The organism is Paenibacillus sp. 1001270B_150601_E10 (genome assembly GCF_015558675.1).
In the GTDB taxonomy this organism is placed as follows: domain Bacteria; phylum Bacillota; class Bacilli; order Paenibacillales; family Paenibacillaceae; genus Paenibacillus_B.
Window position 1 is genome coordinate 118,336 of the sequence record NZ_JADMOL010000008.1, and the last position, 57,671, is coordinate 176,006.

Annotated in this window: 49 protein-coding genes and 1 pseudogene (1 of these 50 running past the window's edge); 12 read left to right on the top strand and 38 right to left on the bottom strand. The window is 45.0% G+C overall.

Annotated features, from left to right (window positions below):
• From I2H74_RS24790 to I2H74_RS18065, 5 genes are all read right to left on the bottom strand, one after another.
• A partial coding sequence (locus I2H74_RS24790; RefSeq protein ID WP_229106824.1) for an AAA family ATPase occupies positions 1-372 on the bottom strand: 372 nt, incomplete at its 3' end.
• A 135-nt stretch (positions 373-507) separates the two neighbouring features.
• Positions 508-2,355, bottom strand: a complete 1,848-nt coding sequence (locus I2H74_RS18050; protein WP_195575629.1) for a HEAT repeat domain-containing protein — start codon at positions 2,353-2,355, stop codon at positions 508-510.
• Between the two features lie 12 nt (positions 2,356-2,367).
• Positions 2,368-3,807, bottom strand: a complete 1,440-nt coding sequence (locus tag I2H74_RS18055) for an SWIM zinc finger family protein (RefSeq protein WP_195575630.1) — start codon at positions 3,805-3,807, stop codon at positions 2,368-2,370.
• Between the two features lie 260 nt (positions 3,808-4,067).
• Entirely contained in the window at positions 4,068-5,063 is a 996-nt protein-coding gene (locus tag I2H74_RS18060) for an inorganic phosphate transporter (RefSeq protein WP_195575631.1), read from the bottom strand.
• A gap of 244 nt (positions 5,064-5,307) precedes the next feature.
• Positions 5,308-6,009: a class I SAM-dependent methyltransferase gene (locus I2H74_RS18065; RefSeq protein ID WP_195575632.1), complete on the bottom strand. Its 702-nt coding sequence runs from the start codon at positions 6,007-6,009 to the stop codon at positions 5,308-5,310.
• A 207-nt stretch (positions 6,010-6,216) separates the two neighbouring features.
• Between I2H74_RS18065 and I2H74_RS18070 the strand changes: the two genes are divergently transcribed.
• On the top strand, positions 6,217-6,612 hold the full coding sequence (locus I2H74_RS18070) for a DUF2871 domain-containing protein (protein WP_195575633.1): 396 nt from the start codon (positions 6,217-6,219) through the stop codon (positions 6,610-6,612).
• A gap of 118 nt (positions 6,613-6,730) precedes the next feature.
• On the opposite strand, the gene I2H74_RS18075 is transcribed toward I2H74_RS18070, so the two are convergent.
• From I2H74_RS18075 to I2H74_RS18085, 3 genes are all read right to left on the bottom strand, one after another.
• Positions 6,731-7,909, bottom strand: coding sequence for a cation:proton antiporter (locus I2H74_RS18075; protein ID WP_195575634.1), 1,179 nt, complete (start codon positions 7,907-7,909; stop codon positions 6,731-6,733).
• 286 nt (positions 7,910-8,195) lie between these two features.
• Positions 8,196-9,377 carry a Ger(x)C family spore germination protein gene (locus I2H74_RS18080; RefSeq protein ID WP_195575635.1) on the bottom strand — a complete coding sequence of 394 codons (1,182 nt, stop codon included), beginning with the start codon at positions 9,375-9,377 and terminating at the stop codon, positions 8,196-8,198.
• 12 nt (positions 9,378-9,389) lie between these two features.
• Positions 9,390-10,958, bottom strand: a complete 1,569-nt coding sequence (locus I2H74_RS18085; RefSeq protein WP_195575636.1) for a spore germination protein — start codon at positions 10,956-10,958, stop codon at positions 9,390-9,392.
• A 161-nt stretch (positions 10,959-11,119) separates the two neighbouring features.
• Here I2H74_RS18085 and I2H74_RS18090 point away from each other — a divergent pair, with 161 nt between their 5' ends.
• On the top strand, positions 11,120-11,335 hold the full coding sequence (locus I2H74_RS18090; protein ID WP_195575637.1) for a hypothetical protein: 216 nt from the start codon (positions 11,120-11,122) through the stop codon (positions 11,333-11,335).
• Between the two features lie 26 nt (positions 11,336-11,361).
• On the opposite strand, the gene I2H74_RS18095 is transcribed toward I2H74_RS18090, so the two are convergent.
• Both I2H74_RS18095 and I2H74_RS18100 read right to left on the bottom strand, forming a co-directional pair.
• Positions 11,362-12,003: an NAD(P)-dependent oxidoreductase gene (locus I2H74_RS18095; RefSeq protein WP_195575638.1), complete on the bottom strand. Its 642-nt coding sequence runs from the start codon at positions 12,001-12,003 to the stop codon at positions 11,362-11,364.
• Between the two features lie 303 nt (positions 12,004-12,306).
• A complete protein-coding gene (locus I2H74_RS18100; RefSeq protein WP_195575639.1) occupies positions 12,307-13,065 on the bottom strand; it encodes an RNA polymerase sigma factor in 759 nt (252 codons plus the stop codon).
• A gap of 180 nt (positions 13,066-13,245) precedes the next feature.
• On the opposite strand from I2H74_RS18100, the gene I2H74_RS18105 reads away from it, so the two are divergent.
• Positions 13,246-13,836 (top strand): ATP-dependent Clp protease proteolytic subunit, encoded by a 591-nt coding sequence (locus I2H74_RS18105; RefSeq protein ID WP_195575640.1) that lies wholly within the window; start codon positions 13,246-13,248, stop codon positions 13,834-13,836.
• Between the two features lie 71 nt (positions 13,837-13,907).
• Here I2H74_RS18105 and I2H74_RS18110 read toward each other — a convergent pair whose 3' ends face one another.
• Together I2H74_RS18110 and I2H74_RS18115 are read right to left on the bottom strand one after the other, a co-directional pair.
• Positions 13,908-15,113, bottom strand: a complete 1,206-nt coding sequence (locus tag I2H74_RS18110; RefSeq protein ID WP_195575641.1) for an MFS transporter — start codon at positions 15,111-15,113, stop codon at positions 13,908-13,910.
• Positions 15,114-15,124: 11 nt separating this feature from the next.
• On the bottom strand, positions 15,125-15,571 hold the full coding sequence (locus I2H74_RS18115) for a MarR family winged helix-turn-helix transcriptional regulator (protein WP_195575692.1): 447 nt from the start codon (positions 15,569-15,571) through the stop codon (positions 15,125-15,127).
• Positions 15,572-15,739: 168 nt separating this feature from the next.
• On the opposite strand from I2H74_RS18115, the gene I2H74_RS18120 reads away from it, so the two are divergent.
• Complete coding sequence (locus tag I2H74_RS18120) at positions 15,740-16,885, top strand: glycoside hydrolase family 88 protein (protein WP_195575642.1); 1,146 nt, start codon at positions 15,740-15,742, stop codon at positions 16,883-16,885.
• Between the two features lie 65 nt (positions 16,886-16,950).
• Here I2H74_RS18120 and I2H74_RS18125 read toward each other — a convergent pair whose 3' ends face one another.
• Positions 16,951-17,820: an AraC family transcriptional regulator gene (locus tag I2H74_RS18125; protein ID WP_195575643.1), complete on the bottom strand. Its 870-nt coding sequence runs from the start codon at positions 17,818-17,820 to the stop codon at positions 16,951-16,953.
• 187 nt (positions 17,821-18,007) lie between these two features.
• Between I2H74_RS18125 and I2H74_RS18130 the strand changes: the two genes are divergently transcribed.
• From I2H74_RS18130 to I2H74_RS18145, 4 genes are all read left to right on the top strand, one after another.
• Positions 18,008-18,847: a sugar phosphate isomerase/epimerase family protein gene (locus I2H74_RS18130; protein WP_195575644.1), complete on the top strand. Its 840-nt coding sequence runs from the start codon at positions 18,008-18,010 to the stop codon at positions 18,845-18,847.
• On the top strand, positions 18,844-20,430 hold the full coding sequence (locus tag I2H74_RS18135) for an FAD-dependent oxidoreductase (RefSeq protein ID WP_195575645.1): 1,587 nt from the start codon (positions 18,844-18,846) through the stop codon (positions 20,428-20,430). The genes I2H74_RS18130 and I2H74_RS18135 overlap by 4 nt, the downstream gene beginning before the upstream one ends.
• Before the next feature lie 27 nt (positions 20,431-20,457).
• Positions 20,458-21,522 carry a Gfo/Idh/MocA family protein gene (locus tag I2H74_RS18140; RefSeq protein ID WP_195575646.1) on the top strand — a complete coding sequence of 355 codons (1,065 nt, stop codon included), beginning with the start codon at positions 20,458-20,460 and terminating at the stop codon, positions 21,520-21,522.
• Between the two features lie 410 nt (positions 21,523-21,932).
• A complete protein-coding gene (locus I2H74_RS18145) occupies positions 21,933-22,283 on the top strand; it encodes a TM2 domain-containing protein (RefSeq protein ID WP_195575647.1) in 351 nt (116 codons plus the stop codon).
• A 105-nt stretch (positions 22,284-22,388) separates the two neighbouring features.
• On the opposite strand, the gene I2H74_RS18150 is transcribed toward I2H74_RS18145, so the two are convergent.
• The 9 genes from I2H74_RS18150 to I2H74_RS18190 form a co-directional block, all read right to left on the bottom strand.
• Complete coding sequence (locus tag I2H74_RS18150; RefSeq protein WP_195575648.1) at positions 22,389-23,846, bottom strand: extracellular solute-binding protein; 1,458 nt, start codon at positions 23,844-23,846, stop codon at positions 22,389-22,391.
• Positions 23,847-24,047: 201 nt separating this feature from the next.
• Entirely contained in the window at positions 24,048-24,971 is a 924-nt protein-coding gene (locus I2H74_RS18155; protein WP_195575649.1) for a carbohydrate ABC transporter permease, read from the bottom strand.
• Positions 24,972-24,985: 14 nt separating this feature from the next.
• Entirely contained in the window at positions 24,986-25,909 is a 924-nt protein-coding gene (locus I2H74_RS18160) for an ABC transporter permease (RefSeq protein WP_195575650.1), read from the bottom strand.
• A gap of 158 nt (positions 25,910-26,067) precedes the next feature.
• On the bottom strand, positions 26,068-27,672 hold the full coding sequence (locus I2H74_RS18165; protein WP_195575651.1) for a response regulator: 1,605 nt from the start codon (positions 27,670-27,672) through the stop codon (positions 26,068-26,070).
• Positions 27,669-29,507, bottom strand: a complete 1,839-nt coding sequence (locus I2H74_RS18170; protein WP_195575652.1) for a sensor histidine kinase — start codon at positions 29,505-29,507, stop codon at positions 27,669-27,671. Before I2H74_RS18170 ends, I2H74_RS18165 begins: the two co-directional genes overlap by 4 nt.
• An 8-nt stretch (positions 29,508-29,515) precedes the next feature.
• On the bottom strand, positions 29,516-30,910 hold the full coding sequence (locus I2H74_RS18175) for an extracellular solute-binding protein (protein ID WP_324254104.1): 1,395 nt from the start codon (positions 30,908-30,910) through the stop codon (positions 29,516-29,518).
• Positions 30,911-31,249: 339 nt separating this feature from the next.
• Positions 31,250-32,122: a DUF421 domain-containing protein gene (locus I2H74_RS18180; protein WP_195575654.1), complete on the bottom strand. Its 873-nt coding sequence runs from the start codon at positions 32,120-32,122 to the stop codon at positions 31,250-31,252.
• A gap of 93 nt (positions 32,123-32,215) precedes the next feature.
• Entirely contained in the window at positions 32,216-33,574 is a 1,359-nt protein-coding gene (locus I2H74_RS18185; protein WP_195575655.1) for a metallophosphoesterase, read from the bottom strand.
• 222 nt (positions 33,575-33,796) lie between these two features.
• Positions 33,797-34,951, bottom strand: a complete 1,155-nt coding sequence (locus tag I2H74_RS18190; RefSeq protein WP_195575693.1) for an AI-2E family transporter — start codon at positions 34,949-34,951, stop codon at positions 33,797-33,799.
• 323 nt (positions 34,952-35,274) lie between these two features.
• On the opposite strand from I2H74_RS18190, the gene I2H74_RS18195 reads away from it, so the two are divergent.
• A complete protein-coding gene (locus tag I2H74_RS18195) occupies positions 35,275-36,288 on the top strand; it encodes an LLM class flavin-dependent oxidoreductase (RefSeq protein ID WP_195575656.1) in 1,014 nt (337 codons plus the stop codon).
• Positions 36,289-36,519: 231 nt separating this feature from the next.
• Here the strand turns inward: I2H74_RS18195 and I2H74_RS18200 are convergent, their stop codons facing one another.
• From I2H74_RS18200 to I2H74_RS18240, 9 genes are all read right to left on the bottom strand, one after another.
• Complete coding sequence (locus tag I2H74_RS18200) at positions 36,520-37,110, bottom strand: YdeI/OmpD-associated family protein (RefSeq protein WP_420707461.1); 591 nt, start codon at positions 37,108-37,110, stop codon at positions 36,520-36,522.
• A gap of 166 nt (positions 37,111-37,276) precedes the next feature.
• The gene (locus I2H74_RS25330) at positions 37,277-37,996 is read right to left on the bottom strand and encodes a metalloregulator ArsR/SmtB family transcription factor (RefSeq protein WP_195575658.1); all 720 of its coding nucleotides are present in this window, start codon (positions 37,994-37,996) and stop codon (positions 37,277-37,279) included.
• A gap of 247 nt (positions 37,997-38,243) precedes the next feature.
• On the bottom strand, positions 38,244-38,855 hold the full coding sequence (locus I2H74_RS18210; protein WP_195575659.1) for a DedA family protein: 612 nt from the start codon (positions 38,853-38,855) through the stop codon (positions 38,244-38,246).
• 182 nt (positions 38,856-39,037) lie between these two features.
• Complete coding sequence (locus I2H74_RS18215; protein WP_195575660.1) at positions 39,038-40,048, bottom strand: PstS family phosphate ABC transporter substrate-binding protein; 1,011 nt, start codon at positions 40,046-40,048, stop codon at positions 39,038-39,040.
• 198 nt (positions 40,049-40,246) lie between these two features.
• Entirely contained in the window at positions 40,247-41,575 is a 1,329-nt protein-coding gene (locus tag I2H74_RS18220; protein ID WP_195575661.1) for a hemolysin family protein, read from the bottom strand.
• 200 nt (positions 41,576-41,775) lie between these two features.
• Positions 41,776-42,171: a helix-turn-helix domain-containing protein gene (locus tag I2H74_RS18225; RefSeq protein WP_195575662.1), complete on the bottom strand. Its 396-nt coding sequence runs from the start codon at positions 42,169-42,171 to the stop codon at positions 41,776-41,778.
• Between the two features lie 127 nt (positions 42,172-42,298).
• Positions 42,299-43,723, bottom strand: coding sequence for an aspartate ammonia-lyase (gene aspA / locus I2H74_RS18230; protein ID WP_195575694.1), 1,425 nt, complete (start codon positions 43,721-43,723; stop codon positions 42,299-42,301).
• Between the two features lie 198 nt (positions 43,724-43,921).
• Positions 43,922-44,239, bottom strand: coding sequence for a DUF4870 domain-containing protein (locus I2H74_RS18235; protein ID WP_195575663.1), 318 nt, complete (start codon positions 44,237-44,239; stop codon positions 43,922-43,924).
• 116 nt (positions 44,240-44,355) lie between these two features.
• A complete protein-coding gene (locus I2H74_RS18240; protein ID WP_229106813.1) occupies positions 44,356-45,582 on the bottom strand; it encodes a glycosyl hydrolase family 8 in 1,227 nt (408 codons plus the stop codon).
• Positions 45,583-45,805: 223 nt separating this feature from the next.
• On the opposite strand from I2H74_RS18240, the gene I2H74_RS18245 reads away from it, so the two are divergent.
• Positions 45,806-47,044 (top strand): S-layer homology domain-containing protein, encoded by a 1,239-nt coding sequence (locus tag I2H74_RS18245; RefSeq protein WP_195575664.1) that lies wholly within the window; start codon positions 45,806-45,808, stop codon positions 47,042-47,044.
• 60 nt (positions 47,045-47,104) lie between these two features.
• On the opposite strand, the gene I2H74_RS18250 is transcribed toward I2H74_RS18245, so the two are convergent.
• From I2H74_RS18250 to I2H74_RS18270, 5 genes are all read right to left on the bottom strand, one after another.
• Entirely contained in the window at positions 47,105-47,992 is an 888-nt protein-coding gene (locus I2H74_RS18250; protein WP_195575665.1) for an endonuclease/exonuclease/phosphatase family protein, read from the bottom strand.
• Between the two features lie 240 nt (positions 47,993-48,232).
• Complete coding sequence (locus I2H74_RS18255) at positions 48,233-49,966, bottom strand: ABC transporter substrate-binding protein (protein WP_420707462.1); 1,734 nt, start codon at positions 49,964-49,966, stop codon at positions 48,233-48,235.
• An 80-nt stretch (positions 49,967-50,046) separates the two neighbouring features.
• Positions 50,047-50,946 (bottom strand): carbohydrate ABC transporter permease, encoded by a 900-nt coding sequence (locus I2H74_RS18260; protein ID WP_195575666.1) that lies wholly within the window; start codon positions 50,944-50,946, stop codon positions 50,047-50,049.
• Between the two features lie 22 nt (positions 50,947-50,968).
• On the bottom strand, positions 50,969-51,910 hold the full coding sequence (locus I2H74_RS18265; RefSeq protein ID WP_195575667.1) for an ABC transporter permease: 942 nt from the start codon (positions 51,908-51,910) through the stop codon (positions 50,969-50,971).
• Positions 51,911-52,123: 213 nt separating this feature from the next.
• On the bottom strand, positions 52,124-54,346 hold the full coding sequence (locus I2H74_RS18270; RefSeq protein WP_195575668.1) for an AraC family transcriptional regulator: 2,223 nt from the start codon (positions 54,344-54,346) through the stop codon (positions 52,124-52,126).
• Between the two features lie 301 nt (positions 54,347-54,647).
• Between I2H74_RS18270 and I2H74_RS18275 the strand changes: the two genes are divergently transcribed.
• A complete protein-coding gene (locus I2H74_RS18275; RefSeq protein WP_195575669.1) occupies positions 54,648-55,292 on the top strand; it encodes a metal-dependent hydrolase in 645 nt (214 codons plus the stop codon).
• A gap of 161 nt (positions 55,293-55,453) precedes the next feature.
• Here I2H74_RS18275 and I2H74_RS18280 read toward each other — a convergent pair whose 3' ends face one another.
• Positions 55,454-56,485, bottom strand: a complete 1,032-nt coding sequence (locus tag I2H74_RS18280; protein WP_195575670.1) for an AI-2E family transporter — start codon at positions 56,483-56,485, stop codon at positions 55,454-55,456.
• Positions 56,486-56,657: 172 nt separating this feature from the next.
• Here I2H74_RS18280 and I2H74_RS18285 point away from each other — a divergent pair, with 172 nt between their 5' ends.
• Positions 56,658-56,969, top strand: a complete 312-nt coding sequence (locus I2H74_RS18285; RefSeq protein WP_195575671.1) for a hypothetical protein — start codon at positions 56,658-56,660, stop codon at positions 56,967-56,969.
• Between the two features lie 92 nt (positions 56,970-57,061).
• On the opposite strand, the pseudogene I2H74_RS18290 reads toward I2H74_RS18285, so the two are convergent.
• Positions 57,062-57,671, bottom strand: a pseudogene (locus I2H74_RS18290) (NAD(P)/FAD-dependent oxidoreductase); it runs 310 nt beyond the window's last position.

The window sequence follows — 57,671 nt, forward strand, 5'->3', positions numbered from 1 at the left end:
CGCAAGCAGCATGGCATAGTTCCAAGAATATCGAATCTGCTCCTCTGTCGTCCCTGCTGTTCCTTGCACGACAAGTCCGGAATGGCCGTAGATGGCTGCAGACAGATTCTCAGACAACCAAGACTTCGCTGTACCCGGCTCTCCGATTAGAAGAAGGGCTCGATCCGTTACTAATGTGGCAATAGCCATTTCAACTATACGCTTGTTGCCGATATACTTCGGTGTAATCGTTGTACTGCCTGCCATTCCACCTGTTATAAACGTAAGTACTGCCTGCGGCGACATTTGCCAGCCTGCTGGTGCTTTTCCTTTATCCGCTTCACGAAGCGCGGCCAGCTCTTCTGCATACAGCTGTTCTGCCGGCAAGCGCATGACTTCATTGGACTGTTGTTCTAATGTAGACACAAATTCAACTCCCCTATATAAAAGTAGACACTCTATAAATGCTAAGAAATAAAGATTATTGCCGAGCTTCTTTAGGCCTTACAAAAGAGCGATAATTGCAGATTACACTTTGCTTTCTTCAACACTTCTAGACTCCAACAGATCAATAATCTCTTGCAGGAGCAACGCGCTTGAGTAGCTGCTGTACTTCGGCAATACTGCAGTCAAACGGTCCCGATATATCGGAGAAAGCTCCTTCAGATGATCAAGCACAAGCTTGTCGTAGATATCACAGTGAGTGGTCTCTACTAATATCAGTGCAATTTCTCCACGGCGTTCCTCTTCAACGCCAGCGCGGATCAATCCTTGCAGCATCTTACCTGCAAAGCAGCTGTTATACGTTGGAGGGTTCTGGGCTGTTTCCAGCAGCAGCTTCTTCGCTTCAAGATGATCAGGACGTGCAAACGCGCATACCAGATCCATTGCCCGCTGCCTCACAAACAGATCCAGCCAGCGCTCATCCCAATTGGCAGCAAGTACGTCAGCTGACAAGATGTTAATGGAGGATAGCCATATTTCCCTCGAAACACTGCTTTCAGACAGCTTATAAGGCGCATAATCTCGTGAATACACCATATCCTTTATCGTTTCCAGCAGTAATTCTTTGATCTTGACTGCTTCTTTTTTTGCTTGAACGTTTGCCTTGCCAGCGATCATATCCTTGTAACGTTCATACCATTCAGCAGGTGCAAGCAGTTCGTGAGAAGCACGGAAGGAATACGGCAGATAGCGAGTATTCCGCTTTTCGAGCATATGAAGCTGGTTTACGCCATCCAACGTGACATGCCGTTCTAAATAGACGGCAGCCGCATCAAACAACTCCAGCCAGCCAAACGACTGATAGAACGCGTAATTCGTAATGACGCTTCCGTATAGATCACTCAATCCCTGGCTTTGTTTGTCCTGCAGTGCTCTTAAGAAATACCAGATTCTGCTCCATATCTGATCACGCTTTTTCTTATCCTCCTTGACGCCATGAATTTGGCCCAATTCTTCCTTCAACCCATTTACTAGCATTTCCGTGAGTTTTGGATCGTCGTTGCTTACAATGGCTCCCAAAGAAGCTTCCATGTCTTTGCTAGAAAAAGCTTCATAGATCCGGTTAAGCGCTTCTTCGGTTCCTCTTACAGCAAGTGCTGCATAAGCAGCTTCTCGAATCATTTTTTTCTTCGCAGTGGTGAAGTTCAACAACTCCGCATCGAATTGATCATACGCGCCTAAATTGCGGATCGCGACTGCTTTAACCTCGTCGGAGCCGGAATGTGCGGCTTGAAGGAGAATGTCCGAGACCTCAATACCCCCAACATGAGCGAGAACAGACAGCATTCTCGCATGTACTCTGCTTCCTGCCATATCAAACGACGCCAATAGATGCGGAACGATCTCGGGTCCATAGCTAGGCAGGATGCTCTTCTCTGCCATATCTGCGATCTCGCTGTATGGATCGCCAAGCGCGTCAATCGCGTACGGCAGCAGCCGCAAATCCCGAAACATGCCCGCTTCAAATGCTTCTTTTACAATTTCGTATCTTCCGCTTCCCGTTGACGTCAAAGCCCGTTCGACTTCAACCAGTTTGCGATAGGACAGGTTCGTTGATAGCTTATGCGGGAGACTTGCAATCTCTCGGAGCTCTCCTTGCACTGAAGTTGTGCCCAACGTTCTCAGCACAGAACCAAGCAGCAGACCTAGATCCTGCAGCTTCTCTGCAGAAGCATGTGATTCTTGCGTTTCAGGCGCAATGACTTCAGCTATACACTCCCCTAACCGCTTGAAAACAGGGACGCGTTCTCCAAGCTTCTCGAACTGCGGAAGCAAACGCTTAAGACGAAAGTCCTGAGCCGCCAAGTCGCTTCCTGCAACATAAATACGTCTTACCTCTTGGTAACATTCTTGCAGCAATGCTGTACTCATCGTCATACCTCCTTAGTACAAGAGCCGGATCATTTCCGTGCCTTTGATGATGGTGAGCGGCTGTGCTGTGAGGCGGCCACTGTCTTGCTGATGCTCAAACATGACAAGCATCGTAACATCATTCAACATATGCTCAGGCATATAGGGTAATAAAGAAACCGTTCCACGATTGAACCCATCTGTGTCATACAGCATTAGCTGCTGTCCTGTCTCATCAAGGCTTACAAATTGCCCTTCCTCATTCTGGCGTACCTGATGTGCATGCACAAGCAGCACGGGGTGACGATCGCCTAGAGCGTTCTTCAACTGGTTCTTCACTAGCTTGACCGCATCCGTATAGGAGTGACGGGCATTCTTATGTACAACATCCAGATCCTGTTCTTCAATCGGTCTTGAGGTCATCGCTTCCCACCGCACTCTTCGATTCATGTCACCTGGATAACGATACAGCTCACTCATTTGTGCCACCTCAAAGAAGCTGTCATCCTCCTTGATGAATTTGGCTGCTTTATAAGGACGGTATTGGAGTGTTCGATGCACCTCGCCGCTAGCTTTATCGAACCAGAATCCTAGATCTACATATTCCTGTCTTGCTTGATCGTCATAGCTCAAAAATGCAAGCTGAATGAGCTCAGCCTGCTCGCTCACCAAGCCAGCTTCCTTCAATTCGGCGAGCTGCCAAGCATGCCCAAGCCATTCTTCAATCGAGGACTCATGATCAAGCGCCAACGCCGGATCTTCTAGCTTTGCCAGCAAGTGAGCGCGGCCTTTTTTTATAAAGGCATGAATTTGTGTCAATTGTTCCACAGCTTGCGTATATACGCTTTCCCGCTCCTCATGTTCAAGCAGAAGAATAAGGCGGCGCAGTTCGATTTGTGCCCCGGACAAATAGTAATTGCCAAGCTGCTTAACATGTTCTTTCATCGTCTTTAATACACTTTTATCTATTGTCCCTAGGCCGCTGCGTATAAGAGACAAGGTGAGCTTCTCCAATACATCCAAGCCTTCCAGTTGAGCCTGAATCTTCTTCTTCAACGCCGATTTGTTCACTTTCTTCGGCTTCTGCTTCGATCCCTCATCATCTGCTGCCTGCTGCTTCTTTTGCTCGCGCTGCTCTGCCTTCTCTCGTTTCACCAATATATCCTCAGGGATGTCTGCTTGGGCGAACGTTTGACCCCCCACATAGGCGTAAAGCAATCCAAGCGAGTGCTTGCATGGAAACTGTCTGCTTGGACATGAGCACCGCAAAATTGGTTTTTCAGCATCCATGAAGTCTGCGGAGCAAGCATAATTGGATTTTCCGCTGCCTGAGCATTCGCCAAATAGAAGCGTCCCGTCCGATGAATGGTATAGCTGGACAAAGCTTCTCTTTTTAACGAGCCCTTGCGCGTTCTTGATCGCTGACGCATTCGGTGCAAGCGCATCTACAAAGCCTTCTGTAATCTCTATCACATGAATCCTCCTCGAATGATCTCAAGTCTATTCCTGATTTTTATGATTCAAGCAACTCAAATAGTAGAGCTAGTTGGAACTGTGCTGTTTACAGGTTCGACAGATTACGGCACATCTTACCATTTTCTACACCGAACACTCGTTTCCTTTTTTGGATTGTCATTTTTATGTGAACAAAAAAAGCCTACCCTTCTTCCTTTGCGAAGATTGTAGACTTTCTCTTGCGCTATTCATGTTTATGGTAAGGCCTTAAGGTTGGACTACCAGCCAAACATCAGCTTGAAGATCAAACCGGCAAGTGTTGCTGTGATCGGTATCGTAATAAACCATGTAATGACGATCTGTCCGGCGGTCGACCATTTTACAGAAGAAAAGCGCTTGGCAGATCCAACACCTAGAATGGCAGATGTAATGACATGTGTTGTGCTGACGGGAAGATGAAGCAGCGTAGCGCTAAAAATGACACTTGCTCCGGTAACGTCAGCCGCAAAGCCATTAATCGGCTCAATCTTGAACAGCTTCGTCCCCATCGTCTTAATAATTTTCCACCCGCCGACGGATGAACCTAATGCAATGGCGGTTGCAGCCGACAGCTTGACCCAGAAGGGCACTTCAAGGTTATCTTGAACGCGGGCAGATACGAGTGCGAATGTGATGATCCCCATCGCTTTCTGCGCATCATTCGTCCCGTGGGTGAAGGATTGCAATGCGGCCGTAAAGATTTGCAGCGTTCGGAAGCCTTTGTTCACAGTATGCGGGTTCTTCCTCGCAAAGATCCTCTTTAGGATCATCATGATAACATAGCCGACGCCAAAGCCGATCAGAGGCGAAAAAATCAAGGCTTGTACAATGCCAACAAAACCTCTCCAGTTCACCATGGATGGCCCTGCTCCAATGAAAACAGCCCCAGCCAGCGCACCGATAAGCGCATGCGATGAGGAGGAAGGAATTCCAAACCACCATGTAATCAAGTTCCATAGAATTGCAGCTATCAATGTAGCAATGACGATCGGAATCCCATTATCAAGCTCCATCGGGTTTGCCACACTGCCGCCGATCGTTTCAGCAACGCCTGAGAAGAGCAACGCACCAATAAAGTTCATAACTGCCGCCAGGATAATGGCCGCTCTTGGTGATAATGCACGTGTTGAGATTGAGGTTGCAATTGCATTTGCAGTGTCATGAAAACCATTAATAAAGTCGAAAGATAACGCCAAAACAATGACGATGCCAAGCACCCAGTAGTTGATATCCATCTCCAAGCTCCTCATGTATGGTTCAATTGTTTTTTTGTTTTCTCTCTACGTTAAGTCTTCCTATTAGTCATTCGCTACTTTCTCCCCTTATATTCGTCTGCCCGTCTCTCAGGCTATGTCTCTCTACATATACATTATTACTATACACTAGATTCCTTATGTACAAATCGTCATAATATCACATGACATAAAAAAACAAGCCTAAAGCCTCAAAATAATGAGCAATAAGCTTGTTTAAACGCAATCATCTGGCAGCAAGGATCAATGCGGCTCCATTTGCATCATAAGGAGCTTTTTCAAAACTTGAAAAGGCTTCCAATGTCTGAAATCCAGCCTCGCGAATCAATGCTTCCAATTCTTGATACGTCAGCTTTAACAATGGGATTGTATTAGAGAACTTATTATCACCGGATGTGATGGTTGTCGTGAATAGAATCTTATCTCCGGTGAGGTCATAAGCGCGGTCGAATGTAAAGTTATTTTTTGCCAATGACGGGAAATGAAACGCATCTCGCTCTTGAATCTTCTCAATATTTACAATCTGAATAATCAGCGTGCCATCCTCGCGAAGCAATCTGCGCATTTCCTTCAGCCAATCCTGTACTTCTTCCCTATTATCCAAGTGGACGAGTGTATTGCCTACGCAGTATATGCCATCATAGGTTTCCTTAAGCTGATCACATTGCTGCATCGTAAGCGGCAAGGCGCTTAATCGCTCCTGGTTACTTGCCTTTTCCTCTAAACGAGCAAACATGCTAGGCTCAGGCTCAATCGCAGTCACATGAAACCCTCGTTCCACAAGCGCTTCTGCAGCATTACCGGTGCCAGCTCCTACATCAAGCAAATGGTCGCTTTCCTTCATATAAGATTGAATAAATTGAATCTGCTTTTGATTTGCAGGGAATATATCATCATAGTATGGCGTCAAATCCTTATAAAAACTCATGCCAGCTCTCTCCTTTGCTTCTGCAGTACTTACAAGCCTTACTTTACACCTAATGATGAACGCATCATGTGATTTCGATCAAATTTGACCTTTTTATGATGATGTCTAGGTAAATGGTTGTTCATACTGCGTTCATATTCAGCCACTATGATACAGCTATAAACGTAAAACCGATTTGCACCATGATGGACAAAGGAGAGACGTACATTGAAAAGATTGTATTACACCTCATTTTTTTATGCCATTCTAGGCTTGATTAGCGGTATCTTTTATCGCGAGTATACGAAGCTTAACGACTTTACAGGAGACACTCTCCTAAAAGCACTTCATACCCACATTCTTGTCCTTGGCTTCCTCTTTTTCTTGGTGGCCATGATCCTAGACAAGCTGTTTCAGATTCACCAGTCCAAAACCTTTAATGTATGGTACATCATCTATAATGCTGGAATGGTGATCACATTAACTGCCATGACAATGAGAGGACTGCTACAAGTTAACGGAGAAGATCTTAGCTTCCTTCCTCATATTGCGGGATTAGGGCATGCGATTCTTGGTGTAGGCATCATTTGGCTGCTTGCATTGCTGCGCAAGCATGTGAAGTAATGAGAATTGCAAATGGATAGAGCCTTTTATATCAAAGGAGATCCGATATTGGATATGTTAAAAAGAAAAACACGAGCCCTTTGTGCTCGTGTTTTTTCATCTGAAAATCATGTGTATCTTACATGTTCGAAGCTTGATCGACTTGAACATTTTTAGCATTCGATTTTTCGCTGAACAGGATTTTCAAGAGCGGCGGCGTTGCAAGCGTCGTTATGATGACCATGATGACGACGGCTGTAAAATATTCCGGCATCAAAAGGCCACCTTGAAGACCTGTAGATGCAATAATCAGAGCTACTTCACCACGCGATACCATCCCTGAACCGATGACCCATGAAGACTTGCTGTTGAAGCCGGTCAAGCGTGCACCCGCAAATCCGCCGAGCAGCTTTGTCACGATGGCTACGATCGTAATGACGATGAGAAGTCCAATCTGAGAGCCGATTCCCTCGAAGCTTACATTCAAACCAATGCTTACAAAGAAGACAGGGACAAAGATGGAGTAAGCAACGGGTTCAACCTTGTGTTCAATATCGTGCTTAAACGGTGTCTGAGATAACGCAATCCCTGCCGCAAAGGCACCAATGATGCCTGCCATTTGAAGCATTTCTGCAAAATACGCAAATCCAAAGCAAATGACCAGTGCCATCGTAATCACAGCTTCCGTCACTTTAAGCTTGGAAAGCCACTTCATCATAAATGGTACAAGGAAGATGCTCGCAGCAATCGTAATGACAAAGAACAGTACTTTTTTGCCAATAAGCAAGCCCAAGGATACATCAGAGCCTTGACCCAGCATGCTCATAATGAAAGCGAGCAAGATAACGACAAGCACATCATCAATGACAGCTGCTCCAAGAATCGTTGTTCCTTCGCGGGACGAAAGCTTATTCATCTCCTTAAGCACCTGTACGGAAATACTAACCGATGTTGCACAGAACAAGACCGCAAAGAACAATGCCTGACTATGGCTGAATCCAAATGCTACACCCGCGCCGTAGCCGCCGATGAACGGCAGGATAATACCGCCTACCGCAACAGCTAAAGCGGATTTCCAATTACTCTTCAATTGATCAATATCGGTTTCTAAACCGGCGATAAACATGAGCAGCAGTACGCCAATTTCGGCTGTTTGCTCAATGAAGCTAGAATGATCAATCCAGCCAAGCACCGCTGGACCCAAGATTACCCCAACGAGCAGCTTCCCCAGTACTGCTGGTTGACCAAGGCGAACAGAAAGGTCACCCGCAATCTTTGTAAAGAATAGTATCATAACCAGATACAAGATAAATTCCATCTTTCGTTCCACTCCCTTTATTTGTAAAATCTAAAAAAGACAAAAAGGAGCCTGAAAATGCCAGGCTCCTCCGAAAAACAAAATATTCATTTTGTTGTGTCTTTTGCACATTAATGATAATGATAAACGATTTTTATAAGACTTTCACGTCCATTTTTCGTGATTATTAATGATTTTACCGCTAAAACTCATATGTTTTCTTCGCATTTCTTTCTAAATCAATCTTTTTTGCAAAATATCATTCAACTCATCATTATTGTAACATAGAACGTCACAAACATTAACATTATTCTCGGTGTTCAATATTTCTGATTAAGGGGTTAATTCGCAGTCCTAAACGTTGAATGTGAACATTTACAGATATCCGGCATTCCAATGTAGGAAACGTTCGTTCCGACCAACCATTTTTTACTTTTTTCCACAGTTCGGGCTGATATTGATGTACAATATTGCCAAATCCTATGATGTCTGTCTTTAAGCCTTGGAGCGTTTTGATGGAATCTTCAATCTCTTTTTTAATCTCCTCTTGAGTTAACTTTTCAAGTTTTAATATAACATTTGGATCCATCAGATCAATATTAGTTTCCACCTCACCTATATTGGCCTGCACCTGTAATTTAATATCCATTACGGGCTTTCCACCTACATTAAGGGCTTTGATCGATGCCCTAGATCGATAAGGCTCAATGCCTAAATTGCCTTTTTCTCCGTTTGCATCAATGCTCACAAGGGTTGACTTCACATTATTGAGCACCCACATTACTCCGCGACTTGATCTTGCATCCAGCCAATGGACGAGCTTTCCTTCGCGCAGTATCCCTATCCCATTGGCAAGCGAGAGAGGTCCCTCTTGTGTAGCAATCACTTCGAATCCGTTGATCCATGCCTCTCTTCCCGAGGAAGCAAGTGTTCGAATAACTTGATAAAGCCTGCCGTCACTATTTTCTCCTAATAGTCTCTCCGTATTATTCAACAACCGCTTCACTTTTATGGCGCTCACACGGTCAAGAATGGCTCCCGTATTTAGAAACCGCTCGGCTGTTATTCCCTTTGTCAGCACAATAGAAGAGGAACTCCTAAATTCACTGTCACGCTCGATCCCGTCAAGAATGTGCGTAATTCCCTCTTCCCTAGCTAGATCCTCATGAATGGCAAGCAGCACGGCGTGGCCGTAATGAAGCTGCCTTGAGATCATTTTACTAATTTTGCGAGATGCATAGAAGATATTATTCCCTTCAGCTGCATACGTAACGGTGCTTAATCCCCCACCTCCTCCGCTGCTGTTCCCGCCTGAAGAGATATTAGGATTCACGACCTGCACCGATACTCGATATTTTTCTTTTTGCCCAAGGTCAATTCCCATCCCCGTAACAAAGCCTGTTTGATTCAACTCCCTAATATCATAGCATCCGGCCATGAAGAGTGTTGTAAATAGGAACATTAAAGCACTTATTATCCATTTTTTCATAGGCTATAACTCCTAGCTCTTCGGTGAATTGGACTTGGACAACTTGGGCTTCATATATGTTAGCCATCTAGGCAGGAAAAATAATGTATCTTCATGGTCGGATCGTATGGTTGATGTAAATGGCGACATAAACGGCACTCCGAAAGACCGAAGACTGCAGAGATGTGCGCAGACAATAATCAAGGTCATTAAAATTCCATACAATCCAAGCGTAGCTGCGCTAATCATAAGCACAAATCTTAGTAAGCGTGCAGATATAGCAAGACTAAAGCTTGGAGTAGCAAAGCTTGAAATCGCAGTAACCGATACGACGATAACCATTGCAGGTGAGACTAGTCCAGCTTGAACCGATGCTTGTCCGATAACGAGCGCCCCTACGATTGATACCGCTGGACCGATTGCCTTTGGCAGTCTTACTCCAGCCTCACGCAATATCTCAAACATGATTTCCATTAGCAGCGCCTCCGTAAAGCCTGAAAATGGAGTCGACTCCAACTGAGTCAGCAATGAAATAAGAAGCCATGTTGGTATCATCTCTTGATGGAACGTCGTAGCAGCAATATATAAGGAAGGTCCAAGCATCGAAATTGTAAAAATGATTAGCCTTAAAAACCTCAGCGCAGTCGCTATATCGAATCGAGAATAATAATCCTCAACGACTTGAAAGAACTGATTAAACGTTACGGGAGCAATTAATGCAAACGGTGTTCCATCCACCAGGATTACGATTTTTCCCTCCAGCAAATTAGCTGCTGCAGAATCTGGTCTTTCCGTCGTCACGATGGTTGGAAAAGGAGTTAAGTTTTGATCCTCTATGCATTTTTCGATGTAACCTGACTCTAGGACAGCATCAATTTTAATCTTTTTCAAACGAGATCGGACTTCGTTAATCACTTCTTCCCTCGCGATCCCCTTCATGTACATAATGGCAACGTTTGTTTGTGTGATCTCTCCAATTTGCATAGTTTCTTGCCAGAGATTCGGGTTGCGAATTCTTCTGCGGATCATTGATGTGTTGGTTCGCAAGATCTCATTAAACCCTTCTCTCGGGCCTCGAATAACGACGTCTGTCTGTGGCTCATCAACGGATCGAGAGTTGCCTCCAATCGTACTCATGGAGACCATCTGGTTCGTACCATGCAGCATCAATACGGATTGGCCAAGCAGTAAATTGCTGATCAGTGTGTTCCAATCCTTAACCATTTGTACTCCGCCTATTGGCAAATAGTGCTCCGTTATATACCTTAAGATCTGCTCGCGAGACATTTGCTCCGTCTGGAGCTGATCCTTCATTAGTTGCTGAATGATATCTTCCTGCACGATATCTTGATTCGCGAGACCATCTATGTATAAAATAGCCGCCCTCATGCGGATAGACGTATGGATAACAAATTGTCTTGATACGACATCAGAACTATGACCAAGCTGCTTCCGAACATATTCCAAATTGTAATCAAGATCTTTCGATGTGATCGGCATTGGCTTGGACTGCTTCTTCTGCCAGGAATCTAGATGCTCTGATGAATTCTCGTTGGAATTTGATTGTTTTGATTGCTGAAGATTCGAGTCTGATACATTCATATGACATCCCCCTTCCTTTACTCCCATTATTTGTTGGCAATCGCCTGATTATTCGGAGTTGTTCTCTGAAAAACTAAACCTATTCATTTTGAAAAGAGGGACGCCAAGTGAAATTATTTCTCATATGCTCGGTAGTTTATCTGCTTCATTTGGGGCTGTCGATGCTGATTGATCTACTCTCTGGATTTAGCTTACGTCAATCGTGGATTAATCAATTTGCTGTTCTGAATGCGTTGGATGCTGGAGAAATGATTGTTATGGCTTTAACGCTGCTCATCTTGACTGCTACGTTTTTCAGAAAAACAACCGCACAGATCAAAGAAAAAATCCATGCAGAGTTAGAGAATAACGTTGAACAGCAAAAAAGCGGACAATAAAATGTCCGCCGTCTGCTTATCCTCTATTATTCTGCTTCAGAGCTTACGGTAAAGCGAGTGTTCCGGTGCTTAGGCTCTTCAATCTCGTCCACTACAGCAATGGCGTAGTCCGCATAGCTGACATAGCTGTCTCCTTTGGCATTAACGAGCAGATTGTCTTTACCAAGCTGATATTGTCCAGTTCGCTTGCCATTCGGATCAAAGAATGCAGATGGACTCACAAATGTCCATTGAATGCCGCTCGTTGCTTCAAGATCCGCAAGGTTCTTCCCTTGGTTCATTGCCGTTGCCTTATACGCATCAGGGAAATCAGGAGTATCCATCACACGAAGGGTCTTTGCTTCATCCACAAACAAGCTTCCTGCTCCGCCAACGACGATCAATCTTGTATTTGGCGCTGCTTGTAATGCTTCAATCAGTACGCGTCCAACTTCTACGTGCTGCTCCTCTTGTCCTGCTGGGGCTCCAAATGCGTTGACCACAACATCAAATACTTTCAAGTCGTCTGAGGTCAACGTTAGAACATCCTTCTCGACAACCTTCACTTCAGAATTTGTAACCTTAGCTGCATGGCGTACGAGTGCCGTAACTTGATGTCCACGGTCCAATGCTTCCTTCATAATCAAGCTTCCTGCTTTGCCTGTTGCTCCAATAATCGCAATATTCATCTGTACTTCCTCCTCAATTATATGTTAATAAATATTTTTAATGTAACTATTGTGGTTACATCAAAGTCAATAATAAAACGACCATAACCGCCGATGTCGTTGTAACTATTATAGTTACACCCCTTGCTGTTTGTCAATGCTATTTTTAAAAAAATGTTTAGGTTTAGAATCAGAGCTTCGTTGCTCGGATCAAAAAAGTGAACCCAGTATATCATTTGTGGATTTCTCTTTTTCATACGAAAAAACCTCCCTTAGCATTAAGGAAGGTTAAATACGATGTTTGTTCTATTCATAGTTAGATTATTAGGCTGCGGTACCAAACCAATGGCAGGAAGGTGATTCTATACTTAAGTCAACAGCTTTGTTCACATGCTCGCTTCGTTTATTCACGATCCCTTTCGCCGTGATGATCGCCGTTTCCGCATCCATGCCGTCCATCTGTACAAGTGCTATTAGCTGAAAGACATCGCCTTGCTGATAGGCCAATGCCATCTGGTGCAGCAGCATTTTCGTCGCTTCGGATTGCGGATCATCCCAGGTTAAAGCAACAAGCTCTTTTCTGACATGAAGCAAAGATGACCTTGCTCGCAGAAGCGAAGCTTTAACAGCCCCTTCTGTAAGTTTGAGCATTAGGGCTGTTTCCTTGGCGCTGTACGCGTATACCTCCCGTAATAAGAATACTGCCATCTGCTGCTTCGTCAAATGCTTCATGAGCAAGCTGAGCAATGACGCCACTGTCAAACTCGTATCCTGCTCTCCAGCTTCGTAAGCCTTGTCATGGTGCATCCAAGGTGACACCTTCTGTTCAAGCTGTTTACGACGCAAGCGATCTTTCCAAGCGTTGCTCGCAATTGTGATTAACCATGCCTCGACATTGTTATGGCTCAGGCTTGGATCTCGCTGGAGCGCTTTTTGCCATGTATCCTGTATTAAATCATCTGCTTCCCACGATGAGCGGGTCACAGACAGACAGTATTTGGTTAATGAATTTTGAAGCTTCAACCAATCTATCGGCAGTTGTCCCTGAATAATGGACGCCGCGCTTTCATACTCATTGGCCATCGCCATCTCACCTCTTTTAACAAAATATCTGTTTCATGATGACCTTTCCCATATGAAGTAAACGAATAAGACCTTCTAAAAGATACGGCAGATCATCAATTTTTTTATTATATTTGCAGCGTATCCTTTTGAAGCGCTCCTTCGTTTTCCTTGTACATTCAATGGAAAGGCGTGAAGCGAATGAGCAGCATCATCCCTTATGTGGTGGAACAAAGCAACCGCGGTGAACGCACCTACGATATTTACTCCAGATTGCTTATGGATCGTATTGTATTCATAGGGTCTCCTATTGATGACCATGTAGCCAATAGTACGATCGCCCAGCTTTTATTTTTGACGGCAGAGGATTCAGAAAAGGATATTTATATGTATATTAACAGTCCAGGAGGATCGACAACAGCTGGCTTTGCCATTTATGACACCATGCAGTATGTCAAGGCTCCCGTCCATACGATCTGCGTTGGATTTGCAGCTTCGTTTGCCGCTATCCTGCTTCTAGCTGGCCATAAAGGAAAGCGCTATGCGCTGCCGAACAGTGAGATCATGATACACCAACCGCATGGCGGTGCACAAGGACAGGCTAGCGACATTGCGATTAGCGCCCAGCGCATCATCCGTACCCGCGAACGCTTGAATGCCATAGCAGCTGAACGAACTGGCCAACCGCTGAAGCGCATTGAGAAAGACATGGACCGAGATACGTTCATGAGTGCAGAAGAGGCGCTTGAATACGGGATAATAGACAAGGTCATCACTTCGTTTACCCTATAATCTTGCAACAGATAAAGACTGCGGCAGCTGCCGCAGTCTTTATCTGTCAATCAATGATGGACATGCCTTGACTAAGAAGCTTGCTCACGGCTTGCCGTCTTGTTCGAATCCTTTTTGAGAAACATCCCTATTAAATAAACGATAAGAAACAACAGCATAAAGCCTGCTGAATATCGGTACATGGTCGGATAGTTCGTCGCAGTAGAAATGGCTCCAAGCAGAATTGCGCCTCCCGCAACCCCTAAGTCAGTCGAATTGTAGAACATACTATTGGCCATGCTATGCTGCGCTTGCGGCACGAGTCTCAGCATCCAAGCTTGAATCGTCGGCTGAATGGCCCCAAAGCCAAGCCCATACAATAATGCCGAGACAATCAGCATTTGGACATTCGTGGTAATCGAAAGGATAACCATACTCGCGATGACGAATAGAGCTGCAGGAATGAGCACTGCCCCATGACCTTTGCTGTCAAACAACCGCCCAGAAATCGGACGAATCAGGATGATTGTTACTGCATTGAATAAAAAGAACAAGCCTACCTGCTCGATATGAAGCTCCTGCCCGAATAAAGCAATAAAGCTCAGCACACCGCTGTAGGTCACAGACAACAGCGTGTTCAGAATGGCAGGCGCAATCAGCTTCTTATTAAATGGCTGCTTTGGATGCAGCGTCATGCCAAGCTTGGCGCTTTGATGTCTCGGGTCAGGAGGTGTGGATCTTGTTACGAACATAATCGGAATAATGGCAATAGCCGCCACCATTCCTAAGATGGATAATGTGCCAAAGCCCGCATGATTCATTACATTAAGCCCGATCATGGGCCCTATCGACATTGCAAGACTTGTAGACAGGCCGAAATAACCAATGCCCTCCCCCATTCTCGTTCGAGGAATGATCTGAGATACCATTGTCGGAATGATGGTACTCGAAATACCAAAGCCAAGTCCGTAAATGACTCGGAGTGTCAAGAGGGATTGAATCGTGCCCGCAAGAACATATACGCCAGTAATAACACCAGCGATTATAAGTCCAACGAAGAGCAGAAACGAACGAGGGATTCGCTTCAATAGCTCTGCTGTCAAAAATCGTGAAATAATAGCCGAAATCGCAAACAAGCTCGTCACCAAACTAACGGTAATATCGTCAGCTTGGAATTGGTTTTTCACATAGGCCGGAAAAGAGGAGAGCAGCATTTGCAGATTCAGAAATAGTAAAAACGAACAGCATGTTAAGGTAATAAATGATTTCGTCCAAAGACGAGGTGTAGCATCTTGCACAGTAATCTCCCCTATTCTCCATCCTGCAGCTTCGTAAAATGAATGTTAATCTGCTGCAATAAGCGTATAAGCTGATTGTATTCTTCTTCTGTCATGGCATTCTTCGCTTCGTTGATAACCTCCATCTCATATCCGATTGTCTCTTGAATGAGTGAATGTCCTTTGTCTGTTGCCACTACAAGGACAGAACGCTTATCCTTCTCACCGTTCTGTCTTCTAATAAGACCCTTTGCTTCAAGATGCTGAAGCAGCCTGGTCGTAGTCGGCTTATCCTTTCCTGTCCGATCACCGATCACCTTTTGAATAAGTCCATTCTCGCTAGCTACTTGGTATAAGACGGACCATTGTTCAGATGTAATGTCGTAAGGCTTCAGCTTCTGCATGAAGCGATTTGAAATATGTCGGTAAGCAATTCCTAATAGAAAGCCTGCCGATTGATCCAAGTACGTATTGTCCATATCAAGACCTTCCTTAATCTCAATCCTAATCATTTTAGTTGTCTAAACAACTATATCTTACGTTCTTTTCATTTGTCAATACAACAACATTTTGCGATCTCCAACCAACAGTTCTGTTTCAGCCTTGTACTTATAATAAAGCTAAATACATAACGGAGGTGTTATCGAATGATTGATACGACTGGAGACCGTGCCTCAGATGCTCAATCGATACATTATCAACAAATCATGCAGCGACTTGAAGTGAAGACTAAGCGAATGGTTCAACAGCTTGGAGAGCGATGCCCCCATGTTGCGGGAGCTGATGGAATCTATGATGATACGAAGGAATCATGGTGGACTTCGGGCTTTTGGCCAGGTCTTTGTTGGCTTATGTACGATATGACGGGTGATGCGTGCTACAAGGAGAAAGCAGAAGGTTGGGAACAGCGATTAGCCCCTTGCTTTGGACAGTATCCTCCCGTGCTTCATCATGATGTTGGGTTTCAATTTTTACTGACTGCTGTGATGAATCATGAATTGACTGGCAATCAGGAGGCACTCAGCATCGGGATGCATGCTGCGGATATTCTGGCAGGCCGATTTAATCCAAAAGGCCGATTTATCCGCGCGTGGAACGGAGATATGCATGGATGGGCGATTATCGATTGCATGATGAATCTGTCCCTTTTATTCTGGGCGAGCGAAGTATCCAAGGATCCACGATACAAACATATTGCCATGCAGCATGCCGATACCTTTCTTCAGTACGGCATTCGAGAGGATGGCTCTGCCTGTCATATCCTATCCTTTGATGCCGAGAGTGGGGAGTTTATTGAACCTATTGGCGGTCAAGGCTATGGTCCTAACTCCGCCTGGAGCCGCGGCAATGCATGGGCCTTGTACGGATTCATCAATGTGCATCGTCATACGGGTGAAGCGAGATATTTGCAGGCTGCTAAGCGAATTGCTCATTATTTTACGGCCAACCTCCCAGCTGATGGCGTCCCGTGCTGGGACTTCCGAGCGGAATTCATGGACCCCGAGCTTAGGGATAGCTCTGCAGGCGCAATTGCAGCCTCTGGCTTGCTGGAGATTGCAGCGTATGTGCCTACAGCAGAACGGCACCTCTATCTAGCGGCAGCGGATCGAATCCTGACCGGTCTAACGGATCGCTATGCTGCATGGGATCAGCCTAGCCATGAAGCGATTCTCATTGGCGGCACAGGCCATCGGCCAGCAAACGTAAACGTTGATGTATCGTTAATTTATGGCGATTATTATTACGCAGAGGCCATCGCCAAATTGAATGGCTGGAAGAGACGAATTTTTTAGCACCATTCATCTTTGTGCCACAAGCAAAGGAGGATTCCAATCATCGCATCAAATTGAAGCGTTGATCAGAATCCTCCTTGTTTTCGGTATTGATACGGCGTAATCCCGAAATGCTTTTTAAACATTTGGATAAAATACGAGGTATTGGTTAGCCCAATCCGACTGGTGATTTCCTCCACCGAACAATCACTTGCCTCTAAAAGTTTGCAAGCTTCCTTTAATCTTCTTGCAAGCAGATAAGAGGTGATGCTGCTTCCCGTCTCATGCCGAAATACACGCGACACATGCGACTTGGAGAGATGGATATCCTTCGCGAGTCTTTCCAGCTCAAAAGGCTCCTGATAATGCTCCTCAATCCACTTCATCATCTTCTCCGAATCCTTATTCAGGCGAGCGTTTCCTGCTTCTATCATTCGTTCGGACAAATGCCTTCCAGCAGTTTGCACCGTGCGCAGCAGCTGGATAAAGCATATAAAGGCATCCTCCTCTTTCTGGCGGGAAGCTCCCTCTTTATAATCATGTAGCAGCATTCCAAACAAGGCTTCCATCATGGGGAGATAGGACTGCAGCGAGAAGGCAGATTCTCCATTTTGCATCTGATACAGCTTATTGAAAAACCGCTTTAGTGATATAAAGTCTTCAAGCTTCTGCTCCAAGCTAATTGGATCAAAATAAATGATCGAGCGCTCATAGGGATGCTCAGGCGTAATCAGAGCATGAACGCGATGCAGCTCAAAAGGACGAAAAAGAAACAGCGTCCCTGGTTCCATGTCATAGCGTTTCTGATTCACTACCACACTCCCCTGACCTTTATGAATGAGCAGAAACTCACAGCATGAGTGCCAATGATAATAGCCGTCAAAGGGCAGCTCTGTTCGCCTCTGAATATTCCACTGCATATCGCTTGAATGCAGCAGCACTGGGCTTAATCGCATCCTACCGCTCCTCCTCTACTCGATCCCGTTGTTGATGCTTCTCAACTTATAAGTGCTGGATAGTCATCATTCTACCACAAGTGGTCATGAGTGTACGCTAATCTCCTCTCATCAAACCTCCTACAATGGAATAGTAGATAAATATAGCATGTCTGTCAGGTCATCATATGATTGGGAGGGATCAGATATGGAATTTACGTTAAGCATGTGGAGTGTCCATCGCACGGTCAGGGAGCATCAATGGACAGTCATTGATTTTTTATCGTTTTGTCACGACCAAGGCATACATCAAGTGGAGCTTCTGGACGTATTCTGGAAGGATGTCGACAAAGAACTGCCTGAGGTAATCGGCTATTTGAACCAGCACAACATAAAAGCAATCAGCTATGCCGTAACCAATGATTTTGTAAGTCAGGAGCTTGAAGCACGACAAGCTGCTCTAGATAAAATAAGAAGCGCCTTTCCGATCGCAGCCTCACTAGGGGCCTCGGTAATCCGTGTATTCTCGGGTAATCTGAATGGCGATATCACCTACGAAGCGGCTCAGCAGTGGATCGTGGAAGGATTATCTGCTGCTGCCAAAGAAGCAGAGTCGCTTGGGCTCACACTTTGCCTTGAAAACCATGGACAGCTCGCCGGCACCGCCAAGCAGGTGCAATCCATCTTAGAGCAGGTTCACTCGCCAGCGCTGAAATCCACCTTCGATACTGGCAACTTCCTGCTCGTCGACGAGGAACCACTGCAAGCTTTGAACGAGCTGCTGCCATTCATTGAGCATGTACATCTGAAGGACTTTACAATTACCGAAGGCGGACGCTATCGCTCCTTAAGCGGACTTACCTATGAAGGACGTGTATTGGGTGAAGGAGTCGCGCAGATCGAACCGATCCTTCGTACGCTAAAGGCGAATGGCTATTCACAAGGTATCGTTCTGGAATATGAAGGCCTTGAGGATGAGCGGGCTGGCATTCAAAAATGCTTGGCTGCCTTTGAACAAATGAAGCGCCGGCTGGAGGTTACGACATGACCATTGCAAGAGAGCGCTGCTTAGAAGCAGACCTGTGCATTATCGGAGGAGGAACCGGCGGTACGGCTGCTGCCCTTGCTGCTGCAAGAGCAGGGAAGACTGTCATTATGACTGAGGAAACTTCCTGGATTGGAGGGCAATTCACAAGCCAGGCCGTTCCGCCTGACGAACATCCTTGGATCGAATCCTTTGGAAGTACCCGCAGCTATAGACAATTCCGTGAACAGGTTCGTGCCTATTATCGCGACAACTTCCCGATGCAGCCTACATCCAGAGCGCAAGTCCAATTGAATCCGGGCAATGGCACCGTAAGCCGCTTATGTCATGAACCCCGTACTGCTCTCGCAGTCCTGCACCAGATGCTTGCTCCATACATTCATAGCGGTAAGATTATTCTGCTAACCGAGCATATCCTGGTGCAAGCACATACGGCGGGCAATCAGGTTGATCATGTTATTGTTCAATGTTTGAATACAAAAGAAAACATGAAGCTTAAGGCTCGTTTTTATTTAGATGCTACCGAATGCGGAGATCTGCTTCCTGCTGCAGGTATCGACTATGTAACAGGTGCAGAATCAAAGGCTGAGACCGGTGAGCCGCATGCTGTAGACGGCGAGGCTATCCCTCAAGATATGCAGGGCTTCACTTACTGCTTTGCGATGGACTATATGGAAAATGAAAGCCATCTCATAGCGAAGCCGGCATTCTATGACCAGTGGAAAGCATACAAACCTTCCTTCTGGCCGGATCGCTTGCTCAGCTTTACCGCACTGAAACCTTCAACGAATGAGCCCATTCAATATGAGCTTTTCCCGGGCTACGGCCGTTTTTCCTTGTATCAATACCGGCAGATCGCGGATCAGAAGCATTTTGCTGCCGGTACATACAAAAGCAATATAACGCTCGTCAATTGGCCGCAAAATGATTATTGGCTGGGCTCCATTATTGATGTAAGCCCTGAAGAGCGGGAGCATCATCTCTTTATGGCCAAGCAGCTCAGCTTCTCCCTCCTCTATTGGCTTCAAACTGAAGCCCCTAGACCGGATGGCGGGCAAGGCTATCCTGGCCTTCGCTTAAGGCCGGATGTAGTTGGGACTTCCGATGGAATGGCCATGTATCCGTATATTCGGGAATCACGCAGAATCAAGGCGGAATTTACCGTCCTTGAGCAGCATGTCGCGACCGACCTAAGACCAGAAGGCAAAGCCGAGCCTTTCTTCGACAGTGTGGGAATTGGATGCTATCGCATTGATCTGCACCCAAGCACCATGAATCGCCCTTACATCGATATCTCATCGCTGCCGTTTGAGATTCCGCTAGGCAGCTTAATCCCAAGCAAGATGGACAATGTGCTTGCTGCTGCCAAGAACATCGGTGTAACCCATATTACAAACGGCTGCTATAGGCTTCATCCAGTGGAATGGAACATTGGAGAAGCTGCGGCACTATGTGCAGCCTATTGCATCAATAAGAATGCGACGCCAAGAGCCGTTCGCCAAGATTCCGCTCAACTTGCTGCCTATCAGCAATTGCTTGTCCAGCACGGCATTGAGCTTCATTGGCCAACGATCCGCCCTGTATAATTCATGGATTGCATAAGGAGGATGACGATGTCTAAGCAAATTCGAATAGGACTTATTGGAGCAGGCTCAATTTCTGAAATGCATTTGCGTGCTTATCACGAGCACCCCGATGCCAAGCTTCAAGCCATTTGTGATCTCAACGAAACAAGAGCAAACGCAAAAGCCGAAAAATATGATATCCCTCATGTTTATAATAATGTACACGATCTGCTTGCTCGTGATGATATCGATGCAGTAAGCATCTGTACATGGAATCATTCCCATGCGGAAATTAGCATTGCTGCACTTCAAGCAGGCAAGCATGTTCTCGTCGAGAAGCCGCTATGTACGAGTGTGGAGGATGCTCTTGCCATTCAACAAGCAGTCGCAGACACTGGCAGACAGCTGCAAGTCGGCTTTGTTCGGCGCTATGCTTCCAACACAAGAATCGTACGCTCCTTTATCGATAGCGATGATATTGGTCCGATTTATTATGCCAAGGCTTCCTGTATTCGCAAGCTGGGCAATCCGGGCGGCTGGTTCTCTGACAAACAGCGCTCCGGGGGCGGCCCTCTCATCGACGTGGGCGTGCATGTTATTGATTTATGCTGGTACTTAATGGGGCGCCCAAAGGTTGCCTCCATTAGCGGGAATACGTATGCAAGGCTTGGCAATCGCTCCAACATTCAAAACCTATCCTTCTACAAAGCTGCGGACTATCGTGCCGATCAAAACGATGTCGAAGATATGGCTAATGCGCTCATTCGCTTTGAGAATGGCGCTTCGCTCCTCGTTGACGTGAGCTTTACCCTTCACGCGAAAGAAGATGAGCTGACTGTTAAGCTCTATGGTGAGCGAGGCGGGGTGGAGCTGGAACCTGAGCTTACGTTCATTACCGAGAAGCACAACACCATTCTTAATGTAACGCCACAGATCGATAATCTTAGCTTCAACTTTCAAAAAGGATTCCAAGACGAAATCCATCACTTCATTGGTGTATGCCAAGGAGAAAAGCATACCTTAAGTCCTGTTGAAGATGGCGTTGAAATGATGAAGATCCTATGCGGCATTTATGAATCCAGTCACCTGGGCCGTGAAATTCACTTCAATTAAGACTATACAAACAACCCGCGGGCTATTGAAGGTTCCTGCGGGTTGTTTGCGTTATTATACTATTCAAGAAAAAGTCTTATAGCAAAGCGTCCAGACTCATTTAAGTGAAGTGAGATGCCTTCGCTCGATTCACTGTCAATGGACAGGACAATCGCAATCGATTCATCCTATAAGACGACCGAGCGAATTTCCGCACGATCTGACGAAGAATCCATACGCACAGCTCTTTGGAAAATTAGATCTAGAGCATTCTTACATTTTCATACTATTTAATAGTATGATTTACACTTTTGATTAATGCACTCATAAAAATGTATTAATTAATGAATGTTGTTTGATTATGTAGATCATTGCCATATTATAGAATCCATGATAGTATAATGGAACTACATATCTAGGAGGTAAGCACTATGTCAATTGTTGCACTAAAAAGCCAGCTTGACGCAAGAGAATTGATGATTGTGGATTCAGAAGTGAAAAGCCAAGGAAAGAATATGGCTATTGCCTATTTGCTTTGGTTCTTCTTAGGTGGTCTTGGTGCCCATCGCTTCTATATGGGCAAGACAGGGTCAGGAGTGGGCCAACTGCTGCTCATGATTGCGTCTTCCATTCTAACCATTTTGCTTATCGGGTTTTTTGGCTTTTTCGCACTTGGGATCTGGGTGCTCATCGATGCATTTCTTGTTCATAAGTGGGTAACAGACTACAATGTTAACGTTGAAATGAAAACCATTCAAGGCCTACTTAATCAACGCAAGTAATTATACATAATACGTTTCGGTCCTATCAAAAAGAAGCTCTCCTTTTTAGGAGAGCTTCTTTTTATGCTATGAACCCTGAGCATGACAGATTGCTTGGTTGTCAACTTATTTATTGGTATACCAATCGTTCGCCTGCTTTACCATATCCGCTCCACCCTCATCATGCCACTGCTTCAAGAACTGGTCATAGTTCGCAATCGGCTCTGCGCCCGTAATATACTTCAGCACATTATCGTCGAGCAGCTTCGTAAGCTTCAGCTTGTTCTTGTTCACTGATTCAATCGGAGGTGCTAGCGACATCGGATCGATGATGAACAGTCCTTCTGCTTCTTTCTGGAAGGCTTCAAAGTAGGACTGAAGAATCGGTTCTTTCCGCACTCTTGCCTGCCAGTAATCCGGATAACTTTTCTCTATAGTACCAGTCATAAAGGAGCTTCCATTCGTTAAATCATCATTGAATTTCGGTAATATCGGGTAATACTTTCCGTCCTTCACTTCATGGTGCACGCCCTCTTGCCCGATTGCGAGACCCTTGAACGTCTCCGGCTCAAGCTTCGCATTCAGCAGCTTCATCGCCTCTTCCTTATGCTTGGAAGCCTTTGGAATCGCAATGAACCAAGTAATACCGGTATTAATTCCGACATTCGCTTTGCCGTCTTTATTTTTCAAATACGGTATTACCGACAATTTGGCATCAGGGAAATTCTGTTTTATCGAATTAACCGTATTGGTCGAATTCCACCATGCCAGTTTGTACATAGCTGCTTTGCCGCTTGTGAACTTCTCAATGGCTTTAGCTGCCGTATTAATCGGCATCTCTTGGTCGATAAGCCCTTCGCTATACAATCGATTCATATACGTTAGAAATTCCTTCATTTCCGGCTGTTCCGCTTTGTGCACAAGCTTGCCATTCTGATCAGTCCAATCGTTAACGATGCCAAAGGCACTTGCGATATCCCCATAGATCGAATCCTTTGCACCTGTAAGCGGAACGATCTGCTTCTTATCCTTGATCGTCTTCAACACATTGTACAGTTCCTCTGGATTCGTAGGAGTCTTCAGTCCGAGCTCATCCATCCAATCCTGTCTGACAACGAGTGCTTCACCAGCACTTGCACCAGATCCCGCCTCTGGGATTGCATAGATCTTGCCGTCAATGGTCGCACTGCCCCAAGTCGTATCCTGGATCGCGGCCTTGATCTGATTGCCATGCTGGTCAATCAGATCATTCAACGGCTCGAGCGCTCCAGATGAAGCCAGCTGATAGAACTGGCCGGAACTCAGCTTCATAATATCAATCGGCTCTTTGTTAGCCACAAGCAGATTCAGCTTTTCATCAAAGTTTTCGGCAGGCAGCATTTCATAGTTGACTTGAACCCCTGTCTTTTCTTGAATGAAGCCAGCCATAAAGTCTTTGTTCGGGTCGAATCTGCTGTATGGCATTAACATGCGGAGGCCCTTGTCCTTACCGTTATTGCTGGATGAAGTACCGCTTGATGAACATCCGAACATCGATACACAAAGCAAGACTGCAAGCAATGTCAATCCGACCTTACGCTTCATGTGCTTTCCCCCCATTATTTAGGCTCATTTGAATCTAATAAGTGCATAATTGTAGTGTCTGCATCGACATCTATCTTCGATCACAAAGGCTGTATCCGCAATGTCGAGACAGCTTAAAACGCTTAGCATGAGATTAATGCGATAAGAATCTTGGGCATAACCTTATCCCCTCTTCCTTCACCTCCTTCGCATAATGAACCCTTAACCTTTAACAGACCCAATCAGAACCCCTTTCACGAAATACTTTTGAAGAAACGGATAAACGATCAAAATAGGAAGAGTAGCGAGCAAAATGGATGCGGCTTGAATGGACTGCGGCGTGGTGTTTAAGGCCGCATCCATGCGATCCTTCAAGAAGTCATTGCTGGATGAGACAAGCATCTCCTTCAGAAATAGCTGCAGGGGCTTAATTTCAGGATTCGATATATAGATCATGGCAGCAAAGTAATCATTCCAATACTGCACGGCGAAAAAGAGACCGATCGTTGCAAGTACAGGAAGCGACAAAGGCAATACAATCGAGATCAGGATGCGAATATGTCCTGCGCCGTCGATCTTGGCGGATTCCTCTAGACTTTCTGGGAGACCTTCAAAGTAATTTTTGATCAGCAGCAGATAGAAAATATTGACCATCCCGGGCAGAAACAGCGCTCCTATTGTATTAATAAGCTGAAGCTCCTGCATTAACAGATAAGTAGGAATGAGTCCCCCACTGAACAGCATCGTAAAGATAAAGTAGAGCAGGAACCACTTCCGGCCTCTTAATCTCAGTTTGGATAATGGATAAGCCGTAAGGGTCGTAAATAAAAGTCCAAGAAAGGTCCCCGATGCGGTGACAATAATCGACGTTTTAAAGGATTGAAGAAATAGGATATCCTGCAGGACATATCGATATGTTCCCATTTGAAAGCCAATTGGAAACAAATTGACGCTCCCCGAGATCACCGCAGCCTCGCTGCTGAAGGACTTGGCGATCAGATTGATAAAAGGAAGCAGCGTAGTTAGTCCCATCACGATAAAGAAGCAGATATTAAAGACTTGAAATATCCGTTCGCCTGCACTTCCCTTTTGTCGAGACGATTTGGACGTGCTGTTATTCTTTGAACGATTCAGGCGAGTGTTCATTCCTTGACCTCCTCTTACCAGATTCCACGCTGTAAATACTTCCGACTAAGCGCGTTGCCTGAGATCACCAATATAAAAGCAATCACCGACTCGAACAGGCCAACGGCGGTTGTAAAGCTGTAATCCTGGTTCCCTAATCCCATACGATATACATAAGTGCCGATGACATCCGATACCTTGTATACCGTTGGGTTGTACATGACGAGAATTTGCTCCGTTCCCGCTTCAAGAATGCTTCCTAGACGGAGAATCAGCATCAGGATAATCGTAGACGAGATGCCTGGCAGTGTAATATGCAGAAGCTGCTTCCACCTGCCCGCACCATCGATCTTCGCTGCGTCGTACAATTGAGGGTCGATGGTTGCGAAGGCTGCAAGATAGACGATGGTCCCCCAACCTACTTCTTTCCAGCCTGCCGAGGATACAAGCAACCCGCGGAAGACGCTGTTATCGAGGAAAAATGTAATCGGTTCCATTCCTAAAGAAACGAGCAGCTTGTTGACAAGTCCTCCATTCGTAGATAATAAATCAATGAATAAGCCGCTCACGATAACCCATGACAAGAAGTGAGGCAGATAAATGATCGTCTGCACAACCCGCTTGAAGATAAGCTGCTTCAGCTCGTAGAGCATCAGTGCAATGACGATGGGCAGCGGGAATAAAAACACAAGCTTATACACACTGATAATGAGCGTATTGCGGAACACGAGCAAAAAGTCAGGCGTGGTAAACAGCTTCTCAAAGTGCTTCATCCCCACCCACGGACTTGCGTTATATCCATCGAAAATATTAAAGTCCTTAAACGCAATGACAATGCCATACATAGGGGTGTACTTAAACAATAAAATAATGAGCATTCCTGGTACGATTAGAAGATACAGGCTGTAATCCTTGCGGATATCCGACCATAATGTTTTCCAATGTCCTTGTCTGTCCATCGCGTTCACTCCCTTCGAAGAGCCTTATCCGGTTCCTTACTTTCATTCTAAAGAGTGGCGTGATTCGATTATAGACGATGCTGATTACCTTTTTTGGTACTTTCATGAGGTTTAGCAATATCATGATTGCTTCCCTGTCACTGTTATAGATTTAGGCTTTACTTTTTGAACTCACCGGGTGTGGCTCCCCAATATTTTCGAAATACCTTTGTAAAATAACTGACGTCTCGATATCCGGTTGCTGTTGCAGCATCATATACCCTGCCACCTTGCTGAAGAACCTCCTTCGCCCGCTCCATTTTCTTTGTCGTCACGTAGCTGGAGAAAGCGACCCCCATCTCCTGCTTGAACAATCGGCTTAAATAAGAGGAATTGACAAACATGCGATCTGCCGCGCTGTGAAGCGTCAATTCCTGATCCATCTCCTGTTCGATTAAGGAAAGCAATGCCGTGATCGTATGATGGGTGCTGGAGCTGCGAGCCTCGAGAAGCAGTTCTATCATTCTTTCTGTCGCACGATGGATCAGGCTCCAATGCTCTTCCTTCGTGCGCAGCAGCTCAATGGAATAGACATATCGGATATCATCGCCGAATACTTCCCGTGCGCTAAGCCCTTGATTTTGTATCATCCGAATCAATAGGCTGTGAATATACAAGATGGATTCATAGGCTTCTTCAATGGATTCTGCCCCCTCCATTAGTGACGTCCATACTTCTTCCAGACATTTCAGTGCACGTGCTTGATCTGCTGTTTCGATCGCAACTTCCAATCCCTTTTCCGCCTGAACGGTTCCTTTTAACGCAACTTCCTCCTGGCTCGTGTCCTGATATGGAATAACGAGCTCACGCCCAAGAACGATTCGACTTTGCAGCGCCTTGATCGCTTGGCGATACAGTTCATGAAGATGCTCGATGCCGAGCACCTGGGCACAGACTCCAGCGCTCACGGTGTGCTTGAGTATGCCTTTAACCTGACGCTGAAGCTGTTCCACGCTGGCGTGTAGATCTCTTAACAGCAATTCTGGCCCCAGCTCGTCCTTCTGAATGACGATGAGCACCGTAAAGCCTTCCTGCGTTCTACATACGAATTGCATAGGCTGGTGCAATAATTCCTGCGTTATGCAGTGCAGGCTGAAGCTAAGGAGCGAGCGGTCTGTCTTCTGATACCTTGTTTCATCTAATGGGATCGGGTCCATATCAAGCACAGCGACAGCTGCTCGGTCCAGCTCGTTAAGTCCTAGCTGAAGCTCATTGCTCTTATGGATTAGCTCCATGAGCCGGTATTCCCCTCCAAGCCACTGACGAAGCATGTCCTGTCGAAGGACAGGCAGATGTGCCTGCCACTTTTTGTTAAGCTGCGCTTGCAGCTGCCACTCCTGCATGTCCCGCTTCGCTTGCTCCGCGAGCTCAAGCATCGTGCTAAGAATCTGCTGGTATCCAGCTGGCTTAAGCAAATACTTGGACACGCCTTGCTCCATCGCTTGCTGCGCATAGGTGAATTGATCATGACCGCTAAGAATCAATATTTTTTGAAAAGGAAGACTGTGTTCTTCTCTGAGCTTTGCAATAAATTCTAAGCCGCTCATTTCAGGCATTTGCACATCCACAATCATAAGATCTGGAAGCTTCCTGGCTGCAAGCTCCAGGCCTTCTATTCCATTCGAAGCCGTACCGACAACCTCAATCCCATGGTCCTCCCACGGAATCTGATAAGCCAAAGCATGCCGAAGTCTTGTCTCATCTTCTACAATTAGCAAATTCATTGGGCTACCTCCTTCATCCCACTAGCAGATTTGTCTCGGTTGATTGATTCAACATGGTTCGAATGAGGCGGAAAGACAAGCTGAACCTTTGTGCCATGTCCTTCTTTGCTGTCAATACTTAGCTTCCCGTCTGCACCGTAAACGAGCTTTAGTCTGGAAGCTACATTTTGAATCCCGTACATGTCTTTTCGATCTTCTGCGCGCATCGACCATTCTTTAAGCCGGCCTGTACGAATGGTTTCCAGCCTTGATTTTACTTGCATAAGCCGGTCCTTTGGCACGCCTGGGCCATTATCCTCAATAGAGATACATACATCATCACTGTCTAGCAAGCGACAATCGATGCGAAGCAGTCCGTTTTCCTGTTTGCCTTCTAAGCCGTGCAGGATCGCGTTTTCGACGATTGGCTGCAAGAGCAGCTTCAGAATCGGTATGCTTCGGACTTCATCCTGGATGTATACTTCAACATCAAAGCTGTCCATAAAGCGGATTTGCTGGATACGTATATAGGATTCCAGATGGGCAATGCTCTCTTCGATCGTATATTCTTCTGCCCCCTTTTGAAGGCTTAAGCGGAAAAACTTTGACAGATGCAGCACCATCTCACTGATTTCTTCTGCATCATAATTCAGAGCCGTCCAATAGATTGAGTCTAAGGTGTTGTATAAAAAGTGAGGCTGGATCTGGGTTTGCAGAACATGGAGCTCTGTGGAGACGATCTGGAGCTCTTTTTCATAGATGTTCTCGATGAGGTTCTTCTGGGTGGCGGCCATCTGATCAAAGGTTCGCATCAAATATCCAAACTCATCCTGCCGCGGATCAGACAACTTAATATCGAGATCTCCGCTTTGCAGACGCTTCATTCCTGCAACCAATCGCTTTATCGGGGATGCTATGCTTTGGTAGATTACCCATGAGATCCCAAGAGCCAGCAGCACGCTAATGATAATAATGGCGTTAATATAGTATTTAAGGACATTGGTCTCGGTAAACAATTCTTGCTTAGGTTGAATCATCGTGAGGTTCCACCCTCTATTTTCCGATTGAACCGTAACTCTAACAGCATCTTCTCCGATATCAGCAAGCATAGATTCTTTTGGATCTGAACTTAACAATACGCTTCCTTCTTCATCTTGAAGATAGATGGCAGCATTCGATGAAGGCAGAAGACTTGATATTTCAGCCTGAAGCTTACGCATGTTCAAGCTCATCAATAACACATACGGAGATCGATCCGCATTATAAAGATCCATCGTTCGCAGCAGAACAATGCCGTCCTTATATCGCTTGGAAAATAGACTCTGTGCCATCCCCTCCCGATTATGGGCTGAAATGATCATCATATCAGCTCCGCTTACTCTGGACATGCGTGACAGCCATTCCTGTTCGTCAGCGGACGTGACCGGTTCCCCGCCATATTTCGTGGATAGGAGCATATGAGAAGGAGAATGGTACATAGCGATATCCTCCACCATCGGATTGATAGACTGTACGATAGATAATTCTTTAATCATTGCCGCAAAGTCGACGATCGCCTCTGGCGTAATAGAAGCTTTATGCTTGTTGAGAATGTCGAGTAGTTGTTCGTCCGTCGCAACAAGCGAGGTGATCTCCCCCATGCTTTGTAGTGTCATATCGAGATTGCTAAGGGCTTGTGACATTGCGATCTTGGAGCGATCAACTGCTAGATGATAAACGATGTCTTTGGATTTATTTATGGCAAACCAGCTTACCAGCACAAGCGGCAGCAAAATAAGCAAAAAGGTTACCGTTAATCGAAATTGAATATGTCGTCTGCGTCGTATAGGAAACCATTTGCGGAATACGTTCAACATGCATCACCTCACTTGGGGTTCGTCCACTGCTGCTGCCGATACCATGCATTTACTTCACGAGTAACCTCTCGACCGCCGCTATCCAGCCATTCCTCCGCAACTTGGTCGAACGCATCGAGAGCATCCACGCCAACGATTATTCGAACAAATCGTTCGTAGAGATCCATTGGCTTCATGCTCAGCCTGTTCATTGCAGGTGTCGGCATGCCTTGGAACGCATTCAGGATCAAATGCTGCTCTATGTACTTCAAATTGTCGTGCAACTGATAATTGCCGAGTGAATCAAGCCTTTGCTTATCAAGCACAGGATCCTGTAGATTAACAAGCGACTGGTAGATACCGCGGTAGAGGTGCTTGTCATGCTCCTCAAAGTTGGTCTTGATCTTCCCATCGATCATCTGCCATACTTGATTCTCGAAGCCCAGCTTCAACACTTTTGCTCCATCGCCAGCGATATAATTCAACAGCTGTATGACCTCGGCAGCACGCTTCGTGCCGGTAGGTATGACGTTATATCCACGGATCAAATCCTCGCTATAGACTCCATTTGCACCGTCGGGACCAGTTGGATAATTCAAGACGATCCATTCAGCATGCGGATTTCGGCGCTTGCTTTCTGCGATCATCCCTCGGGTGTCATACCATGCCGCAGAAAAGAGTCCAACAGTCCCTTCAACCACTTTACTTTCTAGATTGCGGTGTCGATTGAGAGGAAACTCCTGATCAAGCAGCTGCTCCTGATACAGCTTCCTTAAAAAGGCAATGGCTTCCTTCGCCTCAGGAACAAGACTTCCGTAAGCAAGTCGCCCATCACGAACGATCCAGCTATCCAATTGCGTTCCAAAAGCTCCAAAGAACGGAGCGGACCTGCCTAAATTTTCTGTCAAAATCAGCCCTGTCGTATCCTGAAGACCATTTCCATCAGGATCATCCTCCTTGAAGGCCCTGATAACCTCCGCATACTCCTCTAATGTCGTCGGCGGCTTCAGGCCGAGCCGATCCAGCCAATCATTTCTGGCGTACATCAGTTCGACGCCCTTAATCTCATGCAGGCTTGGAATGGCATAGATATGTCCTTCGTACGTCACCTGTTTCCATGCTTCCTTCGGAATCTTTTTAAGCAGTTCCTGTCCATGTTCTTTCAGGAGATCATCAAGCGGGATAAGCTCACCAGCCTTCATATACCGATCCAGCCAAACGGGATTATACACATGCAGCATATCAGGCCGCTTTTCCTGTGACATATATACATTCAGCTTCTCTTCATAGACCGAAGCTAGCGGGAGGACAAACTGAACATTTAGGTTCGTCCGAGCTCTGATCTCTTCAACATAAGGATTCTGATTCTCATTCATGCCATCTGGAAATTCTAAACCAAGGTCGTTAATCACCACTTGGATCACTTGATCAGCCGCTCCTTTATCCTGCCTAGGAGCGAACGAGGAAAATGAAAATGGATCGCATGATGTGGTTATCAGGCAAACAACGAACAAGATTGATGTTTTCAGCCATAATGCACGATTCATAACCCTCATCCTCTCTTCTTGATTATCCGCTACTATTAATTAATTGCGCTCGGAATGAAAGAAGTCCTCCTTTCTGCCCATTAGTTTCCACCCCATGCTTGAATTCCCCCTTCTGGACCGTTTATACTTTTCCACTAAGTTCAATAAAAAAAGCCCGCAACGTCTAATGACCTGCGGACACCATAAATTAATTTTATATTCATTCAATTGGAGACATCACTGCTTTAATGGGGGCAGCGGATCCTCCATTACCTGTTCGAGGTCCTGACGGAACCGCTCTACTAGCTGGTGCAGCTGAATCGCTTTTTCATCCTTAGATGCTTCCGTTGACGTTTTCAGACTCGCTTCAATCTGTCTAAGCTGCAGCAATACATTTGCTGTGGGCTGATACTGATTGTTTAACGTTCGCTTGTCGTCATACAAGTCCACGTACAGCTGTTTGTTCGCATCCACCTGCGCAAGGAATACATCTTCCACTTTCACCCCGAGCTTAGCAAGCTCCTTCTTCAGCCAGTGCTCATCAAGCCCTTCGCCTCGCAGCTGCTCATTCATCACTTCTCCGTCCATAATGAGAATCTGAGGGGAGCGCTCATGCTGCATAATGATGCCAAGATCGTTTGCAGTCAGCGGCTGATGTTCTTTTTTTAATTGAACATTGATTTCCCCACTCGGTTCAATGACTGCAAACTCCACATCCGCAACACGAAATACACTCTTTTTTCTTAGGCCTTCCATTAGCTCGTCTGACGTAATTTTTTCTTTCATTAGATTCTCTTCCATGATGCGACCACTTTTAATTAAGACTTGGGTAGAGCCGTCAATAAAATCCCTACCTTTTTTGGATTTGATTTGGATCCATTCGATCGCATACGATACTGCAACCCACACCGCGAGCGATAGAATGCCCCAATACCATCGTGGATCCTGCTCCAATCCGATATAGGCTGCCAAGCTGCCAATCGTTATGCCTGTTATGTACTCAAATACAGACAATTGGGACACTTGCCTCTTACCCAATAACTTTGTTAGAAAGTATAAAGAAACAACAGCTGCCAGCGTTCGAAGTGTAATTTCCAGCCATGTTGGCATGTCCAGATTCCTCCTTCATGAACTCATGGTGAAATGTCATTTTATTAATATGAGTTATCTGGACGGTAATTATGTGCTAACTTTCACTTCAAACTACTTCTCTATTTTCATCATAAATTCATTATGCGCATGCTTATAGGGTTGAAGCATACTCACTACGTAGCCTTTAAGGTAGGACGGCTTCGCTTTTGTCCATAACTCGTAGGCATCAGAAAGCAGAAGTTGTTCGCGGTTCGCGATTGGTTTCCCTGCAAAATAATCATTGTTGATCTGAACCATAAATTCACTCATTGACTCAATCTCGTCATGGCTGTAATGCTCCAGAAGCAGCTCTTCTCTCACCATTCGTCTCGTAAAGTCTTCAAAGTATTGCTTGGCATATGGATTAAACGAAAGCAGTCGATTGTCCTCTACCCCTGTATGCTTAGCCCACTTCTCTACCTCAACAGGAACGGTAAAGTATTTCCATGACCGTTCCTTTGCATCATGCCGCAAAAAGCCATACTGATGCGGATATACGCTTAGTGCACTTGTAGCCACATCATAAATCGTGGACGAACTTGATGATTCTTCTGCAACTGCTTCATCTGTTGCCGATATATGCTGCAGATGAACATGGCCTGACAGTACGAGTGGAAGATTCAGCTCTTGAAACAATGATACAATCTCTTGGTGATTTATAATTTGGTATTCCTTGCCGGACAGATCATTATGCGAAAGCAAGTTATGATGCATCACTGGGAGTACGTCTGCCCCCTCTTTCCTTGCTTCCTTGACCACTTCACGAATCCACCTCTGCGTAGATGAAGGGATAATACCTGTCAATTCAGGCTTTCTAAGGCGCTCATTCGATCGGTATAGACAGGTATCAAGCATAAGCAATCTAACATGCGGCGCGGGAGCTGCCATATAGCTCAGCGTCTTGGAATCTCTAGATACAGCCTCATCATAGCCAAATGCTTTGTAAATCTCAGAAAATTGCTCTGGTGTTACATAATCAGCCTTTACCTGCTTATCTCCCTTAAATTGGCTTGACCACGGGTTTAAAATATCATGATTGCCAGGAATCACGTAAACCTGTGTTCCAAGCTCCTCCATTTGCTGAAACATGCTTGCAAGCTGTTCATGGCTTTTACGCTCGCCATTATTGCTCACATCTCCGCTCACAATAAGCAGCTCTGGCTTGTTTAGCGAGATATCACGAATAAATGCCTGCATAATATCGTCCATCAATTCAAGCTGCTTGCTGTCTCCTGTATCCACATATTTGCGAAATGCAGGACCATCGTCCATCAGTTCAGGAGCAAAGTAATGAATGTCTGTTGCCACATAGGCCGTAAACGTATCCGCTGCGTGATATTGACGTTCCTGCCTCTTCGTGCTGCACGAAGGAAGTACAATCATTCCGGCAAGCAGCAGCAGGCCTAATCTTATGATGCTGTTTCGTTTCATGATAGCCACCTATATCTGCCCGTAATGTTTCTTGCTTTTTCAAACGACAACTTGAAACGGTTCCATCTTCCATTATGTATTATTAAACGGATTTCTGGAATCTAAAAATAGGATTCGGCGTTTCCAACTGACTGCCCTTTAATAGAAGCGTTTATGGCTCTAACATCCTGCATGCAAAAGCTCCCTCGCTGCGATACATTCGCATGGAGGGAGCTGGAACGATTAATTCATTTCATGTTCGCCTTCTCGATCATACAAGCCAGATCTCATCTTGAACCATTGGAACAAGTGCGTTGCGATGACTTTAAGAACAGCATAGCCCGGTACGGCCAAAATGACGCCGATTATGCCAAAGAGGTTGCCCGCTGTCAGGATGACAAAGATGACGGTGATCGGGTGAATTTTCAACGTCTTGCCCATGATCTGAGGCGAGATAAATTTGCCTTCGATGAACTGAACGACGGTCCAAACGACAATCATCTTCAGCAGCATCACAGGTGACATAAAGAGTGCGACAATTAACGCAGGCGTGATTGCAATCGTGGGCCCAAGATAAGGCACGACACTGGTGAATGCTGCGATAATCGCAAGGACAAGAGAATACTCCAATCCTATAATCATGTATCCGATATACAATAAGATTCCGATACAGAAGCTATCAATAATTTGTGCTCTAATATAGGTACTGATCTGACGGTTCATCTCAGACATTACGTGCTGAGTACCATTGCGTAATTTGTTGGGCAGGAACTTTACCATATAATCCGGAAGTTTCTTCCCGTCTTTCAAAAGATAGAACAACACGAACGGAACAATGACGATGGCAAGCACAACTTCTGTCACTTTGCCTACGATTGAGCCAATGCCGCTTAATGTGTTATTAAAGAAGGCGGCAGCCTTGCCCGTCAAGTCTCGAATCATTTGATTAAAATCAATACCTGATTCCCGTTGAAAATGGTTAAAGATGTCACTGCCTATCCATTTTTCAAAGGTCGCCATCGCTTCATTATAATATTTAGGGAAGTTCTCAATTAAGCTTAGCGTCTGTTCTTTAATAAATGGAATAATCGCGACGATTAAAAAGGTAATGAGTCCGATAATGATTAAATACAGCAATAGAATGCTATAAATCCGCTTCACCTTGAATCTTTCCAGAATATCCACAATTGGATTGAGCAGATAATAGGCTACTCCAGCTAGGATGATAGGCAGCGAAACGGTAGTAATCAGTACCTTTAATGGTTGAAAAATATACGATATCTTTGAAAATACAAAAATATTCAATCCAACAAGCAGCAGTATAAGTAGAAAGATAACGAACTTATTATGAAGAATAAAGTTGATCAGCTTGCTGCTTAATCGTTGCTCTTGCTTGATGTGTTGCTTGGTTTCTTCTTGTTCCAATCTGTATCTCCCCTTACTCCGAGCCGTGTTAACTAATTGACGACCAAGTTGCAGCCGTCCATCATTCTCTTTATCTATCTTCAACCTAATACGTTTACATCAAACATCCGTTTCAATAAATCATAGGTATTATTCTCATCTTTTGCAATTATCGAGACGTGAGTGACGGATTTGCCAATGAACGCCAAATATTTTAATATAGAAAATATAGTTACTACATTAACTGAAGCTTTAGACCTTGATGGAGGTGGATTCCATATTAACTGAAGCTTTAGACCTTGATGGAGGTGGATTCCATGAAACTCAGCTTTTTAGACCATTCACAAATAAGTGAGGGCCGTACTCCAGAGGATACATTGCGGGAAACCACTCAACTTGCGCAAGAGGCAGATGCTCTTGGTTTGACAAGATTCTGGGTATCAGAACACCATGGCGCAGAAGGACATGCTCATTCTAGTCCTGAGATCTTGATCGCACATCTAGCCGCCCATACCAAGAAGATTCGTATCGGCTCCGGCGGTGTCATGTTGTCCCACTACAGCGCTTATAAAGTAGCTGAGAATTTCCGCCTTTTAGAAGCTTTATACCCAGGTCGAATAGATCTTGGGATCGGACGTGCTCCTGGAGGCGCCATGCTCTCCACAAGAGCTCTGCAAGAAGGCATGCAAATAAAGGCAAGCGATGATACAGCTAAGAAACTAAATGATATTGAAGGTTATCTTTACGACGACCTGCCTAATGGGCATCGATTTAAAGGTTTGCTTGCCTCCCCTTCGCTAGACCATGCACCAGATATCTGGATGCTTGGGTCCACATATGGCAGCGGATCGATTGCTTCTGATTATGGGACTGCCTATGCATACGCGCAGTTTTTTGGTATTCCGGGAACCGAGGGAGCCATACATCGCTATCAGGAACAATTCAAGCCATCGAGACTAAATGCCGCTCCCCGCTCATTGGCCGCCGTGATGGCAATCTGTGCGGATACAAGCGAGGAAGCAAGTGCACTGGCGTCAAGCTCCGACTTGTTCTTTATGCTGCTTCATACAGGACGCATGCCAGCTCGGCTCCCATCCGTTGAGCAAGCTCTATCGTATCCTTATACCGTTCAGGAGCGAGCAATCATCGAGGCGTCACAGGTTCGTAAAGCAATCGGAACGCCTGCTGAAGTAAGAGATAAGCTGCATTGCATTGCCGAAGAGCTTGGTACAGATGAGATTATGATTGTAAGTCCAATCCATGAATTTGAGGCTAGAGTACGATCACTTCAGCTGATTGCACAAGCAGTCTTGGGACAAACCAACACGTGATTCGTAACATTGGTCAATAAGATTCCTTAACGAAAACAATGGCAGCTAAGGATAATCAAATCCTAGCTGCCGCGTTTTAGAAATACAACTGTATCGTGAATCGTAATAAGGTGAACCTCGTCATGTTTGCCTTTCGGGGGGCTAATCTACTTGCTTGTGCTCTCTACAAAGCAAAAAAACCTGTCTCATGGACAGGTTATAGATTCTCTGAATCGTTTTTCATTGAAAAGACTAATCGTGCAATCCTTTTCCTATGAGAATCTGCTTGACATACTTTTCAACCCGTGACGCTCTTGTTTTGGATTGTTTGGGTTCAGAAAAATAATGCAGGTAGGCTCTTTGCCGCCCTGGTGTTAAATCTTCAAAAGCCGTTTTCAAGTCAGGATTTTCATCAAGTTTATGTTGAAACTCTTCTGGAATCTTGTATTCTTCCGTCTTTTTAAAATTAACTTCTAAACCGGCTTTTTCAACCTCCATTGCTTCGTAAATATAAGCTTTCAAATGGGCTTCCGCCTCAACGATTTCTTCCACATTGGTAAACCGAATCTGACGGGCAGCTTGAACGTTCTCGGTTTGTTGGATTAATATACCCATCTCATCTCGAAGCAGTGCCCCTTTGTGAAACAGAAGCGCACAATAATCCTTGAACCCATGGATTAATACGATGTTTTTATTCTCCAACGTGTAGCAAGGATGCATCCATTTAAATTCCTCAGTCAGCTCACACTCAAGGACGATCCTTCTTAACGTCTCGAATTCGACCTTCCACTTTTTTGCTTTGCTTAAAAATTCATCAACTTTAGGATTCAAACGCTTGGTCATCAAGGAGTACCCCTCTTCAATTTATTGATCCGTAGACAGAAAAATGATCAATCCTCATTACGGCTTAACCCCATATAAATAGAGCAAACAGCTGCGTTCAAACCCGGGCTGCTTGCTCCATTGTTATGCGCGAGTTCAAAGCGAATAAAGGAAAAACGGACTAGCCTCACATTTCCGCTAGCAATGTTTTTAGTTCTCCGCCCATTCTCGCCCAACCAAATTTCGCACCATTGAACGCTTGATCTTCTTTTTCAAATCCTGTTTGTTCAAGATGCAGATAAGTGGTTCCATCCTCGTATCTTAGTGTCCATGTAATTGTAGTGTTAATTCCGCCACCTACCCAAGTGTAAGAAAGCTTATTAGGCTCATGTACTTCAAGAACCTCGGAATCGATAATCAAATTCCACTGCTCATTGCGGAACTGGAATTTGTGTCCAACGACTGGCTTCATATCATTTGCCATTACCCACTTTGCAAGTGTGTTCGCATCTGTTAAGGCATGCCATACCTTTTCAATCGGACTTTCAAATGAAAAATCTTGGGTTACGGTTAGGCTCATCTTTTGTTCCTCCTGTAATAATTGGTTTAGACGTGATATTCTTTCACTCCAGAACTTGCTGTAAAACGATACCCAATTCTCAACTTCCCGCAATGGAGCTGCCTGTAGGCGATAACGCGTTTCCCTGCCAACCTTCCTGCTGATTACGAGACCCGCTTCTTTAAGTATGGCCAAATGCTTCGATACCGCCGTACGTCCCATGTCAAAATGAACGGTCAACTCATTGAGAGGCAGTTCTTCCACATCCGCCAACAAACGCAGCAGCTTGCGTCTGGTTGGATCCGCGATGGCAGCATAGATATCACGCTCTTGATTATTCTCGTTCAAAATCACCAACCCTTTAATAGGACACCAAATGGTGTCTTTATTATATGACTCCGTTTAGTGTCATGTCAAATTTTAATATTTAAAATTATTGGCATCCGCTTCATTTGTTTCGCAGTACATTCATTCTTTTTGTAATTAAGAATAGCGCATTCCTGTACTCATGCTTCAAGGCAAAAATAAAGACCTTACTGATTACTCAGCAAGGTCTTTTGTGTGCATTCGAAACTTTCTCTTTCATATATGGTGCTTACTTTTGTTTTTTACGTTTACGATAGAACCAGAAGACGCCGCCAATAAAGGCAATGGCAATCACGGCATAGGTAATGTTGGAGTACACATCCATAACCTCAACAATCTTCTCCCAAGAGCCGCCAACGGCTGCTCCTAGAGATACAAGGATGATATTCCAGATCAATGAACCGATTGTTGTAAACAGCAAAAACAACCAGAAGTTCATTTTAGCCATACCTGCTGGAATCGAGATCAAGCTGCGAATCAACGGTACCATGCGGCAGAAAAGTACTGTCCAATACCCAAAGCGGTCAAACCATGCATTCGCTTTGTGCAGATCCTCTCTCTTTAGCCTTAGGATATGTCCATAGCGATCTACGATAAGTTCGAGACGCTCTATTCTGAGCACATACCCAAGCCAGTAAAGAATGATCGCACCTGCAACTGAACCTAGCGTAGCAATCACGATGACACCTGTCAGCGTAAGCTCCGTATAGGTCGTCATAAATCCACCAAACGTTAGAATAAGCTCGGATGGGATTGGCGGAAACACATTTTCAACCGTAATCATTAAAAACACAGCTAGATAACCATAGCTTTCCATAAATTCTGTAATCCAGTTTTGCATCTCATCCTCCAATTATATGTAACTCCAGCAAATATAACGGATTCTACTATCAAATTGCAAGTCTAATAGATTCTCCCCTGCTGGATAAAATGAGAAACCAACCTGTGAGAGTAAACAGGTTGGTCCATTCAGTCATATGACGAGAAGAGATTGTATAATCCTTCAAAAATTCAAGTTGTTGATTAGCCTTTCAATGCTTCCATATCTTTGTCATACTCTTCTTGCGGCAGACGGATATAGCCTACTTCTTCCGCAAGCGTTGCAGCATTCTTCACATAGAATTCTGCGAATGCACGCACTTCTTCACGTTCAAGAGCCTTCTTGCTCACGTATACGTAGAGCGGTCTAGACAATGGAGCATACGTTCCGTCGTTGATCGTTTCAGCGGATGGAGCAATTGCACCTTTGCCTCCGTCGATTGGAACAAGCTTTAATGTATCTGCATTTTCCTCATAGTAAGCAAATCCGAAGTAGCCCAATCCATACTTCTCGCCTGCCACACCTTGTACCAATGTATTGTCATCTTCACTGAAGGAGATCTGGCTATCATTGCGGCTTTCCTGTGCTTTGCCGTTTACTGCCTCTGTGAAGTAGTCAAATGTACCGGAATCTGCTCCAGGGGAGTACAGCTTAATCGTTTCATTCGGCCATTCTGGGCGAACATCCTTCCATGTTTTCACTGTGCTGCCTGGCTTGAAGATAGCATTCAACTCATCAACTGTAAGATGGTCTACCCAATCATTGTCTTTATTCACGACAACGGAAAGTCCATCATAAGCAACCTCAAGCTCTACGTAATCAATGCCAGCTGCTTTACACTTTTCTGCTTCTTCATCCTTAATTGGTCGGGAAGCGTTGCTGATCGCAGTCTCGCCAGCACAGAAGCGCTTAAAGCCGCCGCCTGTACCCGATACGCCTACGGGAACACGAACATCACTATGCTCCTTCCCGAATTCCTCAGCTACTGCTTCTGTAATAGGGTGAACGGTACTGGAACCGTCAATTTCAATGGAGCCGGACAATTTCTTTTCCGATTCTGCAGGAGTATTCTCTTGTGTATTCGATTGCGTCGATTGATTCGTCTCTGTCTTCGTACCTTCAGAAGCGGTATCGGTGTTGCCGCAAGCTGCGGACACGATCATAATGGCAGACATCAGAATAGCGATAGATAATTTCTTTTTGTTCAAGTTCATTTGTTTCACTCCCCTAGTGATTTCGAGTTCGTTATGTTCTTTACAAGATTCATATTAAGGGGGCAATGTTAACGGTGAACCTCTTTCTTGTTAACCAGACGTTAGATTTTAGTAAAGGATTTGTAAAGTTGAGGGAGCATTTCTAAATAAAATAAGCAAAAAGCCCCACTCCATGTTACTAGGAGTGAGGCTTATCTATTATTTATCGTGTTCTGAGACAGATTCTTTTTCAGGTTGGACCGTGATCTTAATGCGATTCAGACGATTATCTACGATTTCTTCAACTGTAAATAAAATGTGATCGTGTCTGACAGCGATATGGTCATTCTCATTCGGAATCGTCCCGATCCGCTCTAGGATGAAGCCTGCGATCGTATCGTTGCTGACCGCCTCCAGCTTCGTCTTGAACATCTCATTGAAATCTTCGATTGACATCGTTCCATAAGCCATGTAAGTATGATCATCGATACGGATAATCTCGCCTCGGCTTTCGTCATACTCATCATCGATCTCGCCTACGATCTCCTCCATTAAGTCCTCAATCGTGACAAGGCCTGCGAAGCCGCCGTATTCGTCAATGAGAACAGCCATATGATGCTGAGAGGCTAGCAGTTCCTTTAACAGATCGTCGGTAAATTTCGTCTCAGGTACAAAATAGGCTTCTCGCATGATCTTTCGAACATCGACATGATCAAATCCGACTTTTCTTGCCTCTGCAAAATAATCCTTCATATGGAGAATGCCAATAATGGAATCGATATCTCCTTCATATATCGGAACACGCGAATAGTTTTCGTCAATGAGAATATCTGCCAACAACTCAGGAGCAGTCGCTACATCAAGTGCGAAGGTAGACGTTCGAGGCGTCATGATCTCGCGTGCGACCTTATTATCCAGCTGAAATACCCCTTTGAGCATTTGAATCTCTTCGGCCGCAATCGTTCCAGCTGCTTGACCTGCTTGAGCAAGCATCCAGATCTCCTCTCTTGAAACGGTCTCGTCTTGTTCATTGCCACCCATCTTGGTTAGCTTAATTAACAAGTTCGTCGAGAAGGAGAGCAGCTTTACAAATGGCGTTGCAATTTTGCTGATAAATAAAATCGGCTTAACTGCAAACATCGCAATCTTCTCGGCATTCTGCAAAGCAACCCGCTTCGGATACAATTCACCGAATACTAGCATGAAATACGACAGCAAGATCGTAATCACAATAACCGAAATCTGCTGGGCGTAGGGAATATCTCCTAGTATGTTAGCAAATTGCTTAGACAAGCCTGTAGCAGCTGATGCACTGGAGAAGAATCCGGCCAGCGTGATTCCGACTTGAATCGTAGCAATAAACTTGCTTGGGTCCTCAATTAGCTTCAACAATAATGAAGCCTTCTTGTTGCCTTCATTCGCCATCCGTGTAATTCGATTCTTATTCAATGAAACAAGCGCAATTTCTGCAGCAGCAAAAAAAGCATTCAATAATGTTAATACCGCGATAATCACAAGCTGAAATATAACCGAACTACCATCGTCCATTAGACAAAAACCTCTCCTTTGCTGTATCGGCTCAACACGAGTGGCATTTATCAGTGTGTCCACTTTGAGCTCCTTTTAGTGATGTAATGGATATTTACCCATAATCATGCCTAATCTATCACCATTGTTCAAGTATTCACACAAACCAAATAGCAAAAAAAATAGCAATTAACAGCCTTAATGCTGCCAATTGCTCCATCTTACTTTTTACTGGACCATTTATAAAGTGGATAATAATATTCCACATCTCGCTTTAGTAATCTGCACAGCTTGGTGACACGCTCTTCGTGAGGGACGCTTCCTTCAAAAATCCACTTTTCTGCCGTGCGCTGGGTGACTCCGCAGTAAGCAGCAATGTCGCTCGTCCGAAGCCCTTGCGCAATCATGTCCTCATACAGACGTCTATCAGCAAGTTGCTTTTTCAGCTTACGCTGGTTAGGATACTCACGAAATTCTTTCGGCTCTGGCTTGCGTCTCATCCCGTTGCAGCGCGTGCATAAATATTTCTCCGATGCATTGCCGCACTGTGCACACAGTCCATTTTCTCGACGCTCTTGCCGCAGTTTTTTCATAGATGCACTTGCACTAAATGCCATACTTGATATACTCCTACCTTCATTTCAGCATATGATCTACCTCTATTCTACATCATACGACAAAAAGAGACAGCTTTCACTGTCTCTTTCATCATTTATTCGTGGAAATTCTTCTCCACCCACCCTATTATTGGCGGTCAAACAAGACAGCACCCGCGATTCCAGGCTCTGTCATCTCATAGGGATCGAGAATCAAATCCAATTCTTCTTCTGTGAGGACTTGATACATCAGGCACAACTCACGTACAGATTTCCCGGACTCTGTCGCTTCTCTTGCAATTCGAGCAGCTGTCTCATATCCCAAGTGTGGACTAATCGCTGTAATGATGCCAACGCTTTGATCCACATATTCCTTACAGCGATCCACATTGGCTTCAATGCCATCGATGCAGTATTCACGGAACACACGCAAAGTGTTGTTCATAATCGTTAAGGACTCTAGAAGATTAAAGACGAGCACCGGCTCCATCACGTTAAGCTCAAGCTGTCCCGCTTCAGACGCCAAGCAAATCGTATGGTCATTGCCAATCACTTGGAACGCAGCCTGGTTCACGACCTCGCACATAACAGGATTCACTTTCCCTGGCATAATGGAGGAGCCTGGCTGACGGGCTGGCAGACGAATCTCGCCAAGACCTGCTCGAGGTCCTGACGCAAGCAAGCGAAGATCATTTGCCATCTTCGACATGTTCATCATACATACCTTAAGCGCTGCGGATACTTCGGTATAAGCATCCGTGTTCTGTGTAGCATCGATCAGATGCTCTGCACGAACAAGCGGCATGCCGCTTACTTCGGCAAGGATCTCCACGACACGCTTAATGTACTGTGGATCGGCGTTTAGCCCTGTACCTACAGCCGTAGCCCCCATATTCACTTCATACAAGTGTCCCTTCGTTTGCTCAACACGCTTAATATCGCGAGCAATCATACGAGCGTAGGCCTCGAATTCCTGTCCAAGGCGAATCGGCACCGCATCCTGCAGATGCGTTCGGCCCATCTTAATGACGTGGCTGAATTCCTCTGCCTTCTTCAGCACAGATTGATGTAAGGCACGCATCGTCACAAGCAAATGATCAATCAACGTCAGCACAGAGATGTGAATGGCCGTTGGAAACACATCGTTCGTCGATTGCGAGCGATTGACATGGTTGTTCGGGCTTAAGCTTGCATAATCTCCCTTATCCTTGCCAAGCAGCTCAAGCGCGCGATTTGCAATCACTTCGTTTGTATTCATATTCATCGAGGTACCTGCTCCGCCTTGAATCGGGTCCACGATAAAGTGGTCATGCCATTTCCCCTCGATAATCTCGTCTGCGGCTTGTACAATGACGCTGCACATATTAGGATGCAGCTGCTTTACCTCTGTATTGGCTAATGCGGCTGCTTTTTTTACGATGGCAAGACTCCGAATCAGATGCTCGTTCAAGCGATATCCCGTAATAGGGAAATTCTCTACAGCACGAAGCGTCTGAATGCCGTAATAGGCATCAGTAGGTACTTCTTTGGTTCCTAAAAAGTCCTTCTCTACTCTTGTCATCAGCTTTGTCATTGCGATCCCTTGCTTTCTCTCTAATATCAGGATTGCTCCTGTAACCTCATTTGAAGTAAGCGATTTCATCAACTTCACCTTGATTGTATATCCTATTATACTATTGGTCAATTATGTTAATAGTTTTTATGCTATTAATTTTCTTTCCCACAAGAAAAAGCTGTCCAATACTGGACAGCTTCGTCAAAGAACAAACATTTATGCTTCTTTTAGAACCTTAATTCCTTTTATCACATTCCAGATGAGATAATACAGGCCGACTACGATGTACACGATATAGGTAATAACGATAGCTGTTCCAACCCATACCCCGTTCATGCTACCAATGCCAATCGAGAATGAAGCAATAAATCCTAAAACCAGCATGATGAATGGCACGACATGCGACCATAATGCGCTCTTGGCATGAGCTTTCACTTGATTATCAGCAATTAGCCATATAAGAAGCGGGAAGAGGAAGGGGGCAAAGAATATACTAAAATAACAAAGGGAAGATAAAATCGTACTTGGTTTCATATCCGTTCACCTCATTGAAACTGTCAATTTGTTGATAAACTTATTGTGCCATAGACTCGCTGTTCGTCCTATGGATTTGCCTTTCAACATGATTGCAATTTCGTAAGGTTAGGAAATTATGGGGTCCACCAATTGCCTGACATCACCAGCATAGAAAATAGACGAATGCTGTCTTCGTAGTACTGCTCTGCTGGGCGATTCACGTTGTGATCCCACAGCTTATTGAGCCATGTCTGGTTAGAGCTGCTCGTCATGGCGCTGATGCCGAACGGTGCGTAGAAGGCACCGCTGTTGTAAGAACCTACATTAGAGCCGTCAAGCTTGTAACCATCCTTGATATTAGCTGGATTGTTCGACGCTTTTGTCTGAATAAAGCTGTTCAGCTTGTTGATCTGATTCAACGCACGATTATCTCCGCTTACGAGATAATCCATGGTAATGCGCCAAGGGGTCCGACAAGAATTATAATAGTAGTTGCCGTCATTTGCCCCTTCCAGAAAATCTGCAGAGGCTGGCTTGTATACCCCGCTGTTCAGCACAACAAAATCTGGTAGCAGCCCTGTCGTCGAGCTGTTGTTCGTATAGATTGTATTCATAATGCTGTACGTCTTATTGATTACATTCGTCCACTTCGTATCACCCGTTGCCGCCTCAAAGGCCTTCATGTGGCTTAGCATAAAATCAGATGGTCGAGTTGCCGTGTTGTAGCTGCCGCTCGTTGCCCAATCGCCCAGCCTCAGCGTCCATTGCGTCTGGTTCACATCATTCGCCATGATCGCATTAATGATGTTTTTGCCTTCCTGCAAATAGTTTATAGCTCCGCTGCTTCCCCACTGCTTATCCGCCAGCAGCAAGGAATAGGCGATGTCCATATCACCATCTGTTGCAGAGTTCGCGCCTTCGATATTCTGAAAGCTGCTGTTTTGCTTCCATGCCATGAGATACGGGTTATTCTGACTTGGATGAGCCTTGTAGTATTGATAAAGGCCGTCGTAGTAAGTCTTTGCGTTCGTGTCATACCCTGACATAATGGCGGTAAAAAGCATCCCATATCCATGCGCTTCAGAGACCGTTTGACCTTGATCGTTGTACTTCACATAGTATTTTCCTGTTCCAGCGGGCTTCAAATACTTGGCTTTCCAGTCGTTCCACTTCGTCTTTACTGCGTTATCCATCACCGTTTGCGTGACATGGTTCGGTTTAATTGTCCCACTCGTATAGGTTACATGCTGTGGAAAAGGTTTAAGGGGGGCATTCGCTTGAGCCTTCCCGTATGTAGGCACCACCATCACCATCATGAGAAGCAGCAGCAGGACTAGTTTTGGACTTTTCTTGTTTACCATTTCGTTCGCTCCTATTCCTATAAAATCTATGAAACTCGTACGTTCTTCTCTTGACAATCACCTCCTTTAAAAATATAACCATCCCTCTTTTCAACCATCGACATAGTCCTCTGTCATGACTTTTTGCCTAATTCAACAATAGGATGATAGGCCGTTCTCTTTTTGCTTAAAATCATCTAATGTAATGTAGGGTTCATCATTATTCGACAAACAGGGGGATCCAATGAGAAAAGTAAGCGCATTAATATTGGTATTCAGCATCCTTATGGCAGCGGCCGCAAGTCCTATACAAGCCAAACAAGAAGCTGCGTCTATTTTTAAGGATATTAAGGGGCACTGGGCAGAAAAAGTGATCGTCGATATGGTCAATCAAGGCATACTGGATGGATATCCAGACGGGACTTTCCGACCGGAAGAACCCGTAAAGATTGATCAGTTTATAAAAATGCTCATTTTGTCCTACTCTGATCTGCATCAAAATGGGGAAAGAAGCTGGAAGTCTTCCTTTTTGCAATCGCTAAGCGCAGAAAACCAGTCCATTATCCAGCAGGACTATCGGTACTTCAATTTCAAGCCAAATCCATCCGGATATTGGGCGGCTAATTATATTAATATCGCAAGCGATCTGCACTTGCTTAACAAGAATCGATACAGTGACTTTCAGGCAAATATGAATCGTGAGCATGTCGCTGAGGTGCTCTACTACACACTGAATGAGACTGAGTTTCTAGAAGATGAGAAGTTCAGCATGAAAGAAGCTGAAGCCTATGGCGATCTCAAAAGTGCGACAGAACGAGAGCAAAAGTTTATTGCTGAGGCATTGGTGAAGGGCATTATGCAGGGTTATCCTAGCGGATACTTCGGTGTTGGGGACACGGTTACTAGAGCAGAATCCCTCGTTATTCTGAATCGCTTGACGGACAAGTCCAAGCGCTTGAAGCCTGATTCATCCAAAGGTAAGCTCTCCCGCAGCGTTCCTACCTCGAATGGCGGATACAAAGTTATTGTATTCCCTGACCAGCGAATGTATGATGCTTATGCGGCTTTGAAGCAAGCTGGGCAGACACGGGGCGTTAATTATGACTTCTATGAATCGACGCTGCGCTTATATAAGGATCAAGAAGAGAAAAACAATGTGCAAAAGCAGCCTGCCGGCTCCAACCATTATCAAGAGGAAGTCACCATGTCGTTAGATACCTCCTTTAATACATACAGCATTACGGTACGCATGCGTGAAGGAACACTTGCACGCAACCAAGAGGCGGTAAAGACATTTGCGAACTTCTTGTTTGGTTACAATGCCAGCAGCTTCAATGATTTGTTCATAGATGTGACAGGTCGTATACAAAATGGAGAGAAAGTCGAGTCAAGACAAGTGCTGATCGGCAGTGACAACGTGAACATTCAAGTGGATCCGAGTGGGAAATCCGTGATGTTCTCCATCTCAGCTAAAAGTTTATAAGAAGTTTATTGATGTGCGCAGGACTGTTGAAGACCTGCGCACTTTATTTTTCAGGAGTAGCTAAGCTTGAAAGGAAATATCCGCAATAATCGGGAAGTGGTCAGATGGGCATAACCCTAGAACATGATCAGCCAAGATCGCATAGCTCTTTACCTGAACGTTATCGCTTATGAAGATGAAGTCGATTGGAGAATCGAATTCCAGCCCTTCAGGAGAAGATTGCTCTACGATTTGCGGGAACATCTGTGCAGCCAATGTCTGCATGTCAAAGCCATGGAACGTAAATGTTGGACCGATATGATGATACTGTGCGGCTCCCTCGGCATCACGCAGCTTCAGGTCTGGTACATCATCATAACTCTGCTGTCCAGTCAGCACGCGGTAAGGCGAAGAATCCGAGGTGCAGTTGAAATCACCCGTAATAACGATTGGCAAATCAGCTGCTGCAGCCTCATGAACACGTCTAAGAATCAACTTGGCACTCTCTTCAATGGCCACCATACCGATATGGTCAAAATGAGTGTTAAGATGGAAAAAGGTTTGTTCGCTTAGCTTATCGCGGAATTTCGCCCAGGTTGCAACACGATTGCAGGCAGCATCCCAACCTCTTGAGCCTGGCACATCAGGCTGCTCAGACAACCAGAATGATCCTGTCTCTAAGAGTTCCAGTCGGTCAGCCAAATAAAAGATACAAGCATACTCACCTTCTTGCTTGCCGTCATCGCGGCCTACCCCGACCCATTTATATTCAGGCAACCGTGCCTCCATATCTTGAATCTGAGTGTGAAAAGCTTCTTGAATGCCAATGATATCTGCACGATGAATACGAATCATGCCAGCAACCATATCCTTGCGGCGCTCCCAGCCATTCACACCTTCCATATCATACGCATTCTTAATGTTAAAGGACATGCAGCGAAGATCTTGCAGTGATGACATCGCTTTCATAATTGTTCCACTCCCTGTATGTACAAGTTAAACGTTTCGACTATATCTTACCTCTTATTTATCGATAGCACAATGAGGAGATTGTACTTCCTTTTCTATATGATTAATGGGTAATCTTACCTTACAAAGCATAAGGAATGTCGCCTTTTCCAACATCCATCATATAAACGGCAATGCCATGACAAAAGGCCGAGAGAAGCTCTCCCGGCCTTTATGCATAAGCAATAGCAAATGCTCCTATTATTTATTTGCGCTGTCGTAGGCTTTTTGATAAATCTCCAGATATTGATTAAGCTGCATGCCCTCTAGGCCTTTTACATAGTTATCCCATTCTTTATTAATATCTTTCGATCCCGTAATGAACTGTGCCATATTGGACTTCACGTACTCCACTAAAGTTGTCTTAATTTGCGCTGATAGGTCAGCATCCTCCAGTGCAATGAAAAGTCCATTCGGGTATTGCTCCTTGGAGTGATAGGGCTCATACTCCTTCGACACATCGTTTAGACGCTTGCCGTAGCCGCCTTCTGCGAGCGGATCCTGCTGAAGTGCTGCCCAAGATCCACGGTAAGCATAGGTGCGCAGAGACGGACCAATTTGCTCCCATCCATCATTGTGAGTCGGAGATGGATTGGGATCGACGATTTCCGCATATTTCGCCTGCTCGCCATTCAGATCCAATTCGCCTTCGTTTGCCTTTCTCCAGCCCTTGCCCTCAGGACCATGCTCCTGAAGCACAATCGCTTCTTCCGTGAACATCAAATCTGCAAATCGGATAGCTGCAATTTGCTGGTCTTTCGTCGCTTTATTCGTAATTGCAAACTGTGAGTTGTTAATACCCGCAAAGTTAAGCGTTTGCTGAACACCATTCGGCCCTTTAAGCGGCGGCACAACGACATAGTCCTTATGTCTTGGCGTCGTATCATTCATTGGATACGCATAGCTGAGCAATGCGGTGGTTAATGTCCCCATAATGTTGTCGCCTTCACGGTTCGCTAGCTGTTGAATCGCATCCGCATTTTGCGTAAATGCCGCTGGGTCAATAAGTCCCTCTTTATAAAGCTTATTCAAATATTCTAGACCTTGCTTCCATTCATCCGTATTGGCGACAAACTCGACCTTCTCGTTCACTACCCGCAAAAAGGTTCCCGTCGTCTTCTCCGTATAATCATCCACGATAAAGGCGTTCATCAGGAATGCAGACACATTTCCTGTCCACATCTCATCTGAACCCGTAAGCGGAATTTCATCCTGCTTGCCGTTGCCGTTCGGATCCTTCTCTCTGAAGGCTTTCAGCACCTGATAGAATTCCTCAGTCGTGGTTGGAAGCTGCATGCCGAGCTTATCCAGCCATGCTTTGTTAATCCATACTTTCAGTGCATTGTCACAGTGATAGCACTCGTTCACCTGTGGAATAGCATAGATATTGCCGTCTGGAGACGTGATTGATGACTTCATGTATGGAATATCTTCCATCGCCTTTTTTATGTTCGGCGCATATTGGTCAATCAAATCGTTGAGCGGAATAAATACGCCCTGCTTGCCGTACTTCATCTGCTCTTCCTTCGTAAGATTGCCATGCAGAATCACTTCTGGGTAGTCGCCGCTTGCCAGCATAAGCTGTTTACGGTCATTCAGCGCGTTATCTGGCACTAGATCCCATTCAATCTTAATGTTTGTCTTCTCTTCAGCCCATTTCGTGAACGCATTCGTCTCCATGTTTTCGATGCTTGCAAACTGCGGAGCGAACATCTTAATCTTCATCTGCTCTTTCACGATTGGATATTGACCTACAGGGTTGAATAAATCCTCATTCGCTTCAGTATTGCTTGCCCCTTCTCCATTGGTGCTGCTTCCTCCAGAGCATGCGCTAAGTACGAGTGTGATCGCTAACAACAAACTTATCATGCCAACCCAAGATTGTTTCCAGCTTCTTTTCATGCCGTATTCTCCTCCGTTCAACTCATTATCCATTACATGACCCTCCAAGATACGTCTATCGAAGCTAATGGAATCGCGCTGGACATCACCCCCTATACAGAATCTGTCTGCCTTTATCCCTTCAAGGAACCAATCATGACCCCTTTAACAAAGTGCTTCTGCACGAATGGATATATAATCAGTACAGGTGCGCTGGAGACCACAATCAGCGAGTATTTCAGCAAATCCTTAAGGCCTTGTTGAGCCATCATCTGGTCCACATTCGCCATCATCGATGCATCGACGGAGTTCAGAATCAGAATGTTTCGCAAAATAATTTGCAGTGGGAAAATATCAGGATTGCGCAAATAAATGAGAGCATCAAAGTAAGCATTCCAGTGTCCTACCGCGTACATCAAGGTCATAACCGCAATGATTGGCTTCGACAAAGGCAGTACAATGCTGAAGATGAATCTTAAGTCACTGCAGCCGTCAAGCTCCGCCGCCTCTGCAAGTTCATCCGGTATCGAAGTTTGAAAGAATGTTCTCGCAATGATGACCTGAAAAACTGCTAATGCGCCTGGAAGAATCATGGCAAAGCGAGTATCGATAAGGCCCAATCCTTTTACAACAAGATAACTTGGGATCAGTCCGCCCTCGAACATCATTGTAATGACCAAAATCACCATAAACAGGTTGCGTCCGTAAAACGTCTTGCGTGCTAGTGGATACGCCATCATGATCGTCAATGTGACGTTAATAAGCGTTCCGACCGCCGTATAGAACAAGGAGTTTATAAACCCGGTGCCGATCTGCGGATTATTGAACACCGCCTTATAGCCTGCGAGCGAGAAGTTTACAGGCCATAAGGTAACCTTCCCTGTAACAACAGCCTGAGGCGAGCTGAATGACGCGCTTACAATATAGATCAGCGGAATAAGTACGATAAGCAGTATGATGGTTAGAAAAGTGTACACACCCGCAATAAAAATACGGTCGTTGAAGGTTTCCTTTATAGCTGTTGATCTGGCCATGATGTCTCCTTTCTTTGTGGGATTACCACAAGCTGTTCTCAGTCAATTTGCGAGCGATATAGTTCACGAGGATCAAGAGCACCAGGTTGACGACAGAGTTGAACATTCCGATCGCGGTTGAGAAGCTGAAGTTTGATCCTAATAAGCCGACCTTATAAACATAAGTTGATATGACCTCTGAAGAATTCAGATTAAGTGGATTCTGCATCAAGTAGATCTTCTCAAAGCCAAGCTTCATAATGTTTCCTAGATTAAGAATCAGCATGATTACGGCAACCGGCACGATGCTCGGCAGATCGATTCGAAGTATCTTCTGGAAGCGGGAGGCTCCGTCAACCTTGGCGGACTCATACAGCTCGGGATTGACTCCTGCCAAAGCCGCAATATAGATGATGGCGCCATAACCGGTCATCTGCCAGACATCTGACAGCACATATATCGTTTTGAACAATGCAGGATTCCCCATAAAGTTCGTATCCTGCACCCCAAGCATAGCGAAGAAGCGGCTAACCATACCGATGTTAGGCGTCAAGTTCACGACGATGATCGAGACCATAACGACTGTTGAGATAAAGTAAGGGGCATAGGTGATCATTTGCACGCTTTTCTTAAAGAATCCGGTTCGAATTTCATTGAGCGCTAATGCGAGCAAGATCGGAGCCGGGAAGCCTATCACCAGACCGTATAAGCTGATCCCGAGCGTATTTTTAATGTATAGCCAGAAGTTCGGCGACTCGAAGAACTGATTAAAGTATTTAAAGCCTGCCCACGGGCTCCCCCATATTCCTTGCACGACATTGTAATCTTTAAATGCAATGACTATCCCCGCCATCGGAATGTATTTAAAAATGAGGAGATACAAAAATGGTAAAAAGATAACAAGGTACAGCTGCCAATGTCGTTGTATCTTCTTCCAAGCGGTTGGCTTATGGCCGGTCTTCACTGCTGCTTGCATAGTAGACATGAATCCTGCTCCTTCCCGAATGTATATTGCTGCCATCGAAGTGGTATATTTCGATTGTATGCGCTTACAATGAGGAGGACAATAAACAAGAATTATGGACCAAACGGTTTTCACCTAGCCCTAAAAATAGCAAAGCAGCAGGGCTTTAGCCGCTGCTGCCAACTTTTTTCACCAGTAAACCGAATTCGCTTGCTGCTATCACCAGCATAGTCATCATGCTCTTTTCGCTGCATTTGAACGATAGTCGCTTGGAGATGAACCCATCACCTTTTTAAAGACACGGCTAAACGAAATGGCATTGAGATATCCAACCTGCTCCGCAATTTCCTGAATGTTGTGATTCGTATTCAACAATAATCGCTTTGCTTCGTTCATGCGAATATCGATAAGAAAGTCAACGAATTTCTGGCCAGTGTTCTCCTTGAACAGCTTGCTGACGTACTTCGGATTAATATGATACTGCTCGCTTAAGTAATCGAGAGACATATTCGGATTGGCGAACTCGCGCTCGATAAAGCTGCTCATCTCTCGAATCATCGTAGCATGCTGATTCGTTTCTTGCGTCGCAACGATCGCATTGCTTAAGCGCATCAGAATCGCATACATCTCATCATGAATAAATTCCAGCGTATAGCCGCTATCCATAATATCATTCATAGCGGGAAGAATATCATCGGACCAGCAAGCTTGTAGCTCCTTGTTCATCGAAGAGCATTCTCGATTGAGATTGTAAATAAAATAATCCAGCAAGTGCTCGATGTCATCGTTTGTCAGCAGGCCCTGCTTTAAGTTATGGAACAGAGAATGATAAGCGTCCTTCCAGCTCTCATCTGACTTTCGAAGGAGCTGAATGATGGCACGGATGTCACCAAGATGCGCATAAGCCTCCGCTTGTCCCTCCGTTGCCAGATCATCACTCCATATCAAACGATTTTCACCTAATACATATTTATATTTCAGTGCATACTTCGCCGATTGGAAGGCGCTTGGAATAAGCTGTATCTCGTCTGCACGATCCCCAATGCTTATCGTTACGGTGAACTTCAGGTTCTCTGCCGTCCAAGCTCGAATCTGGTCGAGCTGCCGCTCGAATATCTCTATATCCTGAATCCCCTTCTCTGGCTCAAAAACAATAACAGCCAGTTGGGACGAAGATATCCACTCCGACCAGGACTGGAGCTCATCCTTCATCAAGATCTCCTGTACAACCGTTCTTACTGCGAACTTAAGAAGATTCTGATCCTGACGGGCAAAATGAGAGCAGAATTCCCCGTATTTATCAATCTCAACAATGATGATGCGGTGAGTCTTCTTTGGAGTAGGAAGCTGCAGCTTCTCTGCTTCCCTCTTCCAATCTATCCAGGACAGTACTGTGTTCCCGTCGATCAATTGATGAAACAGATTGCGTGTACGAAGGTGCATATCTTCCTTATATTGCTTCTGGTATTGAAGCGACTGCTCCATAATGTTATCTAGAGCTGAGCTGATAAAGGCGAACTCGTCCATCCTTTTCTCGCTGCCATTTAAGATAGGAAGCGAATAGCTGCTGAACCGATCGACGATTTGTTCGATGGGCTTCGAGTTTCTGCGTGTGACATATACCATCCAGATCATACCGAGCCCAATCATGATTAAGCCTGTAACAAACCAAATACTGGACAATGAAGAGATCATACGCATAAGTCCACCATGAATGAAACCGCTCTCGTAATTCCAGCCGGAATAGCTTGACACATAGATCGACTGTGCCTTTGTACCGCTAGAGTCAGCTCCATTACTGAATAACAGCCGTCCTTCTTGATCCTTTACTTGAATAAAGCCCACCTGCGACTTAAATAGGTCCTGCGTCATTCGCTTCAGAGAATCAGTGCCCACATTCACAACGATAATGCCCTGCTCCTCATTCAAAAAATGAGCGCCGCGAACAAGACTAACGACCTGCTTAGCAGGCATATGTCCGAAGGGCTGATACATTCTCGTATCCGTCCACTTCGAGGTCTTCGTGTCTTGAATCTGCTCAATGAACGAATGATCTGAAAAGTCCTTCATGTCTCCTTGCGTCGCATTGCTTAACACAAAGCTGTCTGTATAACGTACCAGATAGATCGAATCAATTAGCGGATTATAATTAATCATATCCTTCATTCTGCTCACTGCACGGATATTGATGAAGGGATCGCCTTCCTTATTACTCTTAAAAAAGGTTCTTAAATCCTCACTTGATGCGATCTCTCGCAAAACCGTGTTATCGATAGCCTTAAGAGAGGTGTCAATAAGCTGCATCGCCTGTAAGGATAACATTTCATTCGACTTCAAGGCTTCTTTTCGGCTTTGTTCACTAAAAACTTGGAAGAACACAAAGAAAACAAATGTAATCACAATAATAAATACAGGCATGTAGGAAAGCAAAAGCCGGTTAAACCACGATTTTCTCATTGTCAAACCTCACTTTATCAAGCAATGCGTTTCCAATCATTACACCTTATTATAAACGATGTTCCGCCTTTGTAGGAACCAATAATTCAAATTGCGTCAATATACAGCTTCTCCAAATATTCACTTGCACTCTATCGTGTTGCACATCACAGCTCCAATCAAGTATATGTGATTCACTTTATTCTAAAATGGGAACATATGCTTGCATTCCGATGCATGGATCGGTAGAATGTCTAAAGGAAGGATGAGGAACCCCTCCTTAATCAAACCCTATTGTCAACCATGAAGGAGGATTATCATCTTGAGAGGCAAGACTCACTTAGCGATTGGGGCAGCCATTGGCGGTGCAGCCGCTCTTTATTATCCGTTCAGTTGGACCCATGCGGCCATTTATGTGACGGTTGCCGGCTTCTCAGCACTAAGTCCAGATTTAGACGGACCCAGTATTTTGAACAGCAAGCTTAGCAAAGCATCGAAGGTCGTACGGAAGCTGATCCTATGGCTGGGCACGCTGTCGGTTGGTGCGGTTCTGGCCCTTTACCTCTGGAAGAGGACGATGATTCCAGAGCTTACGACCGCCGCGTTTTTATTATTTTTCCTTGGACAGATCGCAACTCAAGGGGCGCTTCGCAACCTGCTGTCAAGCATTATGGGCTGCATAGCCATGTTCTACGGCTGGAAGCTTGGGATGGATTGGTTAATAGGCTTAGGCATCTATGTCGCGATTGCACCGTGGCTTAAGCATCGCGGATTGACGCATACCATATGGGCGATGCTGTTATGGGGCTTTATTGCATCGGGATTAGAGAATGCTTTGCAGATTGAGGGTGTGATGGCCGTTGCGATTGTCGGCTACTTTTCCCATTTGCTTGCTGACACATTTACCCCTAGAGGTGTTAAATGGCTCTATCCTCTTATGCAGACTACTTTTCGGATTCGTCTATAAGATGATTAGGTAGTACAAGCACGTGATGCTCTGGACACAGGGCAAAGACATTTATCTGTTTTGAGCAAAAAAAGAGCAGGACATCCTAGACCAACCAGGAGCCTGCTCTTACTTCTATTAAATAAAGAATTTAAGTAAATAATATACCCTGCACAGATTCGTTAACCCTTATCACCCGCAAGCTCAGCCTTCTTATCATGATCCTGTGGCACACCGAGCACATCCAATAGGAAGACAAAGATCGGGATACCGATGATGAGTCCCCATACCCCGAACAGATGCTCCGAGAACAAGAGCACTAAGAAGGTATAGAACACTGGGAGATGCGTCTTCGACGACATCAGCTTCGGGTTCAGCACATAAGCCTCGATTGCATGAATGATACAGATCATGACAACCACGTAAATAATGTACTCGACGCCACCGATACTAAATGCAATTGTACATAGCGGAATTAAGGAAATGATTACGCCCGCTACTGGGATGAGTCCGAGGACGAAGATGATCAATGCTAGTCCGATCAACTGCGGGAACCCTAAGATCCACAACCCTAACGTGGTTAAGATGCAGTTAATCGTCGCAATTAACAGCTGTGTTTCCAATACTTTTCCAAAGGTGTGAACGAATTTTTGACCGAAATACGTAATCTCCTCAACCAGCCATGAGATCTTGCTATGCTTGAATTGAGCCGAAAACTGCGTTACTTTCGTTTTTTCAAGCAGGAAGAACAAGCTGAGTATTAAAGAAACCAGCAAATTGATGCCAAAATGACTCACTTTAAATACAAAATCGACGCTTGGCTTAATGTATCCCTGCACATCGATGGAATTCATGAACTCCACTACAAAAGCCGGAATCTGATATAGCTCTGGCTCCGTATATACGGCAACGATAAAATGATAGAGCTGCATGACTTGATCTCGGATGAGCGGGAACAGCTTGTAAGAGCCTAATGTAAGAACCGCAACGAGAAAAATGTACAGCACCGGCAGCACAATCTTTGGTGAGATATGAAGCACTCGGTTCAGCTGCTTCGATACAACATCATGCAATCTTCCCATTAAAAACGTAAAAATAAACGTAAGTAAGATGACATTCATCATGCTTCGAACACTGTAAAGCAGCAAGGCACATAAAGCGAGAATACAAAACCGCTTTAAGCTCTTACTCGTTAACAAACGCTTCCAATCCATTCACATTCCTCATATTCTTTTAGATTATTTGCTTTTTCTATCATAACGTCTTGAGAACCGGATGACAAATTACAATATCGTTTCAACTTTTATGAAAATATGAGACAATGATTGTCCGTTTCTACGCGCTTCGTTATAATAATTTCATAACTTTTCAGCGAGGAGACTCAACATGAAAGCGAAAGATATTGAAGAACAAATCATTAACCATTATCGTCAAGAAGAAAATATGATGATTCTTGTATTTGCCCAGTGGTGCATGAATCATAATCTTGATCCTGCCGAGCTGTATCTGAAGGCTTACCCTGATCAATTAGATAACCCTTCGCTCGGCCAAGCTATTGAGCTTACCGTTCCGAAGGAAGAGGCAGGACCTATTGAACATGAAACGGTGCTAGGTGTATTGTCCTTGTTCGGCAACGACGATCTTGCCTTCATCGTTACGCAGGAGATCGATAAGATGAAGAATAACAAGAAATCCTAGCTTGTATCTCTTTTAATCTATGTTATGGTCTTTGTCGTAATTGCATGAGTAAAAAGTCGCTCAGGCCCGCTCCTGGACGACTTTTATTATTATTATGGCGTTCTAGCAAGCTGAAGCAGCGTCTTATGAATCCAAATCGCGGCTTGTGCACCGTCTCCCATCGCAATGGTGAGCTGCTCAGAGTGAACATTAACATCTCCTGCTGCCCATACACGGTTCAAACTGGTCATTTTTGTACGAGGATCGACCTCAATATGCTTGTTGTCCGCAAGCTTTATACCAAGCTGTTCTGCAAGAGTTGTGCGAACCTCATTGCCGCCAAAGGCAATAAATCCCCGATCTCCCCGAATTTCACGTCCATCTGCCAGCTTAACACCACTAAATATGCCTTCCGATTCGCATAAAATTTCTGATATTGGAGCATCCACCCTTTCGATGCGATGAGCAGCTAACTGTTTAAGACGCTTAGAGTCAATATTCTGCTGCTCATGATTAATATAGATCATATCGCTTGTCCAATACGTTAACGTTAATACCATTTGCGCACCCGTATTCCCTGATCCTAAGACGATTGTGCGTCGACCGGACACTTCAAATCCATCACAATCAGGACAGACATAAATGGTGAGTCCTAGACATGGCAATAACTGAGGAAAAGGGGGCAGTCGATCCATAATGCCTGTTGCTAGCAGCAAGGTTGCA

What these genes read in the sequence shown, in the direction of transcription:
- I2H74_RS18050 (WP_195575629.1), bottom strand. Translation starts at nt 2,355, where the DNA reads ATGAGTACAGCATTGCTGCAAGAATGTTACCAAGAGGTAAGACGTATT.
- I2H74_RS18060 (WP_195575631.1), bottom strand. Translation starts at nt 5,063, where the DNA reads ATGGATATCAACTACTGGGTGCTTGGCATCGTCATTGTTTTGGCGTTA.
- I2H74_RS18065 (WP_195575632.1), bottom strand. Translation starts at nt 6,009, where the DNA reads ATGAGTTTTTATAAGGATTTGACGCCATACTATGATGATATATTCCCT.
- I2H74_RS18075 (WP_195575634.1), bottom strand. Translation starts at nt 7,909, where the DNA reads ATGGAATTTATCTTGTATCTGGTTATGATACTATTCTTTACAAAGATT.
- I2H74_RS18080 (WP_195575635.1), bottom strand. Translation starts at nt 9,377, where the DNA reads ATGAAAAAATGGATAATAAGTGCTTTAATGTTCCTATTTACAACACTC.
- I2H74_RS18085 (WP_195575636.1), bottom strand. Translation starts at nt 10,958, where the DNA reads ATGAATGTATCAGACTCGAATCTTCAGCAATCAAAACAATCAAATTCC.
- I2H74_RS18090 (WP_195575637.1), top strand. Translation starts at nt 11,120, where the DNA reads ATGCTGATTGATCTACTCTCTGGATTTAGCTTACGTCAATCGTGGATT.
- I2H74_RS18095 (WP_195575638.1), bottom strand. Translation starts at nt 12,003, where the DNA reads ATGAATATTGCGATTATTGGAGCAACAGGCAAAGCAGGAAGCTTGATT.
- I2H74_RS18100 (WP_195575639.1), bottom strand. Translation starts at nt 13,065, where the DNA reads ATGGCCAATGAGTATGAAAGCGCGGCGTCCATTATTCAGGGACAACTG.
- I2H74_RS18105 (WP_195575640.1), top strand. Translation starts at nt 13,246, where the DNA reads ATGAGCAGCATCATCCCTTATGTGGTGGAACAAAGCAACCGCGGTGAA.
- I2H74_RS18115 (WP_195575692.1), bottom strand. Translation starts at nt 15,571, where the DNA reads ATGGACAATACGTACTTGGATCAATCGGCAGGCTTTCTATTAGGAATT.
- I2H74_RS18120 (WP_195575642.1), top strand. Translation starts at nt 15,740, where the DNA reads ATGATTGATACGACTGGAGACCGTGCCTCAGATGCTCAATCGATACAT.
- I2H74_RS18125 (WP_195575643.1), bottom strand. Translation starts at nt 17,820, where the DNA reads ATGCGATTAAGCCCAGTGCTGCTGCATTCAAGCGATATGCAGTGGAAT.
- I2H74_RS18130 (WP_195575644.1), top strand. Translation starts at nt 18,008, where the DNA reads ATGGAATTTACGTTAAGCATGTGGAGTGTCCATCGCACGGTCAGGGAG.
- I2H74_RS18135 (WP_195575645.1), top strand. Translation starts at nt 18,844, where the DNA reads ATGACCATTGCAAGAGAGCGCTGCTTAGAAGCAGACCTGTGCATTATC.
- I2H74_RS18140 (WP_195575646.1), top strand. Translation starts at nt 20,458, where the DNA reads ATGTCTAAGCAAATTCGAATAGGACTTATTGGAGCAGGCTCAATTTCT.
- I2H74_RS18145 (WP_195575647.1), top strand. Translation starts at nt 21,933, where the DNA reads ATGTCAATTGTTGCACTAAAAAGCCAGCTTGACGCAAGAGAATTGATG.
- I2H74_RS18150 (WP_195575648.1), bottom strand. Translation starts at nt 23,846, where the DNA reads ATGAAGCGTAAGGTCGGATTGACATTGCTTGCAGTCTTGCTTTGTGTA.
- I2H74_RS18155 (WP_195575649.1), bottom strand. Translation starts at nt 24,971, where the DNA reads ATGAACACTCGCCTGAATCGTTCAAAGAATAACAGCACGTCCAAATCG.
- I2H74_RS18160 (WP_195575650.1), bottom strand. Translation starts at nt 25,909, where the DNA reads ATGGACAGACAAGGACATTGGAAAACATTATGGTCGGATATCCGCAAG.
- I2H74_RS18165 (WP_195575651.1), bottom strand. Translation starts at nt 27,672, where the DNA reads ATGAATTTGCTAATTGTAGAAGATGAGACAAGACTTCGGCATGCTTTG.
- I2H74_RS18170 (WP_195575652.1), bottom strand. Translation starts at nt 29,507, where the DNA reads ATGTTGAACGTATTCCGCAAATGGTTTCCTATACGACGCAGACGACAT.
- I2H74_RS18180 (WP_195575654.1), bottom strand. Translation starts at nt 32,122, where the DNA reads ATGCCAACATGGCTGGAAATTACACTTCGAACGCTGGCAGCTGTTGTT.
- I2H74_RS18185 (WP_195575655.1), bottom strand. Translation starts at nt 33,574, where the DNA reads ATGAAACGAAACAGCATCATAAGATTAGGCCTGCTGCTGCTTGCCGGA.
- I2H74_RS18195 (WP_195575656.1), top strand. Translation starts at nt 35,275, where the DNA reads ATGAAACTCAGCTTTTTAGACCATTCACAAATAAGTGAGGGCCGTACT.
- I2H74_RS18200 (WP_420707461.1), bottom strand. Translation starts at nt 37,110, where the DNA reads ATGACCAAGCGTTTGAATCCTAAAGTTGATGAATTTTTAAGCAAAGCA.
- I2H74_RS18210 (WP_195575659.1), bottom strand. Translation starts at nt 38,855, where the DNA reads ATGCAAAACTGGATTACAGAATTTATGGAAAGCTATGGTTATCTAGCT.
- I2H74_RS18215 (WP_195575660.1), bottom strand. Translation starts at nt 40,048, where the DNA reads ATGAACTTGAACAAAAAGAAATTATCTATCGCTATTCTGATGTCTGCC.
- I2H74_RS18220 (WP_195575661.1), bottom strand. Translation starts at nt 41,575, where the DNA reads ATGGACGATGGTAGTTCGGTTATATTTCAGCTTGTGATTATCGCGGTA.
- I2H74_RS18225 (WP_195575662.1), bottom strand. Translation starts at nt 42,171, where the DNA reads ATGGCATTTAGTGCAAGTGCATCTATGAAAAAACTGCGGCAAGAGCGT.
- aspA (WP_195575694.1), bottom strand. Translation starts at nt 43,723, where the DNA reads ATGACAAAGCTGATGACAAGAGTAGAGAAGGACTTTTTAGGAACCAAA.
- I2H74_RS18235 (WP_195575663.1), bottom strand. Translation starts at nt 44,239, where the DNA reads ATGAAACCAAGTACGATTTTATCTTCCCTTTGTTATTTTAGTATATTC.
- I2H74_RS18240 (WP_229106813.1), bottom strand. Translation starts at nt 45,582, where the DNA reads ATGGTAAACAAGAAAAGTCCAAAACTAGTCCTGCTGCTGCTTCTCATG.
- I2H74_RS18245 (WP_195575664.1), top strand. Translation starts at nt 45,806, where the DNA reads ATGAGAAAAGTAAGCGCATTAATATTGGTATTCAGCATCCTTATGGCA.
- I2H74_RS18250 (WP_195575665.1), bottom strand. Translation starts at nt 47,992, where the DNA reads ATGAAAGCGATGTCATCACTGCAAGATCTTCGCTGCATGTCCTTTAAC.
- I2H74_RS18255 (WP_420707462.1), bottom strand. Translation starts at nt 49,966, where the DNA reads ATGGATAATGAGTTGAACGGAGGAGAATACGGCATGAAAAGAAGCTGG.
- I2H74_RS18260 (WP_195575666.1), bottom strand. Translation starts at nt 50,946, where the DNA reads ATGGCCAGATCAACAGCTATAAAGGAAACCTTCAACGACCGTATTTTT.
- I2H74_RS18265 (WP_195575667.1), bottom strand. Translation starts at nt 51,910, where the DNA reads ATGTCTACTATGCAAGCAGCAGTGAAGACCGGCCATAAGCCAACCGCT.
- I2H74_RS18270 (WP_195575668.1), bottom strand. Translation starts at nt 54,346, where the DNA reads ATGAGAAAATCGTGGTTTAACCGGCTTTTGCTTTCCTACATGCCTGTA.
- I2H74_RS18280 (WP_195575670.1), bottom strand. Translation starts at nt 56,485, where the DNA reads ATGGATTGGAAGCGTTTGTTAACGAGTAAGAGCTTAAAGCGGTTTTGT.
- I2H74_RS18285 (WP_195575671.1), top strand. Translation starts at nt 56,658, where the DNA reads ATGAAAGCGAAAGATATTGAAGAACAAATCATTAACCATTATCGTCAA.